At 40.7% G+C, this 44,294-nt stretch carries 28 protein-coding genes and 2 pseudogenes (1 of these 30 only partly in view); 18 read left to right on the top strand and 12 right to left on the bottom strand.

What is annotated here, in order from left to right; translation table 11 throughout:
* Positions 1-767: pseudogene (locus tag LC605_RS01475) on the bottom strand (hypothetical protein); the annotation flags it as partial.
* Between the two features lie 877 nt (positions 768-1,644).
* Positions 1,645-3,156, bottom strand: a complete 1,512-nt coding sequence (locus LC605_RS01470; RefSeq protein ID WP_229545810.1) for an NB-ARC domain-containing protein — start codon at positions 3,154-3,156, stop codon at positions 1,645-1,647.
* 503 nt (positions 3,157-3,659) lie between these two features.
* On the opposite strand from LC605_RS01470, the gene LC605_RS01465 reads away from it, so the two are divergent.
* On the top strand, positions 3,660-5,396 hold the full coding sequence (locus LC605_RS01465) for a serine/threonine-protein kinase (RefSeq protein ID WP_229545809.1): 1,737 nt from the start codon (positions 3,660-3,662) through the stop codon (positions 5,394-5,396).
* A gap of 208 nt (positions 5,397-5,604) precedes the next feature.
* Positions 5,605-6,492 carry a M48 family metallopeptidase gene (locus LC605_RS01460; RefSeq protein WP_229545808.1) on the top strand — a complete coding sequence of 296 codons (888 nt, stop codon included), beginning with the start codon at positions 5,605-5,607 and terminating at the stop codon, positions 6,490-6,492.
* On the opposite strand, the gene LC605_RS01455 is transcribed toward LC605_RS01460, so the two are convergent.
* The 6 genes from LC605_RS01455 to LC605_RS01430 all read right to left on the bottom strand — a co-directional run bounded on the left by LC605_RS01455 (position 6,450) and on the right by LC605_RS01430 (position 15,223).
* Positions 6,450-8,987 carry a CHAT domain-containing protein gene (locus tag LC605_RS01455; protein ID WP_229545807.1) on the bottom strand — a complete coding sequence of 846 codons (2,538 nt, stop codon included), beginning with the start codon at positions 8,985-8,987 and terminating at the stop codon, positions 6,450-6,452. The genes LC605_RS01460 and LC605_RS01455 overlap by 43 nt on opposite strands.
* A complete protein-coding gene (locus tag LC605_RS01450) occupies positions 8,939-9,646 on the bottom strand; it encodes a POTRA domain-containing protein (protein ID WP_229545806.1) in 708 nt (235 codons plus the stop codon). Before LC605_RS01450 ends, LC605_RS01455 begins: the two co-directional genes overlap by 49 nt.
* A 108-nt stretch (positions 9,647-9,754) precedes the next feature.
* A complete protein-coding gene (locus tag LC605_RS01445) occupies positions 9,755-12,199 on the bottom strand; it encodes a filamentous hemagglutinin N-terminal domain-containing protein (RefSeq protein ID WP_229545805.1) in 2,445 nt (814 codons plus the stop codon).
* 71 nt (positions 12,200-12,270) lie between these two features.
* The gene (locus tag LC605_RS01440) at positions 12,271-13,134 is read right to left on the bottom strand and encodes a TauD/TfdA family dioxygenase (protein WP_229545804.1); all 864 of its coding nucleotides are present in this window, start codon (positions 13,132-13,134) and stop codon (positions 12,271-12,273) included.
* Between the two features lie 192 nt (positions 13,135-13,326).
* Positions 13,327-14,040, bottom strand: coding sequence for a hypothetical protein (locus LC605_RS01435; protein ID WP_229545803.1), 714 nt, complete (start codon positions 14,038-14,040; stop codon positions 13,327-13,329).
* A gap of 694 nt (positions 14,041-14,734) precedes the next feature.
* Positions 14,735-15,223: a DUF4385 domain-containing protein gene (locus LC605_RS01430; protein WP_229545802.1), complete on the bottom strand. Its 489-nt coding sequence runs from the start codon at positions 15,221-15,223 to the stop codon at positions 14,735-14,737.
* Between the two features lie 137 nt (positions 15,224-15,360).
* On the opposite strand from LC605_RS01430, the gene LC605_RS01425 reads away from it, so the two are divergent.
* Both LC605_RS01425 and LC605_RS01420 read left to right on the top strand, forming a co-directional pair.
* Complete coding sequence (locus LC605_RS01425; RefSeq protein ID WP_229545801.1) at positions 15,361-15,510, top strand: hypothetical protein; 150 nt, start codon at positions 15,361-15,363, stop codon at positions 15,508-15,510.
* Between the two features lie 224 nt (positions 15,511-15,734).
* Positions 15,735-16,679: pseudogene (locus LC605_RS01420) on the top strand (DUF4351 domain-containing protein).
* Positions 16,680-16,974: 295 nt separating this feature from the next.
* Here the strand turns inward: LC605_RS01420 and LC605_RS01415 are convergent.
* Positions 16,975-17,202: a hypothetical protein gene (locus tag LC605_RS01415; protein ID WP_229545800.1), complete on the bottom strand. Its 228-nt coding sequence runs from the start codon at positions 17,200-17,202 to the stop codon at positions 16,975-16,977.
* A 451-nt stretch (positions 17,203-17,653) separates the two neighbouring features.
* On the opposite strand from LC605_RS01415, the gene LC605_RS01410 reads away from it, so the two are divergent.
* The 10 genes from LC605_RS01410 to rpoD all read left to right on the top strand — a co-directional run bounded on the left by LC605_RS01410 (position 17,654) and on the right by rpoD (position 34,196).
* Positions 17,654-17,839: a hypothetical protein gene (locus LC605_RS01410; RefSeq protein ID WP_229545799.1), complete on the top strand. Its 186-nt coding sequence runs from the start codon at positions 17,654-17,656 to the stop codon at positions 17,837-17,839.
* 151 nt (positions 17,840-17,990) lie between these two features.
* Positions 17,991-18,725 (top strand): transposase, encoded by a 735-nt coding sequence (locus LC605_RS01405; protein WP_229545798.1) that lies wholly within the window; start codon positions 17,991-17,993, stop codon positions 18,723-18,725.
* On the top strand, positions 18,715-18,858 hold the full coding sequence (locus LC605_RS01400; protein WP_229545797.1) for a hypothetical protein: 144 nt from the start codon (positions 18,715-18,717) through the stop codon (positions 18,856-18,858). Before LC605_RS01405 ends, LC605_RS01400 begins: the two co-directional genes overlap by 11 nt.
* Before the next feature lie 709 nt (positions 18,859-19,567).
* A complete protein-coding gene (locus tag LC605_RS01395) occupies positions 19,568-21,997 on the top strand; it encodes a dynamin family protein (protein ID WP_229545796.1) in 2,430 nt (809 codons plus the stop codon).
* A gap of 72 nt (positions 21,998-22,069) precedes the next feature.
* The gene (locus tag LC605_RS01390) at positions 22,070-23,281 is read left to right on the top strand and encodes a hypothetical protein (RefSeq protein WP_229545795.1); all 1,212 of its coding nucleotides are present in this window, start codon (positions 22,070-22,072) and stop codon (positions 23,279-23,281) included.
* 144 nt (positions 23,282-23,425) lie between these two features.
* Positions 23,426-26,443: a hypothetical protein gene (locus LC605_RS01385; protein ID WP_229545794.1), complete on the top strand. Its 3,018-nt coding sequence runs from the start codon at positions 23,426-23,428 to the stop codon at positions 26,441-26,443.
* 16 nt (positions 26,444-26,459) lie between these two features.
* Complete coding sequence (locus LC605_RS01380; protein WP_229545793.1) at positions 26,460-28,313, top strand: ShlB/FhaC/HecB family hemolysin secretion/activation protein; 1,854 nt, start codon at positions 26,460-26,462, stop codon at positions 28,311-28,313.
* 298 nt (positions 28,314-28,611) lie between these two features.
* The gene (locus LC605_RS01375; protein WP_229545792.1) at positions 28,612-32,505 is read left to right on the top strand and encodes a filamentous hemagglutinin N-terminal domain-containing protein; all 3,894 of its coding nucleotides are present in this window, start codon (positions 28,612-28,614) and stop codon (positions 32,503-32,505) included.
* A gap of 69 nt (positions 32,506-32,574) precedes the next feature.
* Positions 32,575-32,991, top strand: coding sequence for a tetratricopeptide repeat protein (locus LC605_RS01370; protein WP_229545791.1), 417 nt, complete (start codon positions 32,575-32,577; stop codon positions 32,989-32,991).
* A gap of 35 nt (positions 32,992-33,026) precedes the next feature.
* On the top strand, positions 33,027-34,196 hold the full coding sequence (gene rpoD / locus LC605_RS01365; protein ID WP_229545790.1) for an RNA polymerase sigma factor RpoD: 1,170 nt from the start codon (positions 33,027-33,029) through the stop codon (positions 34,194-34,196).
* 651 nt (positions 34,197-34,847) lie between these two features.
* On the opposite strand, the gene LC605_RS01360 is transcribed toward rpoD, so the two are convergent.
* Entirely contained in the window at positions 34,848-35,033 is a 186-nt protein-coding gene (locus tag LC605_RS01360) for a chlorophyll a/b-binding protein (RefSeq protein WP_229545789.1), read from the bottom strand.
* A 569-nt stretch (positions 35,034-35,602) separates the two neighbouring features.
* The gene (gyrA, locus tag LC605_RS01355) at positions 35,603-38,149 is read right to left on the bottom strand and encodes a DNA gyrase subunit A (RefSeq protein WP_229545788.1); all 2,547 of its coding nucleotides are present in this window, start codon (positions 38,147-38,149) and stop codon (positions 35,603-35,605) included.
* A 284-nt stretch (positions 38,150-38,433) separates the two neighbouring features.
* Here gyrA and LC605_RS01350 point away from each other — a divergent pair, with 284 nt between their 5' ends.
* A complete protein-coding gene (locus LC605_RS01350; protein WP_229545787.1) occupies positions 38,434-38,838 on the top strand; it encodes a response regulator in 405 nt (134 codons plus the stop codon).
* 394 nt (positions 38,839-39,232) lie between these two features.
* On the opposite strand, the gene LC605_RS01345 is transcribed toward LC605_RS01350, so the two are convergent.
* Complete coding sequence (locus tag LC605_RS01345; RefSeq protein ID WP_229545786.1) at positions 39,233-39,409, bottom strand: hypothetical protein; 177 nt, start codon at positions 39,407-39,409, stop codon at positions 39,233-39,235.
* Between the two features lie 234 nt (positions 39,410-39,643).
* Here LC605_RS01345 and LC605_RS01340 point away from each other — a divergent pair, with 234 nt between their 5' ends.
* From LC605_RS01340 to LC605_RS01330, 3 genes are all read left to right on the top strand, one after another.
* Positions 39,644-40,372, top strand: coding sequence for a hypothetical protein (locus tag LC605_RS01340; RefSeq protein WP_229545785.1), 729 nt, complete (start codon positions 39,644-39,646; stop codon positions 40,370-40,372).
* A gap of 40 nt (positions 40,373-40,412) precedes the next feature.
* A complete protein-coding gene (locus tag LC605_RS01335) occupies positions 40,413-41,540 on the top strand; it encodes a DUF1822 family protein (protein ID WP_229545784.1) in 1,128 nt (375 codons plus the stop codon).
* An 85-nt stretch (positions 41,541-41,625) separates the two neighbouring features.
* Positions 41,626-44,294, top strand: the 5' portion of a protein-coding gene (locus tag LC605_RS01330; RefSeq protein ID WP_229545783.1) for an ABC transporter substrate-binding protein. It continues 94 nt past the right edge of the window; 2,669 of the gene's 2,763 nt are visible here — the first part of the coding sequence; it begins with the start codon at positions 41,626-41,628; the stop codon falls past the right edge of the window.

The raw sequence follows: 44,294 nt of genomic DNA, 5'->3' as shown, positions 1-44,294 counted from the left end.
ATTAGCAATCCAATCCTCAAATCTTTCTCTAGGCGCTCTAGTTCAATTTTGTGCTGTTGTTTTAGTGAACAGATCGCTTCTGAGTATTCTTTGGGGGAAGTCGGCGAGTTAGAAAATGTCACAATTGCGTGATTTAAATCAGCATTGTTGATCAACATTCTCTCGCCGTCAGCGAAAGTGACAATCTGCTGTGACCGATTCGGTGGGTCTGCATAAATCACTCCCGATTCCCCATAACGAGGATGTGATGGTGATGAAACTGTGACTTGGGCTTTTTTGGGAACCAATGGTTCCTCAATTTTGCCAACCATTGGTGACAAAGTTGATTGCTTTTTTCGTCTGAGATTGGGAGCAACTTTTTTGGCTGCGGCGGCGAAATCTGATTCACTTGGGGAGGGATTTGAATCTATTGCCTGTGATATTGCCAGTTTGAGTTTTTCTGGAACTTTTACCAAACGCAGTAATGGACGGGACTGACGCTCATTTTTAATGTGTTGGCCAAGTTCCTCTGCGGCAACAATTACTTTTTTTGCCCCCAGTAGTTGATTGATTCGCCGGTACCCGCCCCAAGCAGACAATTCACTTTGGCAGTATTGTTTAAAATTTTTATAGCCGGCTTGGAGGTAAATCTTTTCCTCCCTCATCAGCAGGATTTCATCTATCGCGAAGCACTCGAATCGGTCTATGGCAGTGAAGGTGTCTTTGATACTGCTGTTGAGAACATCGTAATCAACTGCTGATTTGCTTTCTTTATCTAGTGTCAGCATATTTCTCTCCGATGGCGATCGCTAACAGAGGTGCTTGAAAAAAATTCGTAATTCGTAATACCTCTCTTGGAGACGCTCCGCGAACGACTCCCTTCGACTGCGCTCAGGGCGAGTCGCTCGGCACAAGGAAAGTAATTCGTAATTGTTGGGGCTATTTTGCACTCTTCTCCAACACCCAAGAGCCTACACCCAACACGCCGCCCCAACGGGGCAAGGTCATTTTTCACGATAATTTACCTCTCTTTTCTTGGTTGACAACCTTCAGCTTCAGAGAGGGGGTTGAATCAGTTATCAGTTATCAGTTATCAGTTATCAGTTATTTAACCTTGGACTCTACTCCCAACTGATAATGCGGATACTTGGTAACTGGTAACTGTTATTCGCGCTGCTACTGCTTTTTGCTACGAAATTCGGAATCTTTCTTAACTAAACTTAACTTTACAGAAACTTCTGAATTTCTACAGCAAAAACTGCCACACAAAACTGGTGTGTTTCGTGCGGCTTCTCGTATAATACGAGAAGCAACGGATAAAATCTCGTCCGACCAGTCAGTGGAGAAAAGGCGTCAAACTTTAAACACCACTGCTTTGGTTTTCGTGAGATAACCCCGCTCTGAGGTTATTCTGTTTTTGGTACTGGGCAAAGCGTCACCAATTAATGACTCTTTGTCCTTTAAATTTTTGGTGCTGTTGTATATCTCCCTCCATTTCCTGTTCGTTTTTTATCTTACAGAACTTTTGGTCGTCTGGTGTATAGCGTCGTTATTGATTTTTACTTTTAGACCTCCATATTTATTAACGATTGTTTTAGTTAGGGGTAATCAGAGGTTTTGTGACACTCTATGTAGGGTAGATTACCCTGTGGTAAAAACTTTTGCTCAAGACGCATTTGCTAATTTTGGAAAAGCATGAGATACACGTACTAATTTTTGCGGATCTTTCATGATATATTTTTTTATTACTGGTTGAAGAGTAAAACTGATTTCTTTTGTAAATGCGTCTTTATTACTTTCAATCAATGACTGTCTTTCAAGTTTTTCCAATGCATTTATCAGTTCGGAAGTTGATACCAATGCTTGTTTTCCCTGGTTGAGATCATTTATTATTTCAACGAATTTAATCGGTCTAAAATCTGAAGCTACTTTATCTGCTAAATAAATCATAATTTGCTTTTGAGTCTCATTCAATACTTGACCAAACGCTTCATCAAGCATTGCTTGAAGCTCATTGCTAAAAAATGTAGTTTTGTGTTGGAAGAATATTTTTGTACTACCACTAAAGAAGTGGTTAATTCGATCCGCTACTGTTTTAAGTTCTAAAGGATTACCGCGATAGGTGTTGATTAACTCGTTGCATTTTTGCTTATCAGTCAATCCTTGAGTAGCCAAAAAATGCATTGCGGCATCTGCGTCTAACCCTTCGACTTTAACCAACTGAATGTGCCGTTTAGCGCTTAATAGACTATCAAATTCATCGGGTAAAACTCTACTAGTTAACAGTAAGCGGCTTTGATGTTGTTCTTCTACCAAGCGGCGAAAGAATATTCTGTAATCTAGCCTCTGCTCGAAGTTATTTTTCTGGAATAATGCATCAAATTCATCCAATACCAGCAAACATCTGCGCGATTTTAATTGCTTAACCAGTTTTGTAATCATTGTCTGGGTGATCTCTGGCAAGCTTAAGGATATTTCTGAAGGTTGGATTAGTTGTATTAGTTCGGCTACTAAGTCCTGAACTTTTGGTGCATAGCCAACTGATTTCCAAATTAAACAATCAAAATCAGATGGAGACTCTATACTAAGTTCTGCTAACAGTTTTGCTGCTAATGCACTTTTACCAACTCCCGCCACACCTATTAACGACACACAGCGCTGCTTTATTATTAATTCTTTTAAACAGATTAGTTCCTGTCTCCGTCCATAAAAATTAGATAAGTCAGGTAATTCGCCTCGAATGCCTTGTACAAAGTTATTAGTGGGAAGTACTTGCTCTTTGTTTAGTGCAGATGGAACAGAATACTTTTTGGTGGCTTGTTCTAAGAAATATCGTAGGTTCCTCTTTCCTACGCTTTCTTCATTTCCAATAGTTTCAGAGAGTAGAACCCATAACTGAGGAGCTAAACGCCGTTGCAAATAATTAGCGCTATACGGGGAGTTCTCTGCTATCTCCACGAACTCACTGTTATTCCACGCTCCTTTCATAATTCTAATCTCTGCATCTGATAGGGGTTTACCCCTTTTTGCAAACACTAGATTATTCACTACGACCAAAGCTTCTTCAAAAGTTACTGTTTCTGAAATTCTTTGCTCTGGAAGCTCCTCTGCTGTTACAACAGTAGATGAGGGGGAAATATCTGAAAACCTTAGCCCTTGCTCCGCACTAAAATCCATATCTGTACTTTATCCTGTTGGTTTAGTAAAGTCCTCCCAAGAGGCGTTTAATTATGGTTAATGGTAGAGGCGTGTTAGATTAAACTTAATAATACAGCTTTTTCTGCTTATACTTGCTTGATTTGACGAAAGTAACATACAAATATCTAATAGGTCTAGTTAAAACTGGAAGTGTATCAATTATAGGACTCCGATTTGATTTTTGAAAACATACCGAGACTGAAAAGCCTGTTTTATCAGGATTTTATCTGAAATCTTGTTCAGAAATCAAACAGGAGTCCTATAGTTTATTTTCTGTTAAATCAAGAATATTGTTCTACTTAAAGTTAGACTGAAATAGTTATATAATATACTTCAATATTGTTACATACTGAGCAATCTTTACTGGGATAGTCTATTTATTAGAGTATCAGAGCAATAAAACTTAGATTCAAAATAGGTGATGTTTAGTTGATTAATGCCTAGTAATCATTGTCATCTGCATTGCTATAAGTTTTTCAAATATGTCATGCTACTGTATCAATCCCCTTTGCGATCAACGTCAAAATCCTGACAATATTGAAAACTGTCTCTCTTGTGGCACTTTGCTGCTGATCAATGGACGCATCCGCTTAATTAAGCCGTTGAGAGCGCTTACTCAAGAATTGTTCACTTATATGGAAGTTTTTGAAGTAGAGGACGCTGGTACTCAGTGGAATCCTGTACGTGAGCAGCGAATTATGAAAGTTCTGAGATGGGGATCGCCTAAGATGGTTGAGTTAATTGAGCAAGAAGCTCTAACTTTACAGCTAATTCATCATCCAAGAATCCCTAAAAGTACCTTAGATGATTTTTTCACTTTTGTTCCTAATGATACTCAATTGACACTGCGTTGTTTAGTTATGGATAAAGTCGAGGGACAAAACCTGGAGCAGTGGATAGAATTTAATGGGAGAATTTCACAATCTTTAGCATTGGAATGGTTCAGACAATTAATTGAAATTCTTCATGATGTACACCGCTCCAATTTTTTTCATCGAGATATTAAACCTTCTAATATAATTCTTCAGCCAAATGGGCAACTATCATTAATTGATTTTGGGGTGGCGCGACGGGTGACTGATACCTATCTAGCAAAAATTAGTGGAAGCGGAGGAACTAATACGGGGAGGGGAGGACGATATGAAATTACGTCTGTAGTCACGCCTGGTTACACTTCACTAGAACAAATTGAAGGGCGCGCAGTCCCACAGTCAGATTTTTTTGCTTTAGGACGGACTCTTGTACATTTAGTTACTGCTACTACACCTATTGATTTGTCTAAAGATCCAAAAACAGGGAACTTGCTTTGGAGAAATAAAGCACCACAGATTCACAAACCCTTTGCTGATTTCATTGATGAGTTGATGGCTGCTTTGCCAGGGCAGCGTCCGCAAACTACTAGAGTAATTTTACAGCGTTTGGAGCGGTTGCCATTTAAATTAAAATTTCATCGATTAATTAAGTCTAAACTATTTAAGTTAAGTTTATTTGTGGGATTATTATTAGTAGTTGTTAATGTTCGTAAAGGATATAATCTGGGATTATCTAATTACTATTTCAATGAAGCGTCTCGTCATTTAAATGAGCCTAAAATAGCTAGAAAATATTATGAACTAGCTGCCAAATATAATCCAACAGATGTAGCAGCACATAGCAATTTGGCACTAGCTTGTCAACAACTTTATGATATTAGATGCGTAACTGAGAACTACGAGATAGCTTTTAAACTTCAGCCCAATAATTGGGAGGCACGTTATGGGCTAGGAAATTTTTACGATGACCAAGGAAAATACGACCTGGCAGAGCAGCAGTACAAATTAGCGATTCAGTATAGTAATAACCAAGCAATGAATGCTGTTAGCAATTTAGCGCGAATAAAGAACAGACAAGAAAAATACTCTGAGGCGGCAACACTTGCAATTCAAGGTTTAAGTCGTACCAAAAATCCTGAATGGCAAGCTGGGCTGTACAAAAATTTAGGCTGGGCAAGATTCAAGCAGCAGCGCTACGCGGAAGCCGAAGATTACTTGCAAAAATCAGTGAAACTAGACTCACAAAGAGTAGATGCCTACTGCTTGCTAGCGCAGACGTATGAAGCAGTAGGTAACTTGAGCAAAGCTAAAATATATTGGGAAGTCTGCCTGATAGCAGTTTCAGGTCTGCCAGAGGTGCAGGAATGGAGACAGCAAGTATTACAGAGGATTTTTAAGGAAAATTGACCCGAATACGCAATTTCGGTATGCTGTCAATCAAACTCCAAATAGCTTGATAAGTGTGATGCAGTCTGGTACAAAATCAATCATCAAAATAGAAAAAAAAGTTTTTGAATTCCAAGTTGCAGCGATTACGTTAATACTACTTCTTTCAAACTTTAGTACTGCGTGGGGTCAGCGCCAACCAGTAGCAAGAGGCAATTTAAGAGAGCCTATGTGTCAGCCTGTAGCTCGTATTATTAAAGGTGATATTCGCTTGGCAGCAGGAAGCCAGGCTTGCAAAGGAGATCATCTGCAACCAGCAAACAGTGCTACAGTAGAAGTCTTATGTTATGGAAAGGGAAATATTTTACAACTTAAGAGCGGCATTATTGATGAACAATGCTCACTGCTTTTTAATAACCAAGCTCAGGTTTGTATCCGCGAAAAAAGATTCAATTGCTTCAGGACTAAGGGGCCAGAAGAGGATGAAAACACACCGACATTAATCACTCCTTACAGTCCTTTAATCTTAAATCCTCGCCCTGTACTGTCTTGGACTCCTGTTCCGAATGCTATTGGCTACATAGTACAAATCAAAGGAACAGGAGTTGATTGGTCAAAGGAAGTGAATCCAACTTCACTGTCTTACCCCCAAGAGCAGCCAGCTATGCAACCTGGAACTATTTCCCAGATAAATGTACTTGCTAAAATGGCGGAACAAAAGTTTATCGTTAGCTCCTCCATCTTGATGGTGTTGCATCCTCAAAAAGCCCAGCAGATAAAAGTTATCATTGAGAGGATTCAAAGTCTAAAATTACATCCAGATGAGCTAGCTGTAGACCTTAATTATGTATATAAAGCAAACGACTTGCTCAGTGAAGCAATTGAGGTTTTAAAGGAGCGGATCAAAGCAAGAACTCAAAATCCTACTATCTATCGAGTGCTAGGGGATCGCTATCTGAATGTAGGCTTATCAGAAGAGGCAAGCCGCGAATATAGGATGGCGATCCAGTATGCAAAGCTTAGAGGCAATGTGATTGAATTAGCTAAGGCGCAAATAGGACTAGAATTATCGCTTCAAAGCCAGTTACCGACGAGAATAAATCCCGACCAAAAGTAAGGATTCTCATATTTAGGATTAGACATCAATTTCAATTGTGCAAGTCTTAGTGCTTCAGCTTTAGTCATACCATTTTTCAAGCCCTTGTAGAATTCTTCCATCAGCAAAGCAGTAGATTCGGCTTCAACTAGCCATAAACTGGCGACCGTACTTCGCGCTCCTGCCTGGGCTGCTATACCAGCAATTCCCAAAGCAGAGCGTCTATCCCCCTTCGCTGTCTGGCAAGCGCTCAAGACAAGTAAATCAATCCCAGAGCGTTCGGTTTTTAGCAAAAATCTTAGTTCCCGAACATCCACGGGAACATCCCAGGCCAAAACAAAAGTTTTCTCGGAGTCAGAGCTAAACTGACCGTGAGTACTAAGATGAACCACTGTCAGCAGATTATTCTCGATTTCTTGTTGAAATCTATCGCTGGTGAATTCGGTATTGGCTAGCACTAGCGCAGAAGTAGTGCTTCCTTTAATGTTCGCCATTTCTGTTTCTACTTCTGGCAAAACCTGAAAATTTTTAGGAACTAATGGATTTTTTAAACTAGGGCTTTCCTTAAAAATACCAGCAATTAATGCAATTAAATTATTTGATTTCAAAGCTGGACTTTGCCAAAAATCAGAACTGGAAGAGGTTGCAATATTATAATAGTCTATTAAATAATTTTTCCCATCGTGCAACATACTAACAGGGAAATTTTGAAAATAAGTATCTAGTACAAGTATTAAAGTTCCTGAATGAGGCAGATATTGTTTGATGGGTGCAAACAGCAAATTGTAAATAGCTTGAGAGTAAATGAGTAAATTAGATTGCTGAATCCCAGTAAATTCCTTATTTTTCACACCAGTAATTAAACTATCAATACTGTTAATAAGCAGTCGAGCATCTAGAGAATGTTGATAAAATCCACCCTGTGGAGTTCGGACAATTACCTTGGCTATATTTTTTAACTTAATTAAATATATTGTCGGTGGTAATTCCTTTAATTTGTTATGATTTATTAAAGAAATGGCTGGAAGTTTGCCGCATTGTAGAAAAGTCTCTAATTCAGCTAGCTTGAGCTTTTCCTGGATTTTGACTGCTTGTTTTAAGTTGGGCTGATCTTGAGATAAAATTAGCTCCATGTATTCCTGATATACAGGTTCAACTTTTTCTTTAAATTCCCACTGAATAACAGTATTAACTGCTAAAATACTACCTCTTACTTGGTCAAGGCTACTGATAGCAGCTCTGTAATACTCGACTGCTTTATCAATATTGTGATTAACTTGATACAAGTGTCCTAAATTCCATTGCCATTGATAAGCAATATCCCAAGCTTGTATTGATTGGGCTAATCCCATTGCTTGTTCTAAATATTTTTTAGATTCAAATTCTTGCCCTAGAGAGTTATAGATGTTACCAATAGTTCCTGATGCGTAAGATTCTGCTCGTTCATTGTTTAATTTTTGAGCTAATAAACGGGCTTTTTGAGCGATGGACAATGCTACTTTTAACGAGTTTTCACCATTAGTGAAAATAAGTTGCTTCAACTTTTCATCTGGGGCGATTTGTATCAAACTCTGAGCCAAGTTAAGTCTAGCATAGATAGATTCAATCGCCGGAAGTTGGTCAAACTGATGTGGTGTCGTCGATAATTGTTTGACTAAACCTTGAAGTAGTTGCCTTCTGTTGCTAATATCTGTATTTGTTAACGCTGTCCACTTCTCTATCTCTAATAATAAACTTAATTGATTTAACTGTGCTTGCAGTGCAGAGACACCTTGCACCTTTTGATAAAATTCTATAGCCGACTTAATTTTGGCTTTAGCTGTTACGAGAGCTTCTTGTTTTGCTCCAGGGTCATCCGTCATCTGATATCTATTTTTAGCTTGGCTATAAAGGGTGCGCTCTGTGTTCCCTTGACTCAATAAAAATTGATTATTGAAATTTGATTCTAAAGCAAGGCTTTCACTCATTGCAGAAGCTTTTTTCAATACAACGGAAGAAGCTTCTGGACTACCAAGTATTCGTAGCACATCACCTAGATTGCGAAGTCCAATTACTCGCACTTTTCGCATCGCTTGCTTTTGCAACATACGGCTCAACCGCTCTTGAGATTCTTTGAAAGAGTATTGCCTTTCTTGAATTGAACTAGTACAAAGCCAATTTTCTAATTCTAAGGCTTGGGTTAGAACCTGGCAAGCGCGAGGATAAAAACCACGCGCTTGAAATGCTAGGCTTTGGTTGATCAAGCTACCAGTCATTCCATCAGAGTCGTTTAATTGTTTGTAAGCGTGATAAGAAAATTCCCAAGTTTGTAAAGCCGCTTCAGCTTGTCCCTGATATAGTTGTTCGTATCCCTTTTCTGTGAGGATTTGTGCATCAGACCCTTTGGAACTTAGGGTGGTCTGGGATTGAGTTTTTTGATTGCACAAAATGATAAGCAATATCAAGGATAGCCCCAAACACAAGTATTTTAAAATAGCCGATAGCCGATGGAAAAATAAACTCCGTTTTCTTGCCATGTTCGAGAATCTGTATTTGTATCAATCGAAAATAAAGGAACTCCCCAGTCAAGACGGGCATTGAAGCGATCGCCTAACTGGTACTGCAAACCCAAGCCTACAGAGGCTAAAGTACCTGTAAAGTCTTCTGTTTCGGTTGAAGCACCATCGTTGTTCCAAGCAGTTCCAAAATTGAAAAAGGGAATTACCTGTAATTCTCCTCTTTCTCCTGCCCAAGCTGTAATACGTAATTCAGTTGACAAGAGAAATCCGTTGTCAGTTACAAAACTGCGTTCTACATAAAAATTTGTGATTGCTGTCCGAGCTTCTAGCAATTCAGAAAGAGTGATTTCTTTTCTTGTGAAAGGAGCAACTACTGTTTCTAGTTGTTCATTATTAAATATTGTATTGCCTTCAAATACGAAGCGCTTAACTCTGAAAGTTAACTGATTTTCCTCACGCATTTCAGGAGGAATTGTCTCTATTGGGGGAGGTTCTAATATTGGTTCTTCTTTCTGTGGTAGGATAGATGGAACTTTTAGAGGTTCTTGTATTGTTGGAATTCGCTCTGGAATTTGATTTGGAGTTGCTGTTTGTGCTAGCACCGGATCAATTATTAGGTTTAAAGCTGCTAAAAAGATTGTTGATCCAAACACATTTAAGTACTGGAAGATTGACATAATTGCAGATTCTAGTGGTGGAAGCAAAAGCAACTTTTTTGTATTTGATGAGTTTCTAACCAAAACAGTCCAGACTGCTGCTTTTGGTTAGAAACGTTCTGTTTGTTTTTAAGATGGTTGAGAACGGCGGCAAGAAGTTTGTGTCCAGGAAGAGTATGGAACTACTTTAGGCGATCTATTTGTTAATCTTACGGTACCATCACCATTACTGAGCCACCCTTGCGCTTCTACGTACTTTTCCGGCGATTTAATTCCAATTCCAGTTGATTCCATGATTTCTTTTGATTGTGTCACTGAAGCAGGAGCGGATTCATCTCTCCAACCATAAAAACTATTGAGGATGCTAATAGGACTACTTGGAATTACTCCAGTCCTGGCATCTACAAACTCCGTTCGTTCTCCTAACTGCGCGGCACATCTTTGAGTAGCTTCGGGAATAACTACTGCTGATGGAACTGTGGCTGTTCTATTAAAATCGGTTTGTGGAGCATTAATTTTAACTGTGCCGTTAATACCTTGCTCAGAACTTGCTGTAATTTTACTATCAGACGAAAGAAAGACCCCTCTGCCATTAATTTGTATATTTCCACCCTGCCCCTCAACGGCATTAGCTGTAATACTGCTACTTTCTAAAGCAGTTAGTATACCTGTATTGATGGATATGTTACCGCCATCTCCATTTCCCCCAGCAGTGGCAGTAATAGTACTATTGTTGCGTAATCGTAAATCCTGAGAGTTTACAAGAATATTGCCACCTTGACCAGAAGCCGTTGTTGCTGTGATAGAACTTTTATCCTTTAAAAAAATGGATCTACTGTTGATTGTGAGCGTTCCTGCTTTACCTGCCCCTTGATTTCTAACACTAATTACCCCATGTGTCAGGCTCAAGCGGTTGGTATTAATTTTTATTTCGCCAGGTTCTCCACTAGGCGATGGTGGAGCTTGAAGTTGCTCTCGCCTAGCTGGATTTGCTGCAACAATCGCCGAGCTAATACTACCACCTTTTACGTCTATGTCAGAAGCATTGATAGTGACAATACCCGCGATGCCAGAGCCTGTGCTGGAAGTATTAACCGTTGCATCATCTCCTAGCGCCAACCTTGGGGTGTTGATTGTCAAGTTTCCAGCATTGCCTTGATTAAAAGCTACAGAAGATAAAAGGCTATTCGCGCGTCCTGGGGAATTAACCACTTCCGCAGAGTTGGTGATCTGTATAGAATTAATTGCATCTATAGTTATATTTCCTGCTGTACCTGCTCCAAGACTTAGAGACGTTATCTGCCCTCCATCCATAGCCTCTAGCCGTCGTGTTCTTACCTTAATATCTCCTGCTTTTCCAGAAGATAATGCAGTAGTAGCAATGCTGCTAACAGCAAAAGGATTGAACGCTGAAGCTCCAATTAACTTTATTAAATCTGCATTGATAGTCAAATTACCCCCATTAGCAACATTGTAGTTTCTATTGCTGATAGCTCCTCCTCCCTGAATATCTAATTGCTTGGCAGAAACATCTATTCTTCCCCCGTTTCCAGAACCTACAGATTCAGTTCGGATAACACTAACAAATCTCCTATCTAGAGAGTTGCCGCTCAATTTCAATGAATCAGAGGCACTTATTTGAATACCTCCCCAAGGTTGAGAGCCTAAATTTTGACTTAAAACTACTGAACCATTACTTATAAATATATGCTTGCCCTGTATACCGATAGAACCACCTCTATCCCCACTGGTATCTACTAACGCCTGTTGAGATAAATGAATATCTTTAAAAGAAGATACTCCTTCGTAGTTTAAGGGTGAACTCTGAGCAGATGGACTAAAACTGACCAATCCAAAGTCAACACTCCCCAACTCAATTCGTCCTTGTTCCGCAGTCAGAGTAGCGCCTTCTACGTTTATTTCACCCCCGACCAATGCTAAGGTTTTTCCCGATGAAACGCGCAGATCAGTTACGCTGTTGTTTCGAGAGATTGGTGAACTCCCAATGCTTGGAGACGTAAGTCCTTGACCAGTCCCGTTAACTTGAATCTTACCTGCATTGCGGCTAACTTGGAATCCAAGAGGTACGCTAATAGTCAGCAATGGTTGAACTTGGGGATTTGTAGCATTAAACTCAGAACCGTCAGCAAACTTGATAGCGCTGGCGGTACTCGCAAAAAACGAGCCGCCAACCTCTAATCGGCTATTTTGACCAAAAATAATTCCGTTAGGATTGAGCAGGAATAGGTTAGCCGTACCGTTAGTTTTAAGGATACCATCAATATTAGATACTGAATTCCCTGTTACTCGGGTGAAAATATTTTGAATATTTGCTGCATTGTTGAATAAAACCGTGCTGTTAGTGGGAATAGAAAACTTTTCAAAACTATGGAATAAATTTCCATCCTTTACGGTGCCCCTATCAATGATTGTGATGCTACCTTGCGGTGTCACTACAGAATTAATAGGTAGCGTTTTATCTGGAGCAACTTGTGCTGTAACTGGTAAAGAAGCTAGCAAGAAAAACGAAAAGCTTCCTTGAAGACTCCAAAATGAAGTAACACTTGCTTTCAAGATAATCCCCCTTATATGGTTGCAATTAGCGCTTATAAAGTCAATAAATTAGGATTGATTTTAGCAAAAAATCAACTATCCACGACCCCTAGACGTAGCGCAATACGTTTATACTTTGCTGCATCATATGGGATGCCTCTATGCATCACCTGTGAGTTATCCCAAAAGAGAATATCTCCTTTTTGCCAAACATGGGAGTAAACTGGTGTGCGCTCTAGGACAGTCTGAAACAGATGCCCCCAGAAATGCTTTACGTCTTCTGGTTTATCCTCCATGCCAACAGGGATTGTTAATTCAACGCCTAGATATAATCCTTTTTTGCCAGTAACCTTATGAGTCGATACAATAGGATGCACTTTTGTAGGAATATCAACAGCTTCTTTTGAGAAACTGGGGGCTTTATGATACAAAGATATTTTTTCTAATTGCTGCTGTTGTTGATAGTCTAAATTGTTGTAGGCTTCTATCAAGTCAAGAAACTGAGTTTTGTGGGGCTGTCCATCTAGATCAAGAGCAGGCACTTCCATCCCATAAAGCATCACAACATAGAGTGCATTCATATCCAGTCCTGCGTGCCGAGGGAGTCCATCTTTATCTTGATGCCATTTCCAGGCGAACTTTTCCGTTGGTTCCGTTTCTCCCTTTGGATTACCCAAAATATAAACGTATTGGCTTTGAAAGTCTGGGCTAATATCAGGATCTAGTGTTTTGTTACCACCAAACATTAGATTCCCAAAAGTCTGCCTTGAGAATTCCTCCAACTTGGATGCGGTAAGGCTTTGCTGTCTGACAACAACAACACCGTGTTCCCAAAGAGATTTCTTAAAATTATGTCTCTGTTGCTCCGTGAGGTCAGCAAGATTGCAGCCTTGCAATACTTCAACTCCGAGCCTCGACTGATACTGAATTTGCTCCTGCTGTTTGCCTGAAGTCATACGAGCTAAAATGAGTCGTTAAAAAGGGACACTAATTATAAATCTTGCACTTTTAATGAAATTATTTTTGCAAATAAAAATAATTGTAAAATTTCGTTATCAGATCGCTTCACTGATCGTCTTAACTTGATGATAAATTAAACAAGTATGTAGTTGCAAATCCGGTTTACTGTATAGAGTAATACTCAGATATTATTCGTCATCCTCATAATCGAAATCATCATCACCATGTTCTTCGTACCACTTTCTTTCTGACTCCAAAGCGATTTCTCTCTCTAGCCTGAATCTCTCTAGAGTTTCTATTTCTTGCTTTTTCTTCTCTAACTTTCTCTTTTCAACTATTTCCCTTTCTATCCTTTCTCTTTTTCTAGTTTCTCTTTCTACCCTCTCTGTTTCAAGCCTAATTAATCGCCGCTCGACTCGCTCACAGTAGAAATCCAAAGCCTTACCTGTGACACCTCCGGTAATTGCGCCACCAACTAAGAATATCAAGGCAGTTTTCCAGTTACCCATGGGATTGCCACTCCACTCCAGAGTACCTTCATTGAGCCACACCAGTAGAAAGTAGACAAGAATTCCAATAACTGTATTGATGAGAGCAAAAACTCTTGGTGTCATTTCGGATTGACGAAGTATCAGCCACTGTGCAAGGGTAAGAATCACACCAAAGATGACGGCAGCGATTCCTGAGAGAATAACATTATCTGTCAAAGTGAAAGGATCTACTCCAAATCTAATGATTAGTGCGATCGTAATACCAGACAGCAAAAAGCTTAGGAGTAAGCTAGCACCAATCGCCAGAAACCAGTAGCGACCGAGATAACCCAGGCGTAATTCTAACAACCACTCTTGTACTCCAAACAAAGTCATCCAAAATACAATACCCGCCGTCAAATAATCAAGCATTAGCCGTATCAGTTATCAAGTATCCGCATTATCAGTTATCCCCATTATCAGTTATCAACCGTGATACAGCATTTACTGTTAACTGTTCATTGATTTAAAGAGGGGAATTTCTATCTCGATAGAACCAATGGTGACTAGAATTGTGTTGGGAACCAATGGTTCCTAGAATTCAGTTACCTCTCTTGTGTGCAGCTTATCTCGATAGAACCAATGGTTCCTAGAATCCAGTTACCTCTCTTGTGTGCGTCAAATCAAGTTTCAACTTATACCGAATATCCACGAGTCGAAAAATTGATTGTCGGTGTCTGTGCGATTGCATTCGTGAGAGATTAAGGTCATATACCATTTGTCAATAAGCGATTGTACTTAAAATATTACCCCAAATCGTGGTTGGAAACAGAATTTTTAGGTAGGCGATGCCTAGGTTGGGCTACGCCTACGCGTAATCTGAAATACGCATCTTTATTCTTGACCTATAAGTTCAGTACAATAGTTAACTTAATACCTCTGCTTTTCCCAAATTTTCATCATAATTTCTAATTGACAAAAGTAAGATTATCTTAACCTCTCACCGATGGGCAAGACTAAAATAGTGCATTACAAATGTCTCAAATATTGAGATTTTAGAAACATAACCTAATTTTTCTATTGCCACATTTTAGCCTTGCCACGCCACTACGAAAGTTACTTAATTTCAAGTTGACAGAGTACTAGCTACTTCATACATCTGCTTATGCTTGGCTAAAAGCTCCTGATATTTCTTATTTGTCTTTGCTTGTACCCACTTGGCTTTAAATATTGCTGCTGACTCGGATTTAACTGGGTCTACTTCATAGGGAAGAATCTCTTTTTTGGAATCGGAAGTTTCCGAATTTTCTTTATACTTCCTGCCGCTTTTATGATTAGCATAACGGCGAGAGCGAGTATAACCCATTTGGATAAACTTTCGTGCCATATCCGCGCCAACAAAATCATCTTGTTCTAGATAAACAAGAAACATAGAGTAGATTTTTTCACTTGACTCTCTAGCAATATCAGGAGTTTTGAAGCGCCAGTAAGGAAGAATTTCTGATTTGTATGGTTCTACCAAAAGTACACCCTGCTCACCCTTGCCAACACGATAGAGTTCAGGATGTTGGCGAAAATCAATATTTTTAAAGTCTAAAGAATAATCAAAAGCCATGAGAGATTTTTATTAGCAATAGTAAACTTTCAAAAAAAGTTCAACTTCTATCTAAGTATTGAGAACTAAAGTATTTCGCCAAGCTGCTACTAGCAAAATCATTACTGCATCGCATCTAATTAACCGTGTGGTTTCAGATGATGAATCCTTCCCATAAAATTCAAGTGAGGAAACACCAAAAAGAGCGATCGCTAGTGACAAAGCAGTACACTGGTACTATGAAAATCCCCGACTGCGATCGCTGTCTCCTGTATGCCCATCGTTACACAGTACACCAAAAGCGTTGACCTGACGTCTATTTCATTGGGGGGTGTGGACGGCGGGTTAATCCCATGCTTATACTGCTAGAATGCAGTATAAGCCGTATTTCGTTCTTGTTCATCTTGGCGTTTGGTTTCCTTTTCCTGCCTCTGACGAAGACGATAATCCAGCACGTTTTGGATAAAATGGGTTGTAAATACAGATAAAATATTATTAATCACTTCCAATTAATTTTTAATAACCCAATTGAATGACTCGATTTGTACATGACGAATTCGCCAAAGATTATCTTGAAGAGCTGTTAAAACCTTACGGGCAAGTCAAATCATCATCAAAAATCTCAGGAGAGATCAAAGAAATTGATGTGTTATTTACTCCTTCAGCACAGCAAACCTCTAATTTAGAAGTGCTAGGGCTACTGGGAAGATTTGCCGAATTTCCGGCAATATTATAACCATTTAGGAACGCAGCCTCTGCTGATGAAATCTGTGATTGTATTCAAAAATTATTAGAAGTAAAAGCTCTATTGCGACGAGACGCTAAAGCGAATAAAACCAGACTCCAAGAGTCAGATATTCCGAAATTATGGATTCTTAGTCCAACTGCGTCCCCAGCACTACTGTCGAGCTTTAATGTTAATCAGAAATTGGGGTGGTTGCCAGGAGTATACTTTTTAGGTGATGCTCTACGGACAGCAATTGTAGCTATACATCAACTACCGCAAACACCAGAAACATTGTGGCTAAGAATTCTTGGCAGGGGAAGTGTGCAGTCACAGGCAATTGTGGAATTATCGGCGTTACCATCTCTTCATCCATACAAGCAAGCAACGCTAGAATTAGTTTACAACCTGCGCCAGAATTTGAGAATCAATCAAAATTTAGAATCAGATGATCAGGAGTTGATTATGCGATTAGAACCACTTTATCAGCAAGACCGTGAAAAAGCAAAACTTGAAGGCAGACAAGAAGGAAGACAAGAAGGAAGACAAGAAGGAAGACAAGAAGGGAAACAAGAAGGACAACAGGATTTAATTATACGTTTACTAAATCGCCGTTTTGGTGAAATTGATGCAGCATTGATTGAACGAATTCGAGGATTATCTCTTGAGCAATTGTCTATTCTAGGAGAGACGTTGTTAGACTTTTCTGTTGTGGCGGATTTAGAAGCTTGGTTAAATCAGCAAGCCGGATAACAACATGACCATTTAATGAAATTCAAAACTACAAAATAACCGACGAAAAGTAACGGTTTTGATGGAACAGTGTGGTACTCTGACCTATACTGCCACTTCCCTACACACACCACAGACGTACACCAATAAGGCACTCGCGTTCGCCCAAAAGCTACTGTCCTAGGTATCCGTGACAAAACGGCTCATAGGTGAGGCAACACAAATTGTCTCGCCAACCAGTACGGTGCGATCTGTGTGAAAGCAAGTAGTATTTTTAACTTAACAAGTAAAGCAGTTAATAGTAAGCCCTACTTCCTTAACCTCGCCACTCTACCCAATCGGGCGCTGCTGCCACCAGTTGGGCAAACTTCTCTGGGTTAATGTCATCGAACTTCAGCATCACCCCACAACGCTCATCACTCGTTAATGTACTCAGTAGTTCTTTAACCGCGTCAACACCGTATTGAAAGCGCTCAATCGCCAACTGAGCGTAATATTTTACCCGCTCCCACCAAGAAATACTGTCTGCTTCATCTGTGTCCACACCCCCCCCAATTATTATCTCCACTTTCATTAAGGGGGGGTGTGGACGGAGCGTTAATCCCATACTGAGCTTGCATTCTAGCAGCATGAACCGCATTTTTAGTTTGCTCCTCCTGCCGCTTTCTTTCCCTGTCCTCCCTCTGCCGTTGCCGATAAGAAAGTACGTTCTGGATAAACACCACATCCTCAGTATTCAGCCGATAGTACCTAACCCTTTGACCGAATGGCACTAAGAAAAGCTCTAAGCTATACAGGATAAGCGCTACAGATTTTAAAGCTATTAAACAGTGTCGTGGGGAGCAATGCGATGCAAGTTAGATCGGACTTAAATTCTCAGAAACGCAGAGCTAGATTCTCAATAAAAACAGTTATTTGGCTGCGATGCCTAGGTTGGGCTGCGCCTACGCAACCCTAAATAGGTGATTTAGCACCCGAATTTTAAGCACCTAACTTTGGAGCACTGCTCCCGTGTCGTGACGGAGCAGGCGAAAGTCCAGGATGAAGTGTTGCGATCGCTAATGAAGTTTGTTCCTGGTTACGCCAGGAGCGTTGTTGGGATGCCTGTGGCAGTAAACTATGCTATGCCTAACTCTAGACAGTGCAAAGATGTACGGGTTGTCCAAAAAATTTTTAGGTAGGAAAAGCGAAGCTCGTTCATGAAATACTTTCTTTCAAGACGAGCAAGCAAACATCATAAATACTACTGTGACGCTACGAGTACAAATTCTCACTTGATATCAACATAGTAGTCAACAGCCCGGATGTGGCTTCCCAATTGCTAAAATTGGTGTGGTATTCAGTTTGGTGACAGGAGCCGCCATTGCTTTGTGTATAGACGTTTTGAACACTCATGATATTAAATTAGCTAGGAGATTGTACAGTTTTCTCAAACCCAATGATGTGCTGGTAGGAGATAGAGCTTTTTGTGCTTACGCCGATATTTTTACTATCAAAAAGCTTAATTGTGATGCTGTATTCCGTAAACATCAATCTCGCACAACAACAATGCGAAAAGGTAACATTGTTGGGGATTGCGACAAATTAGTTACTTGGTATAAGCCGAAAAGTTGTCCCAAAGGATTAAGTAAAGATGAATTTGATGCTCTACCTCAAACCATAACTATACGAGAAATTTATTATTACATTGTTATTCCTGGTTTTCGGACTCAACGAATTAGCTTAATTACTACTCTTTTAGATAAAGAAACTTATTCCACTCTGGCAATTGTGGGGCTTTATGGTCAACGCTGGGATGTTGAACTAGATTTAAGACATCTCAAAACAACCTTGGGCATGGATGTTTTACGATGTAAAACACCCTCAATGGTACGTAAAGAAATTTATGTTTATTTGCTTGCTTATAATCTACTTCGTAGCTTAATGTGGAAGGCTGGCACTACTTATAATACCCCTCCAAATCGCCTATCTTTGCAAGGTACTCGCCATCATTTAAATAACTTTATTCCCAAATTAGAGGCTGCTGACTCTCAAAAACGGCTCAGTCTTTATCGCAATGAGACTTAAAGTTATTGCTCACAAGGCTGTTCCAGAACGTCCAGGTCGTAGTGAACCACGAACTCGTAAACGTCGCCCCAAAATTTACCCCTTGATGACCAAACCCCGGCATGAATTACGCAAGCAATTGCAAACGGCTTAAACCACAAGCGTTTCGGCTTTTCTTAGTGCCATTCGTTATATAGGACAGATTGATGCATTTGCTTTAAGTCAGCCATATCAATACTGTCGCTCTGCACGTATGGCTTACTCATTTGCAGAGGAGCTTTCCGATGAAGCCTCTGGGATTGGTTACGCTGTAGCTCCGCCCTATTCTCCAACGAGCATTTTAGTAGCTCAACAATGTTCTCAGATTGGGCAGTAATGCCAACACAGGTTTGCAGATTAAGAAAGTGGAGGTACGCTATTTGCGAATGGCTATTTGGGTAATAGCAATGAGACATTTTGAGATACTAAATTATGTTGAAATTCTGCAAGAAAGCTACGCTTATTTTGCTGGCTGTTAGCTGCTAAAGGTCAAAATTTTTTTCGGTGAGGCTGCATACTCTGCGAAACCCGTCCCGATATACAAGTAAGCTGTTCCACAAATAAACTTGCATATACTGGGTGGGCAAAATGCCCACCCCACAAGAGTTATATTTAACAAGGGTTATGCAAGTTAGATGTTTTTTAGCTTAACATTCAACACTTTTGGTAAGTAACTATAGGACTCATATTTGATTTTTCCAAAGCTAGGTACACCTTTATTCCTTCTTAAGAGTCCTCAGTAAAGAGTCCCCACGAGTAATTCAGTAATCAAATCAGATCGCTATAGCATTTCACTGCAATTAATAATTAGGGAACTAATAGCTATGATGATAGACGAAAACAATCAACGTCCAGCAGCAGAAATAGAACTGCTAACAAAACAAGAAATTCAAGACCACTTACCTGATGCCACAAGTGAGCAAGTAGAGCGGTTTGCAACTCAGGTTAAACGGTTGGAATTACTAACTAAATACTTTGAAAAGTATTCAACAAAAAATAAAAAATCTTTTCAAGGTATTTCTGTTACCGAAGATGAGGAAAACTTGCATATTATCTTAGCTAATGCCAAAAAGAAACTCAACTATAAACGACCCTATCGTATTGCTGTCATTGGGACTACAGGTGCAGGAAAAAGTACATTTATTAATGCTCTACTAGGCGATGATATTGTTGTTACAAAACCTGCTGGTAGACCGGCAACAGGTGCGGTTCTAGAAATTTTCTTTGATATACCAGAAACAGAACCGCGCAAAGCAATTGTAATTTATCGAGATGAAAAGAATATTCGCGGACTCATCTATGATTTTATTCAACGTTACGGGCTTGATGTTTCGTGGTTAAATAGAACCTTAGATTTAGGCTTTGCCAGTCAACTTTTAACCGTAGAACCACAACAGAAAGTTACTGAAGCAGAAGCGCGCACAAATTTTGAGAGACTGCGGAAAACATTGTCTGAGATCGTCGAACAGTATGCTAACAACATTAACAGTAATTTGCGGCGTGAGTTTTTAGTCGATAATTCCGAAGATCTTAAAGAGTTGAAAGAACTAACTGATGAATACAGCACTAATGTTAACGCCGAAAAGTCTTCTACTCGCAAAATCGGTTTAATTCAAACCGTTACTTATCATCTCCATCCAGTACGTAGTCATACTGATATACAAGCATTACAATTACCAAAAAACGTGTGCTTAGTTGACTTGCCTGGATTGGATGGTAGTGCTTTGCACAATATTATCATTACAGAAGGGATTAAAGAAGCTGATGCAATCATATACATCCAAAGACCAAGAAGAATTGATACTGATAGTGATTTAAATTTACTGAGTAATGTTCGCAAGTATATCAGTTTAGAAGGGAGTGCAGAATCTAACGAAAGTATATTTTTTGTCTTGAATGGTAAAGATACGATCGCAGAAGACCAAGTGCCAGCTAACCTGACGCAAGATATGCGCGACCAAATTGAAAAGTTTTTACCTGGTTATACAAAACACCCTACTCTTTGCGATCGCGGTAGTGAAGGTAATCCCTTTTTCCTGATATCTTCATGGGCAGCACTTCAGGCACAAAAGGCTCTTAGCGGAAAAACAATAGAAGACCCTAATACATATGATTCAGTCAAGCTAAAGCTTGACGTCAGAGACGGAAACCATTACCAAGTGCTACAAGCAAGTCAAGTTCCCAAACTGGTAGAAGAACTAACTAAATTTGCATGCGATCGCCGCATTGAAGCACAAATCCGCGATGGTAAATTGGCAATAGATACCATTGTTGATTTACTTCACGACGACTATAAGAATGAATACTTCAAACTAACCCGTAATCGAGGAGAATACTACTATCAAGAGAAGGAAGAAAATCAGCTTAAAGAACGACAACAACAACTAGAAAAAGAACTGATTAAATTTCGCATACACAACGAACTAGGATATTTAGACAACAGACGCCAGGAACTTGAAACTCAAGCCAAAACCATCTGCAATGAAACAGATAAGGATGTCCAAGAGAAAATGCCCTTGTTTTGGAAAAATAATTTTAAGTCTGGTATTGACCGTTTAGGCATCGGAGAAGTGGGTAAGCTATTGTACGAACCAATGCTTACCGAAGCGCAAATCTATATTTGGGATAAGCTAAATGCACGTCTCCCATCCCTAGCTAAATACCTGGTTCGAGGTTATACAGAAAATCTGCGGAGTTATCGATTAGCTCAGAGAATAGCTGAGAGTTGCTACGAATACAAGAAACTGCAAGAACTCGAATCAACAATTCAAGAATTGATAGATGCTAATATGCGCCGCGCAATGGTTGATGTTGGTCAACGGATTGCGATGACAAGAATGACTAACCCAGATACTTACTTAACTGCTTTGACTTCAGATGGCAAACCCCAAAGACCCCAATTACTTGACATCCTTTCTCGGATTCCGCGCATACCAGATGTAAACAGCAGTGATTTCTCTGAATTTATTAAACAAGTACGACAGGAATACGAACCTTTAGTGTCTGGCTATTGTGTCATTTGCCTATTAAATCTCTATCGCTACGAAATGATTCAGATTGAGAATCATCTTTTGAACTTAATAGCAGATATTTTTCGTGGAATACGCAATTCAGACGATCCAGTTTTGAAAGCGAAAATTCGTAGCAGTCTCAAACTTGATTCCGAATGGCAACTTGTGGAATTACTTGCAGAAAAAATCGCTGCACTTTTCCAAATTAAGCAGTTGGGTATGATGCACAAACCTAGTTTTTAGGATACAAGCAGCTTCAAAATTAGGCGTTGCTGCTAAATCAGCAACACCTAAAATTATTATGGAGAAAATGTAATGGCTAATTTGATTACAAGTTTAAAAAATATTATCCAAGAAAACTTTCAAGATCCATCAAGAGATATCCGCATTGGAATCTGGGGAACAAAAGGGTCAGGAAAGACTGTTTTTCTCTCAAGGCTGTACGATGCCCTAGAAGCATCACCAGATGAGTGGCTTGTTGCTGCCGATCCAGAAGCTCGCCAGTTTGTTAAGAAACACCGTAGAGAAATGGATAACACGAGAAAACCAGGTGTATTACCACTGCCTAATGAGAGAATTGACGAGATACCAATTTTCAGTTATGTACTCAAACCCCAGCAACTCGATATACCCGCCTCTAAAATTGTATTGGAATTTATCGATGCTCCTGGAGAGTTTTACGAAGATATATACAATGCAAGTGACATCATTGTGCGGAAAAAAAATAAATCCACCAGCAACGATCGCAAAATATTTACAAATGAGTATGAGGAGGTTGAACGAGAATATAAGGGAATAGTAGAATATTTGATGAGTTGCGATGGAATCATCTTTTTAATTGACCCAAAGGCAAGTTTTAAAGATGGCGATTCTTATCAAAGTCTGTTGATTGATTTATTTCAGGAATTTCAGGAACGCTCCTATCCTAGTAACGATTTTGAACGTTTAGAACAATACATGGCTTTTTGCGTCACTAAGGTTGACGATGACGATAATCTTTGGCGTCAAGCGCAAGATCCGCAAAAACTCGCCCTAGAATTAATGGGTTCACAAATGTTGAAGCGTCTTCAAACTTACTGCCACTTAGAACCAAACAAAGAAAAAAGGAATCAACTTCACAAATACAATCGTTGTCAGTTCTTTGGGGTCTCTGCCATAGGTCGCTATCAAGACTCAGGCGGGAGATGGCGTAAGGCTATTGAAGATCCTAACCAAAACAACCACACCTCACCGGATATTCAACAACCAGACATCCCGACACCAGAGAGTCGTTACAGTGGTGGATATGACCCAGAAGATTTACTTACAAATAAACCAAACAATCCAGAACCCAACACACCTAAGACTCCCCCACCATCAGAAGGTTTTGGATTGAACATCAAAAACTCAAACAATCTGGAGCCGCAAAAACACCAACCGACTATCAAACAAGGAGTGGAATGCCACCCAATCCATGTCATTGAACCAATCGCGTGGTTAATTGAGGGCATTTTAAACTGTCCACCTAAACTCCCCAACCACCAGTAAGTAGTTTTTAGGCATTAAGGGGCTTTCAGAAAAAGGAAAATTCGGAATTATGGCTTCTGGATTCTTCTCAATGCCCCTTTTGATGCTATTTCATACATCCCAGAAATACACAAGAGCAATCTAAATTCATCAACTGTATTTGTTATGAACGAGACATTAAGACACAGCCAGTTCATTTATGGCAAATTTGCTGGCAACGAAGATTCTGGATATTGCCTTGTTGCTCGTACTGCTGATTTAACTAATCAAGAGCAACTTGTAACAATGGTGGAAAAAACGCATCGCTTCTGGAAAGGACAACCACCTGCAAGAGATAATATCAGAGCAGCTGGTATCTTCTTACAAGACAATAATTTAGTATTAGTACAAGCATCAAGTTCTATTAACGAAAATGGACATCAGGTTAACAGTGGTGATCGGGATTTTATCCAACATCGCTATGTTTTTATTCCAATAAACTCGCTAGCAGTACTGCAAAGTAGAACTTATAAGTTACTTTATTGGATTTTGAACCAAATAATACCAATTCAATATGAGTTCAATGCCAATTTAGCACCTCTACAAATTCCACTTCTTGAGGAGCAAGTCTCAACAGAGTTTAGAGAAAAAGAGGTTACGAAAATACAACAATATTTGAGCGATCGCAATACTAAAATACCTTGGTTGTTAGAAGCAGAAGATGCATTGATTAATGGTCAGAGACTACTTCTAACACTGGATGATACTATTAAACCAGAAGATTTTTTAGAGATAATTTTGTTGTTGTTACCCGCTGTCTGTCGCAGTCAAGTTTCAGTTGCAGTAGGTACGCTAGATGAGCAGCAATGCAACTGGGCACAAGTACTCATCAAGTTTAACAATTCTCTCCAAAGTCGGCTTCCCGATGATTTAATTTGGTTGAATCGAGCAACTAAAAAAAATGAGGGGTGGTTTAACCAAAACCAGTTCAAATCTCACTATATCAGCTTGATTAATTCCATCGTTGATATCCCTGTAAAAGTTTCGCAACTCCTAGAACAGCTAGGAGCAATTAATCACAATAGAATAACTTTGCAAAATCTCACCGATCCACAAGTGATCGCCCGCTTGATACCCCTATTACCTAACGAACAACAAGATGCTGAAAGACGTAGATACTTATCAGAATTGAGTACAGAAGAATGGCAAACTATTATTCCAATAATTACTGATAATGACCAACAGGGATTAGCATTTGCTTTGCGTGAATTATCATACTCAACACCGAATTTACAACAATGTGTGCCACTCATATTTGATATATGGAAGCGGCTATCAAATGAAAAGCAGGTTTGTTTTTTGCAGACATTAGTAGAGAAAACTCAACATTTGCAACAACTCGAACAAAATGTAAAACTTGGCGAAATTTTATTAGAATATGGGCTGCTAGAACCATCTTATTCAGAATGTTCAGATACAGCAGTTCTGAGAGAGCTTATCACACTTAGTAAGAGTGTAGTTGCTTTAAAATCTCAGCATGATTGGAATTCAGCATCGCAATTTGCAACCCATCTTGCCACAAAGCCAATTTTTCAACAAGATAAAGCAGAATGTTTTTACTTACTAGATACACTTCTAAAAAGTGAAATTCCCATTCAAAACCTCTATAATTTCTTTAACTGCAAATTTGCAAATCTGCTTCCTTACGTTGAAAGCGTCAAAATTCAAGAAAGCAATTTGTACAGACAGCTACAAACTAAAAATGCGGAAGCTGCCGAGTTATTGAGTACGTTACTTATCAAGCGAAATGGGGTTTTAAATATTCTACCGCAACTGAGTAATTTGGTAGGAATGAATCATTTACAGCAGGATAGTTTTTATTACCAGTTTCTTACAAATTGGTCTCCACCTTATGAAGAAGCAAGAAAATTGTTAGTTGCTTTGATTAACTTAGATAATTTTAAACTAAATCAAACCCTTGGCTGGTTTGAAAACAAGAAAGCTGGACTTGTTGAAATCTTATCTAATTTCCAACAATCATCCAAACAATTTGATGATTGGGATAAACTAGCTAGTATTTTATACAATACTCCACAAGAATCTGTTGATTTTATTGACAAATTATTAGGGGAAAAGTTTCCAATTGATACATTACAAAAATGGTTGCCAATAATAGCCAATGATGAAAACATCAGGAAAACATTTTGTATAGATAGTTGTGCGTGGAACGTTATTCAACACCAAGATTTAAATAAACTTGTTGTTAAGTCACCACAATATGCTGTAACTCTAACACACTGTTTGCGAGACAGCGATCGTTTTGATTGGATAAAAGGCGACTTACTGTATTGTCTCTGCCAAAACTGGATTTCACAAAAATCAATTGATCCGCAATTACAAACTCTGATAACTATTCCTAGCGTGACTAAAGGATTCTTAAATCAAGACTGGTTGGAAATCCAAATGGTTGGTTGGAAGCTAGGAATTGAACTAAAGTTACCTCCTGTTAGACCCTCTCTGCAAGATGATGAAAAGAGAGCTTTATCAGACTATGCTCTTAAAGTCTTAGAAAATCATACCCAACTTCAACAAAGGCAAAGCTTGCTTTACGATTGTCGTGCTTGGGATCTAGGTTCCACAGAATTAAAAAATATTGCACTCAGGGTAGTAGAACTCTACACTCATCCCCAACAAACGCGAGACTTACTTAATAATTGTGAAACTTGGAAATTAAGCACAAATGAACAAAAAGAAATTCTCAAAACTGCGCCTAATCATGCTTGTAGTGTTGATTTAATACTAAAGTATCTAGGTTATGACGGTAAATCAATTAATCTAGAACAAGAGCTTAAGTTGTTAGAAACATTACTCCAAATCCAGCAATGTAACGAGGTAGAGATTGCAAATTTACGAGCCTTTTCTATTGATATTTTAACTAAGTTAGTATCTGAGAGTAATATAAATAGGATTAAATGGTGGCAAGAAACAGCCTCTCAAACACATATTTACCTTGAAGCTTTTAACCTTGCTATTAAAGATTTTGCACGTCAAATGAACTTTGAAAGGCTTAAAGATTACAGTAACAAGCTCAAGGATTATTCACTGCTTGATGAGGCAAGGTTGTTGTTTGAAGCTTACTTCTATTGTTTTTCAGAGGAGACTAGAAAACAAGCATGGCAGGAATTTAATAATTTTATTATCTAATTACCCAACTCATGTTATGATTTTTCGATTAAATATAATTAATGACAGTGTTACACTTGACATGAGTGCAGCGAGGTGGATGTGGCGGTTATGCATATTAAGCGCGATCGCAGTAGGAAAGTTAATTATCTTACCTCAAGTTGCTGTGGCAACAGAAGTTCTATTCAGTGGTGTAGAAAATAAAGGTACGATTTTCATCCTGAGTGTTGATAGTCCTTCATTATCAACTACTGAACCTGTCGTACTAACTCAAATTCCTTCCCCAGTCACGCCGACAGTTCCCGAACCGCCTCCAACTCCAACTCCTTCACCAAATGAAGAACTGCTGCAAACACCGCCTGCTGACTCTCCCACACCACAAGAAAACCAAGAAATTCCAGGGACATTTATAGTTAAGCAGTTTGAATTTATTGGTAATACTGCTTTTAGCGATAAAGAATTAGCGCAAGCAACTCAGAAATTAACAGGTACACCCATCACTTTTGCTGAACTGTTGCAAGCTGAAGAAATTCTTAGAGAAAAGTATACTGATGCAGGCTATATTAACTCTGATGCGGTGATTCCGGCTGGACAAAAATTTATTCGGGATGGGGGAGTTGTCAAAATTCAAATTGTGGAAGGGGGTATTGAAGCCATTCGCGTTCTGGGTACGCGCAGGCTTAACCCTGGATATATTAGTAGTCGGTTGGCAATAGCTACTCAAACACCATTAAATAAAAATCGACTATTGCAGGCTTTACAACTATTAAAACTCAACCCTTTAATTAAAACTGTTTCTGCTAATCTTACTTCGGGAGCGCGTCCTGAGTTAAATCTGTTGGAAGTAACCGTTGAAGAAGCAGACTCCTTCAAGACAAAATTGTTTGTTGATAATGGACGTGCGCCTAGCGTTGGTAGCGTTCGTAGAGGTATCCAAATTAACGAAGGTAATTTTTTTGGCATTGGAGATGCACTGCAAGCAACTTACACTAATACTGATGGTAGCAATGCTTATGATGTTAACTATACTGTTCCGATAAATCCCAATAACGCCACAATTAGGGTAGCGTATAGTACAAGCAACACAGAAGTAACCGAACCTCCTTTTAATCGTTTAGATATCTTAGGAGATTCGCACTCCTTAGAATTAAGCTTTCGTCAGCCGTTGTTTCAAACCCCTACAGAAGAGTTTGCTCTTGGTTTAACTATTTCGCAACAAGAAAGTCAAACTTCGTTATTAGGAGTTGACTTTCCTCTTTCTCCAGGTGCGGATGACGAAGGTAAAACCCGCATCTCTGCGTTGCGATTTTTTCAAGAATGGACAACCCGCAACCCAACAGAAGTATTTGCTTTGCGATCGCAATTTAATATCGGTATTGATGCATTTAATGCCACAATCAATAATAAACCACCCGACAGTCGCTTTTTTAGCTGGCGTGGACAGAGTCAATACGTGCGGCTGATCGCACCGGAAACCTTACTGTTACTTCGTTCTGACTTGCAATTCGCAGGTAGTGCGATTGTACCATTAGAACAATTTGCGATCGGTGGCTTTGGCAGTGTCAGAGGTTATCGACAAGATTTGCTATTGACAGATAACGGTGCGTTTTTATCGGCGGAGGTACAAATACCAATTCTCAAAGTACCAGAATCGCAAGGGGTTTTGCGAATTGCGCCATTTGTTGATTTTGGCGTAGGTTGGAACAGTTCAGGAGACACAAGGACAAATAGTAATACTCTGCTAGCGACTGGTTTGGGTTTGCAATGGCAAATGGGTAACTCTTTAGATGTTCGCTTGGATTGGGGAATACCCCTAGTTGATGTTGGAGGGAGGAACCGGACATTACAAGAAAGTGGTTTGTATTTTTCAGTTAATTACAGTCCGTTTTAGAATTTTGGTATTTCCAAAACGGTACATTAATTTACTTTTCTTAAAATTAAGAGTCTAATATCAAATCCGTTTGATATAACGGGACTTAAACATTTTTAATCCAATCGAGCATTGGTGGTCGCAACTGAAAGCTTTTTTACGTCAGTTTTCCCCAACAACAACAAAGATGGTTGATACGCTGATTGCAACCGCACTTGATTTATTTAATCCCAAGCATCTAAAAAATTGGTTTACAAACTGTTGTTACTGTACCTCATAAACCTGAAATCTGCTGTATTATATTTGTGAGTAATACCTGATGAACAAAATGCAAAACTTACAGCAAATAATATTATTTGGATGCACTTTTTTAATATTTTTTAACAAAACCACTAACGCTCAAATCATACCTGATAATACATTGGGTGCAGAAGCCTCCCGACTCACACCAAATGTCTTAATTAATAATATAAATGCAGACCGTATCGATGGTGGTGCAGTTCGTGGTAGCAATCTTTTTCATAGTTTTAGTCAATTTAATATTAGCGATGGGCAAAGAATTTATTTTGGCAATCCATCGGGAGTAGAAAATGTTCTTTCGCGGGTAACTGGTAGTAGTGCGTCGAATATTTTCGGGATTTTAGGCGTTGATGGCAATGCGAATTTGTTTTTGATAAATCCGAATGGGATTTTATTTGGTGAGAATGCAAGGTTAGATGTGCGGGGTTCATTTGTCGGAAGTACTGCGAATGCTGTGCAGTTTGGGGAACAGGGGTTTTTTGATGCAACGAATCCAGAAGCACCACCTTTATTGACTATTCAGCCTTCAGCATTGTTTTTTAGGAGAATTAATGCTAATTCTCAGGGAATTACCAATCGCACTCGTCCGAATGCTAATGATGCTGCACTTGCTAGTTCATTTGCACCGCAACAAGGAAGTCGTTATTGGGTAGGTGGAAATATCACATTTGATGGTGGTCAATGGGGTGTGGTGAATAATCGTGCAGAATTAGGGGGACTTGCTGAAGTCGGTTCTGTTGGGTTGATTGGAAACGGTAATCAAATGCAGTTAGCCTTCCCTGAAGGTGTATTAAGGGCGGATGTAGTGTTTAAAAAAAACGCCTTTCTTTTGACAACAGCAGGGGGGTCAATTACGGTAAATGCTAATAATATCAGCCTTTCTGAACGTAGTTTTATTACTTCAATACTTCAAGCTGGAGAAGGTCAACCTGGTGTGGCTGCGGGAGATATAGTAGTTAATGCAACTGGGAATGTCACGCTGGATAATCTCAGTAATATTGTAAGTTTAGGTTTGGAAAATTCTTTGGGCGATACAGGAAATATTGCAATTAATGCCCAATCTATTCGCCTGACAAATCAAAGCCAAATTGGTAGTAATGGTTTGAGAAATCAGGGAAATATTATTTTAAATGCTAAAGATAATATCACCCTTGATACCAATAGTATTATTAATACGACTGGAAACTTGAATTCGATAGGTAAATCTGGTGATATTACAATTGCATCAGGAAACATGAATTTAAGCAACCAATCTGGAATTAGTTCTGCCAATATGGGACAAGGGCAAAGTGGAAAAATAACCTTAAAAGTTCAAGAAGGCATTTCGCTGACTAGTGGAAGTCATATTACAAGCAGTTCTTCTGCATCTGTGGTTGGTGGAGTTAATAATCTGCCTAGTGGTAATATTGAAATCAATACGAAAACCCTCACACTTGATGATAGTAATACATCTATCACTTCTTCAAATATTGATGAGGGAAGGGGTGGTGATATTCGCATTGTCGCCGATGATTCAATTTTATTAAATGGTTTTGGATCAATTTCATCTTCCAGCACTGGGAAAGGTGATAGTGGAAATATCGAACTTCAAACGCCATCGCTTACGCTTATTAACGGTGGAAGCATTGGTACTCAATCTTCAGGACTTGGTAATAGTGGCAATTTATTAGTTAACGGTTCAGACTCCGTTAGCTTGAGTGGCATAATAACATCTACTAATCCACAAACAGGAGAAGCGATCGCTGTAGGCAGTGGACTAACAACTAGTGCTTTCGGTACTGGAAATGGTGGACAATTGACTATTAATACCCAACGATTGAGTATTAACGATGGTGGATATATTACCACTACAAGTGGTGAGTTTGGTCGTGGAGGAAATTTGACCATAAATGCCAAGGACTTTATGGAAGTTGTGGGGCGCTCACCCAATTTGGCGAGCCGTGTTTCTACCAGTACACTTGGCTCTGGAGATTCTGGGAGCCTCAACATTAATACTAGTCGATTAAGTATCCGTGATGGAGCAGAAGTCATAACTTTGACACCTGGTACAGGGAAAGGGGGAGACTTAACCATAGATGCAAAAAACTCAGTGGAGGTTATCGGTGGTTCATCTAGTTCCCCTAACAATCGCAGCATTATCTCTACAACTGCTTTTGTTGGCGATACAGGAAACATGAAGATTAACACTGGTAGTTTCAGCATCCGTGATGGAGGACAAGTTACTACTTCTACTCTTGGTCAAGGTCAGGGAGGTAATTTGATTGTTAATGCTGACCGTGTAGAACTCATTGGTGCTTCTGCTGACGGTCGTTTTTTTAGTAGCTTAATTTCTGCTGCGATTCCAGGTTCAACTGGAGATGCAGGAGATTTGACTATCACCACCAAAGATTTATTTCTGCAAGGTGGAGTACAGGTGAATGCTGGCACATCTGGCAGAGGTAAGGGTGGAAATTTGACGATTAACGCCCAAGATTTATTTGCACGGGATGGGGCACGGGTATTTACTGGTACATTCGGAGCAGGTCAGGCAGGGGATTTAAGAGTCAATGCCTCAAATAAAGTAGAACTACTTGGTACATTTGTTAATGGTTCTCCCAGTGGTTTAATTGCTTCTGCCGAAAGAGGTTCATCAGGAGATGGAGGAAATTTAAATATTACAACTCAAAATTTACTAGTGCAAGACGGGGCACAGGTCTTGGCAAGTACGTTCAGTTCTGGTAAAGGGGGAGATTTAACTGTAAATGCTTCAGAAAGCGTGCAACTGATTGGTCAGTCAGCTAATAGCGATTTTCTCAGTGGCTTGTTCGCTTCTTCTGAAAAAGATGCAACTGGAAATGCGGGAAATTTAACTGTAAATACCCAACGTTTACTGGCGCGAGATGGGGCGCAGGTGATAGCTGCCACATTTGGCGCAGGAAAAGCTGGAAATGTGACTGTAAAAGCTTCAGAAAGTATACAACTGATTGGTAAGTCAGCCAACAACCAATTTGCCAGTGGTTTATTTGCTTCTGCTGAAAGAGACTCAACAGGGGATGCAGGAGATTTGAAGGTGGATACCCAAAATTTATTTGTAGGCGATCGCGCTGGGATATTTGTAAATAGTCTCGGAACAGGCAATGCAGGTATTATGACCATCAACAGCGATCGTATCCGCCTAGATAACCAAGCTTCTCTCAACGCTAACACCCGCAGTCCCAACAAAGACCCCAAACGCGAACAAGCCACAATTAATCTCAATACTGGCGCTTTAATGCTCAGTCGCAACAGCAAAATTATCACCGACGCCACAGGCGAAAACGTCATTGGTGGTAACATTAACATCAACGCTGATGTCTTAGCAGCTTTACAAAACAGTGATATTAGCGCCAATTCTAGCAATTTTCGCGGCGGTCGTGTGAGAATCACTTCTCAAGGCATCTTCGGTACTCAACCCCGCAATTTTTTAACTACAGAAAGCGATATTACTACTAAAGGTGCAAGCCCCACTTTAAGTGGTAGTACGGAAATAAATCAACCCAATATTGACCCTAGTCAAGGATTAGTGGTATTACCTCAAATTATTATCGATCCAGATGCCTTGATTGCTCAAAATCCATGTTTGCAGGGTGCGGGTAGTCAATTTATTGTTACAGGAAAAGGAGGACTGCCACCAAGTCCCAACCAAGTGCTTGGTGACGAAGCTATGCAAGCTGATTTAATCGAACCTGATCCTATGACTCTAACTCAAGGGAAACCACAAACAGATGAAGGAAAAAATCCTAGCAACGAAAAACCTATATCTAGAAATAAAATTATCCCGGCTCAAGGGTGGATTATTAATGAACGTGGTGAAGTTATTTTGACGGCGTATGCTGCCAATGGCATGGAAACTCAACGAGAAGCGCATAGTAGCAATGGTTGTTCTGTGCGTTGAGATCAGGGAGTAGGGGAGGCAGGGGGGCAGAGGGGCAGAGGGGAAAAAATTACAACTGACAAGTGACAAATGACTAATTACAAACGCCGATCGCATTTGCTCATTTTGGTAATCATAGCGTTTTTGATGGCGATGCCTACAGCGACCAAAGGTAACGCAACTGCACCCGTTATCGCTCAAGTTGCAGATAAAGCACCTATTGTCCAAATACAAAATCAAAGTTTACAATTAGCAGCCAAAGCCAAATCCTTATACCAAGCTGGAAAATGGAAAGAAGCGGCGGATGTTTGGCAAAAGACAGCTAATGCTTTCGCAACTGCGGGCGATAAAACCAACCAAGCAATGGCATTAAGTAATCTTTCGCTCACATATCAACAATTGGGAAACTGGCAAGCTGCACAACAAGCAATTACTACTAGCCTAAATTTATTAAAAACATCTGGTCAATCTCAACAGCGAATACTTGCTCAAACACATCCATCTTGAGTAATTGATTCTGCAAGGAGCATGAGGAACGCGGCATGAACCAGGCTAACAACGTACTCGAAAGCATATATCAGCCTGACCTAGAAATAATTAATCAGCCTGAGCTCGAGTTAGAAGAACTCTTAATAGACGAAGAAGAGGACTTGCTGATCATCGATGAAGGTGAAGACGAATTTTTAGAGCCTCAGTCTGATGAGGACGACGCAAAGTCTGGAAAAGCCGCTAAATCGCGTCGTCGGACACAAAGCAAGAAAAAGCACTACACCGAAGATTCAATTCGGCTTTACTTGCAAGAAATTGGTAGAATTCGTCTGTTGCGGGCAGACGAAGAAATCGAATTGGCGCGGAAAATAGCCGATTTGCTGGAATTAGAGAGGGTGCGCGAAAGACTCTGTGAGCAATTAGATCGCGATCCCCGAGATAGTGAATGGGCAGAAGCAGTGCAACTGCCATTACCAGCTTTTCGTTATCGCCTCCATGTTGGTCGCAGGGCCAAAGACAAGATGGTGCAATCTAACCTCCGTCTTGTAGTTTCAATTGCTAAGAAGTACATGAATCGTGGGTTGTCGTTCCAAGACTTAATTCAGGAAGGCAGTCTCGGTTTGATTCGTGCGGCTGAAAAATTTGACCACGAAAAAGGTTATAAGTTCTCTACATACGCTACATGGTGGATTCGTCAAGCAATTACCCGCGCGATCGCCGATCAATCCCGCACAATTCGTCTTCCAGTTCACCTTTACGAAACCATCTCTCGGATTAAGAAAACTACCAAGTTGCTATCCCAAGAAATGGGTCGCAAACCCACTGAAGAAGAAATCGCCACTCGCATGGAAATGACCATTGAGAAGTTGCGGTTTATTGCTAAATCTGCCCAGTTACCCATTTCATTAGAAACGCCCATTGGTAAAGAAGAAGATTCTCGATTGGGCGATTTTATTGAATCTGATGGTGAGACGCCAGAAGACCAAGTTTCCAAAAATCTTCTGCGCGAAGACCTGGAAAAAGTCCTTGACAGTCTCAGCCCTCGTGAACGGGATGTACTTAGACTGCGTTATGGTTTGGATGATGGTCGGATGAAAACACTTGAGGAAATCGGCCAGATTTTCAACGTCACCCGCGAACGGATTCGTCAAATTGAGGCGAAAGCACTCCGCAAGTTGCGTCATCCAAATCGCAACAGCGTTCTCAAAGAATATATTCGGTAGTCATTAGTCATTAGTCATTAGTCATTAGTCATTAGTCATTAGGCTTAGAGGATGTTTGAAAAGTCTAATTTATTACTAACCGGGCGACTAGAAGTCGCGGCTACACAAACAAAACCTGCCTACGCAGGTTAAAAACTTTAATTTTCTCTTAGTCCACGGAGGTGGACGAGAGTTTGTGTAGTAGCGAATTCTATTCGCCCAATACTTTATAAACACCCTCTTAGACAAATGACCAAGGACAGATGACAAATGACAAACAAATAAAAAACCTGGTAGTGAATTAGCACTCCAGGTTTTCTTATTTATAGGTCATCTTAGATATTGAACGCACCGCCAACCAAATCTTGCGATTATGGTTGGGTATTCTTGCGCTTTTGAAGCCAAAAGACTTCTAAGCGTTCCCAGACATACTGGCGTCCTCAGTGCATCGTAGAAACTTTTGTCTACGGAAACCCCAGAAAAACTAGCAATTCCTAAATAAATAATTGCTGTAAATGGTCGTGCCTCTACGAAATTTCGCTTTGCCGTACCAGTATTATTCTACTACAATGAAGATTCACTTTTATTTTGGTTCTCCCTAACCCCACCTAAAATATAAACATTTCCAAGTATTTTTAGGTGGGGACTGCGGGAGAACATTTCTGTTCAAACTTACAGGATGCCCCAAAAATGTAGAAAGCCTTGACCAGAAAAAAGTTCAACCAAAATGGCTGCTGAAAAGCCAATCATTGCTAAACGACCGTTCCAAATTTCTGCTTGTGGGGTAAAGCCCCAACGCCAAGCGTTGCGATCTTCAATTACAGGAGTGGTGACTTTTGTTGTGCTTGCATTTGTCATGGTTTTAACCCCGAACTTATTTTTTAAGGTTTATTGCCTTATGTAAACTAATATAACAATCTTTTTCATAATTGCAACACTTGTTTATACTTTTATTACTAAAGCTAGACACCAATAATTAGATACATAAATAAAAAGCAAATACATCTATTGAAAGATAGAGCTACTGAAGATTAAGATAACGTGAGTTCGATGGATCATATAGTGTGCGTTTAGTTAGCCGTAAACAAAGATACCTCCCTGGTTTTACTACGCAAAACTGTCCCTCTCCGATTCAAAGAGGGACAGACTTCAACTTTTATTACAAGCAGGGAGAGATTTATGGAACTCACGTTAAAATTTATACTTTCAGGAGTACAGACGTGTCACTTAAAAAATTGTTGTTTCCATGTCTTGCACTAGCTGTCCTGATTGTTGTGATATTTGGTTCTGCTACCCTTGCACAGAGTGGGGTTGCAGCAGCTTGGGTGCAAGCATCTCCTCCTCAGTCATGCTCTTCTGTATGTTACAGAGAGTCTCTTAACGCAGTCCTGCAAGTTGGCTTCTCGCAAGTTAAACATCACTCTAATTTACGATCGCACTTCGGCAACAGTAATGATTTTTTCATCGCGGTTGAGTTGGAGAATGCTTTCACCTTTCACATCTCTACCTAAGATCGGCACTGTTTCCACAGGTATCCGCACTACTCGCTCCTTATTGGTCACTAAAGCTACCTCGGCAGAGACGTTGGCGTAGCCCGCCGTTCGCGTAGCGTCTCCAAGAGTTGGCATCGCTATAACCATACCAGCTAACTTGTCAGTTTTGCTAGCAAATTTCAGCGCTTGCGTGCCTAAATCGCCGCGATTAGCGGCTCTCAACTGACTCGCAGCCATCCGCTTGGCATATCCTTCTTGAGTAACTAGCAGTAGTTGGTCATCTTTACCGACAGTCACACAGCCAACCATTTGCTGATTTTTCAATAACCGAAATGCTTGTAAACCCATCGCAGTGCGACCCATAATCGGTAATTGTTCATCATTGACTGCAAAGCGCAACAGTCGCCCACCGGAACTAGCTAAAATTAGATGCTCCCCTGGAGTGGTGAACTGGGTAAATGACAATTCATCATCCTCTTTGAGCTTCAAAATCGTAATTCCGCGCCGAGTCAGGTTAGTAAATTCTTCCAGAGACAGACGCTTAATTCGTCCTTGTTTTGTTAGGAGAATCATCTGCTTAGTTTGGAGATTTTCCGGCAGCAAAAAGCGGCTGACCACCGCTTCTTGAGCGCCTTGAGCAGTACTACTGAGCATAGTAATCAAAGGTTTTCCCCGTGGAGAACGCCCAGTAGTTAGAGGAATTTCTCCCACATTCACCGGATAGACTTTGCCGCCACCAGTTAGTATTAGCAAGTCTTTCTCGGTGTTGGTCAACACAGTTTGGATAATGAAGTCATGATCATGCAGACCGTTTTCACCTTTTGACTTTCTCCCAGATGGCTGGGTGCGGCGGACATAACCCCGTTGAGTAAATTCTAAAATCGCTTCCTCTGCTGGTTCAGAAGATTTAAGTTCCTCCTCCTCTGCCCTAGACTTCTGCCCCTCTGCCCTAGACTTCTGTTCCTCTGCGCTAAACTTCTGCTCTTCTGCGATTTTTGTCCGTCGGGGATCGTTGTACTTGCGCTTGAGCGATCGCAAATCTTTTTTCAGCGCCTTCAATAATTCTCGGCGATCGTTGAGTAATTGCTCCAATAAACTAATTTGTCCACTTAGCTGCTCAAATTCTTGCTGCAAGTTTTGCTGTTCTAAACTAGTGAGGCGGCGCAATGGCATAGCCAGAATTGCATCTCCTTGTACCTCACTCAACTCCAATTGGCTACAAAGATTAATTTTTGCCGTACTCCCATCGGGAGCTTGTCGTAAAATTTCAATTACCTCATCCAAATTCGACAGCGCTTTTAGCAAACCTTCTACCAAATGCACACGACTTTGAGCCTTACCCAACTCGTAATTGTAGCGACGGTTCAGCGTCTCTTCTCGGAAACTCAAAAACTCCTGCAACAGTTGACGCAAACTTAACTGGCGGGGTTGTCCATTCACTATTGCTAGGAGAATGGCCCCAAAAGTCATTTGTAAAGCAGTTTGGTGATATAAATGCTGGAGAACTTCTTGGGGATTGGTATCGCGTTTGAGTTCAATTACCACCCGCATCCCTTCGCGATCGCTCTCATCCCGAAGATCAGAAATTCCTTGCAAGCGACCTTGATTTACTAAGTCGGCTACCTTCTCAATCCAGCCTGCCTTATTCACTTGATAAGGCAATTCTGTAATAATAATTGCCGTCCGTCGCTTGCTTCCCCTAGTGGCTGGAATTTCCTCCAGAGTGGCGACTCCCCGCAGCACAATCCCACCCTTACCTGTAGTGTATGCTTCCCGAATTCCCGCCTCACCGATTATTTCCCCACCAGTGGGAAAATCTGGCCCTGGAATTAGCTCAAATAACTTTTCGTCTGGCAAATCTGGGTTGTCGATTAAGGCAATTAACCCATCGACAACTTCCCCCAAGTTGTGCGGTGGAACATTTGTCGCCATTCCCACCGCAATACCAGAACAGCCATTGAGCAACAGAAACGGCAATTGAGCAGGTAGCACCGTTGGTTCTTGCTGGGAATTATCAAAGTTCCCGACAAATTCCACAGTTTCTTCACCAATTTCTGTCAGCATTCCCTCATAACTGATGGGTGCGAGGCGCGTTTCTGTGTAGCGCATCGCTGCTGGCGGGTCATTATCGACACTGCCAAAGTTACCGTGTCCTGCTAGTAAAGGATAGCGGCTAGAAAAATCCTGCACCAGCCTGACTAAAGCATCGTAAACTGATTGGTCGCCGTGGGGATGGTATTTACCCAACACATCACCCACTACACGGGCACATTTTCGATAGGGTCTATCTGGTACTAAACCGAGTTCGTGCATGGCATATAGAATCCGACGATGCACTGGTTTTAAGCCATCACGCACGTCTGGTAGCGCTCGCCCGACAATCACGCTCATGGCATATTCTAGATAAGACCGTTGCATCTCAGTGTGCAGGGCTGTTGTAATTACCTGTCCCGTTGAGAGAAGGTTTAACTGTTTTGCCATGAGTTTTTTCCCTGAAGTTTAACTACACAAAAGCTGATAGAACTCAACACTGCGGCAACCAGAGCATAACGGATCAAATAGGATTGATCACAAAATTTTGATAGTCACACAACAAAAAGCACTAGTATCATCCTTGATGACAAGGATGCACATTGACTATTAAAAAGGATGCACATGAGTATAATCTACATAAACTTAGTAGCTATCATACTTTCCATGATTGCATTTGTTAATTTTGAATTCTGGAATTCTGGAATCCTCTCACCTCTATAACTAAAATTCTCATGAAAACTGTTTTAATTGTCGAAGACGATCTAATTAATGCTCGTGTTTTTTCCAAAATTTTGTCCAAGCGTGGCGGCTTGGGTGTCAAACACACCGAAAATGTCGAAGAAGTCATAAAAATTGCCCAATCAGGAGAAGCCGACCTGATTTTGATGGATGTTTCTCTGTCTAGAAGTGTTTATCAAGGTAAATCTGTTGATGGAATCAAGATTACACAAATGTTAAAATCTGATCCAAAAACAGCAAACTTACCTGTTATTTTGGTGACAGCCCATGCTATGGAAGGCGATCGCGAGAACTTTCTCAAGCAAAGCGGTGCTGATGGCTACATTTCTAAGCCAGTTGTTGACCATCAACAGTTTGTTGAGCAAATCATCGCACTTCTACCCACAGACGACAACTAAGAATTAACAACTTATTTCCGGAATACTCGTCCGCCAATGTTTTTGGGCGAGTATTCCTGTATTTCATAGTATATGTGTACTATATAAAGGTACTGCTAGGCAAGTGGAAAAAAGGGGAGTTAGGAGTTAGGAGTTATAGCGGTTCTCAATTGCATGGAATACAGACCTAACCCCCAGCCCCTTCCCTTGTAGGGAAGGGGAGTAAGACTCAAAGCTTCTTTCCTTTTAGAAGAGAGGAATGGAAGTGAGGTCAGAGTGTATTGCTTCCATTCTAGAAGCGCTATAAGAGTAAAAGTTATTCTTCTCCTGCCCCCTGCCCCCTGCCCCCTGCCCCCTGCCCCCTGCCTCATCCCCCTCATCCCCCTCATCCCCCTCATCTCCCATTCCCCACTCCCTAATCCCCAAGAGTTTGCTGTTTGACGTGTTCTAAAAACTCTTCAACTGTACCTGTTTTCCCCTGATTACGAAGACGTATCGCCATTGCATGAATAGCATCCTCGTCGTCTCTATGAGCCAAGATGTACTCTCTTAGGTCTATATAGGCGTGTACATTTTTGTTAATTGTTGACAAATTCTGTACATCACCGTGTTCTGCTCTGGTGTCGGTTCCATTTCACCTCCTTGAGTGGATAAGTGTCCAGTGTTGGCTAAAAATCCTCTGCTTGGGCATCCGCTAATAAAGTTTTGTAAATAATTTGAATTACCCCTGTCTCTAACTCCGATAACCCATCAGGCAAGTAAGGGGAGGTTAGTTAGGTACTGTCATGATATTTAAACCTAAACTGATGGGGTCTGGATGACCTCTATGTGTAATAAGATTATTGCTCCCTCTCTAATTTGCTTGCTTCAGGCTGCTTTAAATAATCCAATTGAAAGGAGCAAGCTATTACAGCAACAAGAACAGATCCGGGAAATCATGAACGATATTCCTGCTCGTGAATGGCTATTTGAGCAAATATGTCAAACTGATGACCCCAGTCAGGCAAAGAAGCTCATTATTGATATGATGTGGTCTTCCAAGTTAATTTGGCATGGTGGAGGGATATCACCGGATGTCTATGGTGAAGCCCGATCGCGAACCTGGGTATGGTTTACGGAAAATCTATGTTCCACGTATAAACCAGCACTAGCAAGCTTTGTCACCTGGTTTAACCAAAGGCTGAAAGGGATGATTCAGGATGTCATTCGAGAAAGAGCTAAGGAAGAAAGAAGACGGTTAAATCTTCCAGCAGATGAAGAAGATAATGAGTGGATTTATCCTCCTGCGCCAGAGCCTGATCGTTGGCATGAAACAATCCAAGAATGGCTAGAGTTAGTGCGAAATAATCCGCATCTGTTGATCAATTGTCGAATGCAGAGTCATGCCAATGTCAACTGTCAGGTCTTGTTGATTCATATCTTGAAGGTGTTGGGCGATTCAGGGGAGTTTTCTTGGAATGCGATCGCCCAAGAGTATGGAGTTGAACCGTCGGCGCTGAAGAGATTTTGTCGGACACGATGTTTCCGTATTTTCAGACAGTTATTGCCTGAATAAGATTGCGAAAAGTTACTAGACGTTTTCTTTGACACTAATCATGATTGATACTCCAGTAAAATTCATTCCGATCGCAATTCCGATTACGGGGACTGACCGCAAGCAGGCTTACCAGTTTGCCCAACAACAGCCAACCCAAGAGCGATCGCAACAAGTTTATCGGAATACGCTAGCTGTGTTAGTAACTGGGCGTTATTTGCAACTGCTGGGTATCGATACTGATTTAGAAGTCAGTCATAGTTGGAATCCCCTCGATCGCCTGTTAGAAAACATTGCAGACCTATATATTCCCAGTTTGCAAGGCTTTTTAGAGTGTCGTTCGCTTCAAAGGAGCGATCGCAAATGCAAAGTTCCTAAAGAAGTGTGGTCAGAACGCCTTGGCTACGTGATGATTCAACTCGATGAACCTTACCAAGAAGGGCAAATTTTAGGATTTGTGGAATCCGTATCAGTGCCGGAAGTACCACGCAGCTATTTCCAACCCCTCGATGTATTAGTTGATCGTTTGACATTAGAGCGATCGCCACAACCAATGGTTCAACTCAGACAATGGCTCAAACGCATATTTGAACCTGATTGGCAACCCCCAAAAGACTTGCTCAACACCATCAGAGGACTGACTCTACAATTTTGTGAGCCACAGCCTAAACGAGGTGAAGTGAATTCAGTCCTCATTCGCCAACAGGTTGAACAACTCTATCGCCGACAGTCTTGTGATCTGGTGCAACCCATTCCGCTTAACCTCAATCCTCAGGAAGCTTTGGTAAATCTGATCCAAACTACTCAAGATGATGAAATTCGCTGGCAGTCGGCTGAGTTTTTATGGGAACTAGATCCTCAACATCCTGACTGTCCGGTGATCAGTGCCAAAGATTTAGGAATTTATCTGATCGGGCATCCTATAGTATTAATGGTCGGTATTTTGCCTAAGTCAGATGGCAAGATGTTAATTCTCCTGCGGGTGTATCCTCAGGGGCAACTGTCTCATCTGCCGTTGGGATTAAAGCTGATCGTGCTGGATGAAACCGGAAATCCGTTTTTTGAAGAAGTGAAATCGCGACAGCAAGATCATTATATGCAGTTTAAATTTACGGCAGACGGAGGCGATCGCTTCAGTGCCCGTGTTGTTCTCAATGATGCCAGCTTTACCGAAAGTTTTATTGTTTAACTTTCTCTTGCATAGCCAAGCTTAATCGTGCTTATCTAATAAATAAATTCTTTATCTCCAGGCACTATCGCGTTGTTGTCTGTCTATGGTGCAGTCCTCCTCTAGCCCTCAACTTCCTAAAAACGTCGCTGTCGTTCTCCGAATCAGTGCTGGTAGCTTCGTTGACGGTTTCTCTGTGTCGCTTCAGATTTTAGAAGATGGTCAAATTATTCAAGAACATGATGATTTGCCTCTTATTCCTGCTGCACCTGAAATACCGCAGTTATATCAAGAGTGGCAAAATATATCACTAGAGGGCAGTCGTCAACTGCAAGCGGTTTCTGGACAAGTAACGAACGTAGCCAATGTCGAAAATTGGAGACAAAGAACTCAAAGGCTAGAGGACTATTGTAGAAGATGGTTTCAAGATAGAGCGTTTAGCAGTTTGCGCGATCGCATTCGGGCAAATACCAGAATCAGAACCGATCAATCTGTGCCAATTATCATTAGATGTCCGACTCAAGATCAAAACCAAAATGAACTTCTGCGTAGGCTACCCTGGCACGTCTGGGATTTATTTACCAACCTACCCAATGGCGAGTTTGCTTTGTTCACGAACTTTCGTCGTCAAGTAGCCACTTTAGAAGCACCAGTCAGAGTTTTAGCCATTTTCGGTAGTTCTCAGGGTGGTTTGCAACTAGAAGAAGATCAAGCAGCATTAGAGATCCTCCAACAGCGTGGAGCAGAAATTATTAGGCAATCAGAGCCGAGTGAAGAAACTCTATCTCGCCTGTTATTTGATGAAGATTGGGATATCTTGTTTTTTGCCGGACATAGTTCCAGTCAGGGAACAAGTGGACAGATCCAAATTAGTCAGGGTAATTTTTTACCGTTACATGCGTTACGTCAAAGCTTAACGAGAGCGGTAACGAGAGGTTTAAAGTTGGCAATCTTCAATTCCTGTGATGGGTTAGGGATTGCAGATTTTTTGGCAGGGTTGAATGTGCCAGCTCTGATCGTGATGCGGGAACCTGTGCCGGATCGGATTGCGTGTCAATTCTTACTGTACTTTTTGAGGGAATTTTCTCAGGGTACACCTCTTTGTCTGGCAGTGCGTGAGGCTCGCGATCGCCTCGAATCTATACAAAGCATTTTTCCAGCCGCATCTTGGCTACCCGTCGTTTGCGTGAATCCTAATCAACCAGAGTTAGTTTGGCCTGTCTCAACTCCCCCGATACCCATCACGCGACCCGAATCACTACTATCGCGCTTGCGATCTTATTTCCGTCGTCATTATTTCATTACTATTGGATTTGCTGCCTTTGCCTTGATTGTAATCATCCCTCAAGCTAGTCCAATTGCGTGTCAGATTTTTCCCTCAATCTGCCAACCGCCAATTGCTGATAACAGAAAGAGCCTTGATCGTCAAAAGCCAATTGAGGATTTTATTAGCTATGGTGAAAAGTCAATTGCTAATAGCAAAGTACAACTGAGTGAACCATATCTCTCGTTAAAACTGCAAGGCATTAAAGCATTTTCTCAAGGTAAATATAAAGATGCGGTGAGCATTTTTGATGACCTCCGTAGTCAGGCACAACACAAAAAATCTGTTCCGGGTCTCTATAGTCAGGCACAACACAAAAAATCTGTTCCGGGTCTCTATCAAAAGGCTTTAGCAGCACTACAAGATCCGGAAATCCTGATTTATCGTAACAATGCTTTTGTGAATGATCGGCATATCCAAAACCCGAATTTGCCAATTTACACCATTGCTGTTGCCGCGCCATTGAATCTTGATGCCGGATTGGGTATCGTATTTGGAGTCGCTCAAGCGCAGGATGTAGCCGTCAAGCAGAAGATCAGCTTACAAGTCGTGATTGCTAACGATAGCAATAGCCCTGATCAAGCCCAGCAGGTTGCAGAAATCCTCTCCAAAGATGGCAAAATTCTCGCTGTGGTGGGGCACTACACTTCTCCCAATACCTGTGCAGCTTTGAAAGTTTATTCCCCAAAGGAGCTTGTGCTTATTTCTCCCACCAGCACCGTTGTTAACCTCCAATCGAATCCAAACTGCGGTGGCGATCCCAATAAAGTATTCTTTAGAACTGTTTCATCAACTCGAGTAGAAGCCCATAGTCTGGTACAGTATTTAGTCGATGATCTCAAAAAGCCTCAGCCAAAAGTGGTTGTTTTTTACAATAGCAAAGAGTCCTTTAGCAAAGATTTGTTTAATCAGTTTGTTCAGGTTATCAAAGCATTTAAGGGAGGTGTAATTGCTACGTTTGATTTATCTGATCTAAACTTCGATACTAGTCAACTTCCGCCGGAGGTGAAAGATGCAGATGCTTTGGCAGTATTGGCCGATGGGCAGACTAACGATACTGAAGCATTTCAAAAAGCAATCAATATCATCAAATTGAATAATGGAAAAAAACCAGTTTTAGGGTCAAATTCCCTATATCTCCAAGAAGTTATTAATCAGGCTAAAGATACCACAGTAAATCGCTTATTCCTTGCGGTTGACTGGCATCAAAAGCAATGTGGTGCAGCAGCGTTTGCAAAACAGATCAATGAATACTGGGGCGGTGATTTAAATCGACGGACAGCCTTAGCATATGAGGCTGTTCAAGCGGTGTTGCAAGCCATTAAATTATCATCAAATTCACCCGTGACTCGACAGGATATTCAGCAGAAATTGTCTGAGACAGGAATTATACCTGGGGTAGCAGCATCTAGTGCGATTATCGAAGGCTTCCCGATTAGTTTTGATGCGAC

Origin of the sequence: Nostoc sp. CHAB 5836 (genome assembly GCF_020829445.1) — a bacterium.
Taxonomy (GTDB): Bacteria; Cyanobacteriota; Cyanobacteriia; order Cyanobacteriales; family Nostocaceae; genus Nostoc.
The sequence above is the reverse complement of the archived record's forward strand: the minus strand, read 5'-3'. Positions and strand labels throughout refer to the sequence as shown.

Bases quoted from the DNA above. Each gene is read 5' to 3' on its own strand.
- LC605_RS01380 (WP_229545793.1), top strand. From the start codon at position 26,460: ATGATTTTTCGATTAAATATAATTAATGACAGTGTTACACTTGACATG.
- LC605_RS01395 (WP_229545796.1), top strand. From the start codon at position 19,568: ATGATGATAGACGAAAACAATCAACGTCCAGCAGCAGAAATAGAACTG.
- LC605_RS01450 (WP_229545806.1), bottom strand. From the start codon at position 9,646: ATGTCAATCTTCCAGTACTTAAATGTGTTTGGATCAACAATCTTTTTA.
- LC605_RS01375 (WP_229545792.1), top strand. From the start codon at position 28,612: ATGAACAAAATGCAAAACTTACAGCAAATAATATTATTTGGATGCACT.
- LC605_RS01440 (WP_229545804.1), bottom strand. From the start codon at position 13,134: ATGACTTCAGGCAAACAGCAGGAGCAAATTCAGTATCAGTCGAGGCTC.
- rpoD (WP_229545790.1), top strand. From the start codon at position 33,027: ATGAACCAGGCTAACAACGTACTCGAAAGCATATATCAGCCTGACCTA.
- LC605_RS01335 (WP_229545784.1), top strand. From the start codon at position 40,413: ATGATTGATACTCCAGTAAAATTCATTCCGATCGCAATTCCGATTACG.
- LC605_RS01400 (WP_229545797.1), top strand. From the start codon at position 18,715: ATGAGACTTAAAGTTATTGCTCACAAGGCTGTTCCAGAACGTCCAGGT.
- LC605_RS01460 (WP_229545808.1), top strand. From the start codon at position 5,605: ATGTGTCAGCCTGTAGCTCGTATTATTAAAGGTGATATTCGCTTGGCA.
- LC605_RS01370 (WP_229545791.1), top strand. From the start codon at position 32,575: ATGACTAATTACAAACGCCGATCGCATTTGCTCATTTTGGTAATCATA.
- LC605_RS01350 (WP_229545787.1), top strand. From the start codon at position 38,434: ATGAAAACTGTTTTAATTGTCGAAGACGATCTAATTAATGCTCGTGTT.
- LC605_RS01360 (WP_229545789.1), bottom strand. From the start codon at position 35,033: ATGACAAATGCAAGCACAACAAAAGTCACCACTCCTGTAATTGAAGAT.
- LC605_RS01465 (WP_229545809.1), top strand. From the start codon at position 3,660: ATGTCATGCTACTGTATCAATCCCCTTTGCGATCAACGTCAAAATCCT.
- LC605_RS01435 (WP_229545803.1), bottom strand. From the start codon at position 14,040: ATGCTTGATTATTTGACGGCGGGTATTGTATTTTGGATGACTTTGTTT.
- LC605_RS01390 (WP_229545795.1), top strand. From the start codon at position 22,070: ATGGCTAATTTGATTACAAGTTTAAAAAATATTATCCAAGAAAACTTT.
- LC605_RS01470 (WP_229545810.1), bottom strand. From the start codon at position 3,156: ATGGATTTTAGTGCGGAGCAAGGGCTAAGGTTTTCAGATATTTCCCCC.
- gyrA (WP_229545788.1), bottom strand. From the start codon at position 38,149: ATGGCAAAACAGTTAAACCTTCTCTCAACGGGACAGGTAATTACAACA.
- LC605_RS01425 (WP_229545801.1), top strand. From the start codon at position 15,361: ATGATGAATCCTTCCCATAAAATTCAAGTGAGGAAACACCAAAAAGAG.
- LC605_RS01340 (WP_229545785.1), top strand. From the start codon at position 39,644: ATGTGTAATAAGATTATTGCTCCCTCTCTAATTTGCTTGCTTCAGGCT.
- LC605_RS01430 (WP_229545802.1), bottom strand. From the start codon at position 15,223: ATGGCTTTTGATTATTCTTTAGACTTTAAAAATATTGATTTTCGCCAA.
- LC605_RS01455 (WP_229545807.1), bottom strand. From the start codon at position 8,987: ATGGCAAGAAAACGGAGTTTATTTTTCCATCGGCTATCGGCTATTTTA.
- LC605_RS01385 (WP_229545794.1), top strand. From the start codon at position 23,426: ATGAACGAGACATTAAGACACAGCCAGTTCATTTATGGCAAATTTGCT.